We start from the raw sequence: 40,632 nt of genomic DNA on the forward strand, positions 1-40,632 counted from the left end.
CAGGCCGCCTACTGCACGGTGTTCGCCCGCACCGAACCCGACGGCACACCCCGGCATGCCGCGATCAGCGCGATCATCGTCCCCACCGACACCCCCGGTTTCGAGATCGTCCGCGCCATCCCGACCATGGGTCACGATCCCAGCGACCACTACGAGGTCCGTCTCACCGACGTCACCGTCCCGGCGGAGAACCTGCTGGGTGAACGCGGTAAAGGTTTCGCGGTGGCCCAGGACCGCCTCGGCGCCGGACGGATCTTCCACGGTATGCGGTGGCTGGGTCAGGCCCAGCGGGCCTATGAGCTCATGTGCGAACGTGCCAATTCCCGGTACGCGCACGGTTCCCTGCTCGCGGACAAAGGCGAGATCCACCGCTATATCGCCGAATCGGCCGCCGAGATCCACGCGGCCCGGCTGATGACCCTCGACGCCGCCCGCGTGATGGATTCCGGGGCGGACTACCGGGTGCAGGTGGGTCTGGTGAAGTTCTGGGGTGCGCGCATGTTGCACAACGTGATCGACCGCGCCATCCAGGTACACGGCGCGCTCGGCCTCACCGCCGACACCCCGCTGGAACGGATGTACCGGCAGGCCCGCTACGCGCGGATCTACGACGGGCCCGACGAGGTGCACCGGATGTCGACCGCGCGCCGGCTGCTCCGCTCGCCGGAGGCGGCGCCGTGGCGCTGACCCCGGATCCGGCCGCCGGCGTCCGCGCACTGCTGACGGAGGTCACCGGCACGACCTTCGCCGATATCGAGATCGGCAGGTTCACCGGCGGTGCGAGCCGGGAGGTGTACGCGGTCGACGCGTGCGACGAATCGGGTGGGCGGTTGCGCGCGGTACTGCGCCGCGACCCGCCCGGGCACGGCGATCCTGCTCGGATGCGTGCGGAAGCGGCCTGTCTGCGGGCCGCCGCCGACGCGGGTGTCCCGGTGCCGGCGGTGCTGGCCGCCGGTGACTCCGCCCCGGGTATCGACGCGCCCTACCTGCTGATGAGCCGGGTCGGCGGGGAATCCATCCCGCGGAAACTGCACCGGGATCCGGAATTCGAGTCCTTACGCGCCCACGGCGCCGGAGAACTCGGTGCCGTCCTCGGCCGCATCCACGGCACCCCGCTCGACACTCTGGGCATGCTCGGCGACGACGATCCGCTGATGGCGATCGAGCGGATCTACCTGGATCTCGACGACCCGCGTCCGGCGGTCGAAATGGGTCTGCGGTGGCTGCGCGAGAATCCGCCGCGCCCGCGCCCGCGAGCCCTCGTCCACGGGGACTACCGGGTCGGCAATTTTCTGATGGGCCCCCGCGGTGTGCAGGCCGTACTCGATTGGGAACTCGCCCATATCGGCAATCCGATCGAGGATCTGGGCTGGCTGTGTGTCCGGGCCTGGCGGTTCGGCGCGGCGGCGCCCGTCGGTGGGCTCGGCACCCGCGAACAGCTCCTCGACGGCTACGCGCGGGCCACCGGGATCCGGCCCGAACCCGCCGAACTGCACTGGTGGGAAGTGTTCGGCACCCTGAAATGGCTGGTACTGAGCCGGTTCCAGGCGCAACGCCATCTCGGCGGCGCGGAACGGTCGCTGGAACTCGCCGCGATCGGGCGGCGGGTGTGCGAGTCCGAATACGACCTGCTCACTGTGCTGGAACTGCTGGACGACGCGGTTCCGGCCCCGGCGCATCCACCGCGGCACACCACCGTGCACGACCGCCCGCATCTCACCGAGATCCTCGAACTGGTCGCGGAAACGCTGACCGGCGATATCGCGGGCGCACTCACGCCGGAACAGGATCGGCAGCGCTATCTCGCCCGGATCTGCGCCAATCTCCTCGGCACCGCGGCCCGCGAGATCCGCTCGGGTCCCGGTGACACCGATCTGGTGCGGGAGTTGCTCGCGGCCACCGGGTGTGCCGACGAAGCCGGTCTCGCGGCGGCACTGCGCGCCGGTGAGCGGTCCGCGACCGATCCCGCGGTTCGCCGCGCGGTCTCCGCGGCCGTAGTCGCTCGCCTCCGGGTGGCCAACCCCCGTCACCTCTCACAGGAGACTCTCGACGCCGAATTGAGCGGTCGGGAATCCGGATCCGGTAGCGCACCGGTGCGGCCCGCTGCCGGATGAACCAGCTGGGAAGCCCCGGGTGAGGTGCACCGGGGGTTCGCCTTCCAGCACAACCAGGCCCGCTCGAGGAAGTCGAGCGGGCCTGGTGTGTGGTGCCTCAGGCGAAACGATCGCGGAGTTCGCGTTTGAGGATCTTGCCCGTCACGTTCTTCGGTAGCGCGTCGACGAATTCGACGCGCCGGGGCACCTGGAAACCACCGAGATGTTCGCGGCAGGTGGCGACGATGTCGGCGGCGGTGAGCATCGACTCCTCCCGGGGCACCACGACCGCGCACACCACCTCGCCCCAGGTCGGATCGGCGACCCCGATGGCGGCCGCCTCGGCGACACCGGGGTGCCGGTACAGGGCCTGTTCGACGGTGAGGGAGGCGATGTTCTCCCCGCCGCTGATGATGAGATCCTTCTTCCGGTCGACGATGTAGACGAATCCTTCGGCGTCCTGGCGGACCAGATCGCCGGTCCGGAACCAGCCGTTGTGGAACGCGGCGGCGGTCGCCTCCGGATCGTTCCAGTAGCCCACGGTGACCTGATCGCCGCGCACCACCATCTCCCCGATCTCGCCGGCGGCCACATCGGTGAAATCGTCGTCGACCACCCGGATATCGCTGAGCCGCATCGGTTTACCCGCCGAGGCGAGTAGCCCGGCCTCGCCGTCGGCGGCCCGCCGGTGCGCGGCCGAATCCAGATGCAGCACATTGCCGGCGAGTTCGGTCATCCCCATACCCTGGTAGAAATCGCAGCCGAAGCGTTTCAGCCCTTCGCGCAGCACCGCGGCGGGAATCGCCGACGACCCGTAGCCCACCGCCCGCAGGGTGTCGAGCGAATGGCGGTCCAATTCGGGGTCCTGAAGCAGGAAGTTGATCATCGTCGGGGCCAGTCCCGACTGTGTCACCTGCCATTCGTCCACCAGGCGCAGGAAGGTCGCGTTGTCGTAGGCGCGCAGGAAACCGACCGTGGCGCCGACCAGATGGTTGAGCAGGGTGACGTAACCGCCCACATGGCACAGCGGGAAACAGAACAGGAACACAGTGTCCTCGGGCAGCTCCCACTGCAGCGCCGAGGAGGTGATACCGGTGAGCAGGTTGCGGTGCGAGAGCATCACACCCTTCGGTGTTCCGGTGGTGCCGCTGGTGTAGACGAGCCAGGCCATATCGTCGGGCTCCGGGCGCACGGCCGGGACGGTGGCCGGTGCCGCGGCGGTGAATTCGTCCCAGCCGACGGTTCCCGGTGCCGAACCGAGCGTCACCACCGTGGTCACCGTGGGAATCCGGTCGCGGATATCCGCGATCACCGCGGCGTACTCCTGCGCCACGACCAGCACCCGTGCACCGGAGTGTTCGATCAGCGCGACGATCTGTTCCGGGTGCAGCCGGAAGTTCAGGATCGTCAGCGCCATACCGGCCATCGGGACGCCGTAGTAGCAGTCGAAGTACTCGGTGCAGTTCCCGGCCAGAATCGCCACCCGGTCGCCCGGTTCGGCGACCTCCAGCAGCGCGTTGGCCAGGCGGCGGCCGCGGTCGCGCAGTTGCGCGTATCCGATCACCTCGTCCTCGAATCGCAGCGCGATCCGGTCCGGGTGTTTGCGCGCGCCGTATTCGACGATATCCCCGATCAGCATCCGCGAACTCCTGGAACGAACACCGCGACCGTGAACCGGGGGTTCACCGGATCGCCAGCGGATTGATCGGCGAACCCACGCCGCGCGTGAAATGCAGCGGCGGACCGGCATAGAAGAAGTCCCAGCGCCCGTCGGCGGCGCAGGCCTGCGCCAGTTCCTCGAAATCGAGCATTTCCGCGAGCGTCATCCCCATATCGCGGATGAGCACCATATGCAGTTCGAACGCGGTTCCCGGATGTTCCCCGGGCATCACCTCGACACCCCAGTTGTCGGAACCGACGACCGCCACGTCCCGCTCCCGCAACCAGGTCGCGCACGCCAGGCTCAACCCGGGTTCTCCGGCCATGAAACCCGCGGGATCACCCTCGGCGAGGAACTTCTTACGCCATCCGGTGCGGATGAGCAGGATATCGCCCGCGCCGACCGTCACGCCCTGGGCGGCGGCGATCTCGTCGAGTTCGTCCGGCCCGATCGCGGTACCCGCCTCCAGCCAGTCGACCCCGCGCGCTCGCGCCACATCCAGCAGGACTCCGCGCCCGGCGATACCACCGGACTGGGTGTGGATACCGCATTTATCGGCGCCCTTGACCGTCACGCCGGCGCCGGGGTGGCCGTTGTAGAGCTGCTCGTCGTAGTGCACATGCGCCAGTGAGTCGTACTGCGAGCCGGTCTGCAGCGGCATGAAGACGTAGTCGTCGGCCCATTTGAAACCACCGGGCAGCACCTGTTCCTGACCCGTTTCCGACATCAGGCGGATGGGGTTGATCCGGTTGCCTCCGGGCTGCGGGCCGTCACCGTCGAGCGGGATGCCCAATTTGAAGGTCTCACCGGTGCGGATGAGCCCGGCGGCGGCCACCACCCGGTCGGCGGTGATGAGGTTCGTGGTTCCCCGTTCGTCCTCGGTCCCCCACCGGCCCCAGTTGCTGACCTTCTGACCCAGGGTGCGCATATCGGGTAGTTCGGGCACCGTTGCCTCCTCGCGGGCATCTCATGACGTGACAGTCATGTCAACTTTCCTCGCCAGTGTGACCGACCGCACTATGAGGTGTCAATAGCGGGTTTCGCAGGAGGTGAGAGGGGATGCGACGCCCGAACCTCGCCCGATGGAGCCGGGTCGCCCCGGCACGAGAAACGGCCGTCCGCGGTATCGCAGACGGCCGTGACGCGGCGGATCGCCCGCTACCTGAACAGCGGGCGGGGATCGGCCGAGGCCGGGATCACCCGGCGGTAGCGATCGCCAGTTCGAGGACGGCATGCAGGAGGACGTCGATGCCGTCCGCGCAGGCTTCGGGCGTCGAGTACTCCCGCGGATTGTGACTGATGCCGTCGTACAGACCGGGGACGAAGATCATCCCGGCCGGGCACAGCGCGGCGATCTCCCCGGCATCGTGCCCGGCGCCGGAAGTCAGTCGCTCACAACTCATTCCGAGGTTCGAGGCATGCTTCTCGACCAGATCGCGCATGGCACCGGGAAACGCCACCGGAGGAGTCTTGGCGGTGACCCGGGAGGTGATCGTGACCCCGGTGGCCCGTTCCACCTCGGCGAGGCAGGCGGCCAGATCGGCTTCCGCGCGCCGCATGGCGGCGCCGTCGGGATTGCGCAGATCCACGGTGAGCAGCGACTTCTCGGGAACGATATTGATCAGGTTGGGGTAGTTGACCTGCCGCCCGACCGTGGCCAGCAGTTGCCCGTACTCCCCCGACTCCACCATCTCGTCGAGCCGCACGGTGATCAGCGCGGCGGCCAGGCCGGCATTGCGGCGCAGCCGCTGCGGTGTGGCGCCGGCATGCGCGGCGCGGCCGGTGATCTGCAGTTCCAGCCAGGTGATGGCCTGCACCCCCTGGACCACGCCGATGCGGGTGTCACCGGCGGACAGGATCGGCCCCTGCTCGATATGGCATTCGAGATAGGCGTGGGGCGCCCGGATGGGAACAGCGACCGCGCCGGGCAGGCCGTGCCGGTCGAGTTCGGCGCCCACGGTCACACCGTCGGAATCGGTACGGGCTCGCGCGTCGTCCAGGCCGATCCGGCCCGCGGCCACGGCGCTGCCGAGCATATCGGTGCCGAACCGGGCGCCCTCCTCTTCGGTGAAGATCGCGACCTCGACGGGGTGGCTGGTGGTGATGCCGTGATCGTTCAGGGTGCGGACCACCTCGAGCCCGCCCAGCACACCGAGACAACCGTCGAACCGGCCCGCGGTCGCGACGGAATCGATATGCGAGCCGACCATCACGGGCGGGAGGGTGTTGTCCGAACCGTCGCGCCGGGCATAGATATTGCCGATCCGGTCGGTGGTCACGGTGAGGCCGGCCTCGCGCATCCAGCCGGTAACCAGGTCGCGGCCCGCGATATCGGCGTCGGTCAGCGCCAGCCGGCGCACCCCGGCCAGTTCCGCGTCCTCGTCGAAATACGCTCCTACCGAACCCAGATCGTCCAGCGAGCGCCACAGCCGCGCGGAATCGACGCGGAGCGAGGAATCGTGGGTGGTCATTTGGTTTGCCTCCTACTGCGCGGTGAGACCGGCGCCGGTGACCCGGTTGAAGTTCGCGATATCCGTGGCGCCCTCGGTGGAGATCACCAGCAGGTGGTCGTCCGGCCCGAGTTCCAACGCCCCGGCGTGGGTCAGCAGACCGGCCAGCCCGGCCGCGCCGCTCTCCCCGGATACCAGTCCGTCGCCGAACATCAGCCGCATCGCCTCCTCGGCGGCGGAATCGGGGACCGTGACGAAGGCGTCGTAACCCGAGGACACGTCCGGCCAGGCGATCACCGACGGTGTCCCGCAGTTGAGCCCGGCCATATTCGACCGCTGCGGTCCGGGGATGGTGGTGATACCGCCCGCTTCCACACTCGCGGTCATACAGTCGGCGTCGGTCGGCTCGACCCCGATCAGCCGGGTGCCCGAACGCCCGGCGAAACCGCGCGCGACCGCTGCCGCGAAAGCCCCGACACCGATCTGGGCGGCCACGATGGTGGGCCGGGGCAGGTTTCCGGCGTCGATCTCGTCGAGGATTTCGCCGATCATCGTGGAGTATCCGTCGATCACCCAGGACGGCGGTTCGGTATAGCCCTCCCATGAGGTATCGGAGACGACGAGCGAGTGGGTATCGGCGAGTTCGGCGCTGCGGCGAATGGCGTCGTCGTAACCGCCGGGCACGATTTCGACCTCGGCGCCCTCGGCGGCGATGGCATCGATACGCTCGCGCACCATATCTTCGGGCACGAGGATATGGGCGGCGAGACCGAGCAGCGACGCCATCCGGGCCACGGCCCGCCCGTGGTTGCCGTCGGTGGCCGAGACCAGCCGCAGCGCCGGTCCGGCGGCCAGTTCGGCGCGCAGCTCCGCGAGCCCCATGCCGCTGCCGGCCGGAAGGCCGAGGTGGGCGAGCAGGCTCCGGTAGGTGGCCCAGGAGGCGCCGAGGATCTTGAACGACGGCATCCCCATGCGCCGGGATTCATCCTTGGCGTGCACCGATCCCACGCCGAGGCGCGCGGCGGCCGCCGGTAGAGCCGTGATCGGGCTGGGCCGGTAGTCCGGCATGGACCGGTGGAAGCTGCGGCTCTCGTCGACGAGCGAACCCACGGCCGCCTTGGCCACCAACGGATTCCGTACGAGTCGCGGTTCTGACATGGCATTCCTCCCGGGCCTGCGGATAACGGCCTCAGCCTAGAAATTTGTATGACAACTGTCAAGTGACTTAAGTCAAATCGCCCTGATAAGCTGCCGGAGCGTTTCGGCGCGTAATTCCGTCCACCGCTTGCGAAAGGGTTCCGTGATGGTCAGCAGCGCCCCCGGCGATTCCGCGGGTATCGGCGACGACATCTCCCGGATCCGGTCGCGGCGTCAGCTGCACGCGGAGATCCGCGACGCGATCCTCAACGAGTTCATCCTGTCCCGGCGCCTCGGCGCCGGCGAGCGGTTGCCCTCGGAGAGCGAGCTGTCGCGGCTGTTCGGCGCCTCCCGGGTGACTATCCGCGCCGCCCTGCAGAGCCTCAAGGACCAGGGCTACATCCGGATCGTGCGCGGGTCCGGCTCGATCGTGCTGCCGCTGCCCGAATCGATCAGCTCGGGTATCGACCGGCTGTCCTCCTTCGACACCTTCGCCGCGCAGTCGGGCCGGGAGTTCCGCACCGGGGACCTCGAATTCGCCCATATCGACCGCGACGACGACCCGCTCACCGAGGTGTTCGAACCCGGCCCGGTAACGGTGGTGACCCGGACGAAATCGGTCGGGGACCGCAAGGTCGCCCTGATCGTCGACTACGTACCGGAATCGGTGCTGCCGGCCGAGGTGATCCGCCGCCGGTTCGACGGTTCGATCCTGGACCTGCTGCTCGCCGAAGGATTGGCCGAATATTCCGACTGCACCCTGACGCCGGTGGTCGCGACCGGCGAACTCCGCGAGCGGCTCGGCTGCGAGGAGGGCAGTCCGCTGCTGCAGCTCAGTGAGCTCACCCGCGATTCGGTGGGGGGTGTGGTGAATCGCAGCGAGGCGTGGTTGTCGCCGGAGGCCTTCCGGTTCCAGCTGCGCCGCCGCCGCGAGAGCTGAACACGACGTCGTCACCGAAGCCCGGGCCCCGTCACCGAGTGGCGGGGCCCGGGCAGTTTCAGCGTGCCGCGCCGGAACCGGCCGCCGGAACCGGTTGCTCGTCCTCGGTACCGGGACCGTACGCGTCACCGACCAGCCGCCCCCGTTTCGCGTCGACCACGTGGATCAGCAGGAACGCCGCCAGGCCGCAGACACTGCCGAAGATGATGGACGCGATCTGGAACGGTTCGTCCTGCAGTTCCCAAACGAATCCGCATACCGTGCCCACCACGATGGACACCGGACCGGCCAGCCGGCTGGTCTTCTTCAGTACCAGCGCGAAAAGGAACGCCGAGAAGGGTCCGGCCGACCGCATGGTGAAGGCGAACACCAGCAGCGGGATGATCTCCTGGCTCCACAGCGAGATCAGGGTGGCCAGCACCCCGACCACCAGTACGGCGAGGCGGCTGTAGCGGAGTTCGTTGTCCTCGGAGACCTTCCTGCCCAGTTTGGGCAGCAGATCCTTGATGAAGATGGTGGACGAACCGAGCATGTTCCCGCTGGCGCTGGACAGGGTCGCCGAGACCACCGCGCTCAGCAGCAGACCCGCGATCAGCGACGGCAGCAAACCCACCGACACCGTGGCCAGCGCGTTGTTGGGATCGATATCGGGATACACCGCCAGCGCGATCAGGCCGAGCACGGCGGGGATGAAGGCGTAGATCGACATCAGCGAACCGCACAGCAGCGAACCCAGTACCGCGGTGCGCGGGGATTTCGCGGAATAGTAGCGCTGCACGGCCTCCTGTCCGGTGGAGAAGGTCATGAAGTACAGCACCACCAGGCCGATGATGGTCGGCCAGCCGATCTTGGTGAAGCCGAGCTGCCCCTCCGGCAGGTTGTCCACCACCGACTCCCAGCCGCCCGCGTTGTGCAGCGCGAACGGGACCGCGATCGCGAAACCGCCGACGATCAGGAAGAACTGCACGAAATCGGTGAGGGTGACGCTCCACATCCCGCCGATCCAGGTGTAGAAGATGACCGCGATCCCGGTGAACAGGATCGACCAGACCAGACTCACACCTCCCAGGGTGGACACGATGGTGGCGGTGGCGGTGATCTGCACGGCGGTCAGCGCCACCAGCGCGACACTGCCGAGTACCGCCGACATCGTCTGCGCGGCCGGGCCGTAGCGCCGCCCGATGACCTCGGGCACCGTGACGGCCATGGTCCGGCGCATCGCGGGCGCCACGAAGGACACCAGCAGAATGCCGATTCCGGCGGCCACCACGTACCAGCCCGCCGACAGGCCCCACTCGCCGTAGGCCTTACTGGCCACGCCGACCGAACTGCCGCCGCCGATCTCGGTGGCGGCCAGGGTCCCGGCCATCATCATGACGCCCAGCCGGCGACCGGCGAGGTGATAGTCGGTGCTGTCCTTGATGCGGGTCCGAGCGTAGAGCCCGATCCCGATCATGACGGCCAGATAGACCACCATGATGGTGATAACGGTCGCGTTCATTGTCGATCCTTCGATATTTCAGATCTGCTCGGACGCAGACTCTTCAGCGGTGAGCAGTGCCTGTAGCAGGACGGCGAAGCCGTATGCGCCCCGGTACAGGTCGTCGAGTGGCAGGCACTCGTCGGTGGTGTGGGCGCGGCCGGGATCGCCCGGTCCGAACCCGAGGGTGGGTATCCCGTGCCGGCCCGCGGAGGCCGAACCGTTGGTGCAGAACCGGTAGTAGCCCGGATCCGGGTCCAGGCCGGCCGCGGTGAAGGCGCGCAGGGCGTCCGCCGCGGGCCACCGGTCCGCGGGCACGGACCAGGCCGGTGCGAAGGATTCGGTGCGGACGGCGGTACCGGTCCAGGTGGTGAATTCGCTGTGTGCGAGGCCGACGCGAACGCGGGCGCCCGACGCACCGGCCGCGCGCTCGGCGGCCGCGCGCACCGGCGCCAGCACGTCGTGGGCCGTTTCCCCGGTCACCGTGCGGCGGTCGTAGGTCGCGGTGCAGCGGTCCGGCAGCACCGAGACGTTCGGATACGGCTCGGATTTCAGGTTGGTCAGGGCCATCATCGCCGGTCCGAGCTCCGGGTGGGCGGGGAACTCGAGCCCACGCAGCGCGGTCATCACATCGGCCATGGCCTCGGCGGCGTTCACCCCCGCCTCGGGGTAGGCCGAATGACCCGGGCGGCCGAGCACCTCGATCCGGACCTCCGCCCGGCCGCGCTGTCCCAGCATCAGCCGGTTGGCCGACGGTTCGCCGATCACCACGACGTCGGGGCGCACCTGTTCGAGCACCCGGCTCAGCGCCGGGCCTTCGACCAGTTCCTCGCATACGGATCCCGAGATGACCACGGTCCCGCTGCCACCGGTAAGCATCGCCGCGCCGTGGACACAGGCGGCCAGCGCGCCTTTCATATCCACCGCGCCGCGGCCGTAGACCACGCCTCCGGCGACTTCACCCCACGGATCGTGGGACCACGCCCCCGGATCCGTGACCTCCACGGTGTCCAGATGGCAGTCCACCAGTACCGTCGGCCCGTCGCCGAACCGCCGGGTCCCGATCACATTTCCCCAGTCGTCGACGGTGACGGTGAAACCGAGCATGGTCAGTTCCTCGCCCAGCACCGCGACCGCGGGCTGTTCGACCGTGGCCGGACTACGTGCGGCGAGCAGGCGCAACAGGAAATCCCGCACCGCGTCACGGTCGAGGTCCGTGGGTCGCGACGCCGCGTCCGCGGCGGATCGACCGGCCCCGGTCGCAGCCGGCTCGACGGGACTCCCCGGGGCAGGGTGGTGCCCGGCGGCGCCGAGATCGGAATACCTCATCTCAGAACCCACCTCCGGTCACGACACCGGGCCGGGCGCCGGTATGAGCACCCGCCTGCCACACCGGCGTCCCGCCGACCGTCACCAGGTCCACCCCGTCGGGGGTGCGGTGCGGGTCGGCGTAGGTGGCGGTGTCCACATACCGTTCCGGATCGATCAGCACGAGATCCGCGCGCAACCCGTCGGCGACCGCGCCCCGGTCGCCGAGACCGAGCAATCGCGCCGGCCCGGCCGACAGGCGGGCCACCGCGTCCGGCAGCGTGATCAGGTTTTCGCGCAACGCGAACCGGCCGAGCACCTTCGGCGCCGTCCCATACAGCCGCGGATGCGGATGTGGGTTGAACACCCCGTCGGAACCGACCATCGCGCCGGAACGGACGAAGATCTCCTCGACCACCGATTCGGCGGAGTAGTGGTCGATCATGGCGGCGTCGAGTTCGGTATCGGAGAGCAGGTCCAGCACCGCGAACGCCGGATCCGCGCCGGTCTCCCCCGCGATCTGCGCGACGGTTTTGCTCATCTCACCGGCACGCGCGCCGCCGGCCTGGGTGATGACGATATTGTCGGCCCCGCAGGCGCCGAACAGGTTCTCCCAGCCCGGAAGGCCGCGATGCATATCGCGACCCATCCGCTCGCGTTCGGCGGGGTCGCGGAGGCGTTCGAGAGTGGCGGTGGGACCGCCGTCGAAGGCGTACGGGGGCAGCAGAGCGCTGAGCAGGGTGCTGCCGGCACCGTAGGGATACTGGTCGAAGGTGAGCCGGATCCGGTCCTGCGCCGAGGTCAGTAGGTCGATGAGGTCCGCCAGCAACTCTGGGACACCCACCAGCTTCACATGCGAGACGTGCAGCGCCGCTCCGGTGAGTTCGGCGACCCGGACGAATTCCCCGATCGAATCGATGACCCCCGCCGCCTCGTTGCGCACATGCGGCACCAGCGGGACATCGAACTTCGCCGCGCATTCCGCGATACCGATCAACTCCTCGGTATCGGCGTAGAGGCCGGGCGCGTAGATCATGCCGAACGACACCGCCCGGCAGCCCGCGGCCAGCGATTCCTCGATGAGATCGCGCATGGCCGCCATCTCCCGGGCATCGGGCCGGCGGTCGGCGTTGCCCATCACCGCTTCCCGGACCGCGCTGTGCGGAACACAGGCGACCATGTTCGCGGCCGGCCGGGCATCCGCCAGCGCCGCCAGATATTCCCCCATCCCGCGCCAGTTCCAGGGTGCGGCCGCGCTGGGCTCCAGCCCCCGCAGATAGCGCCGCCGGCTCGCCCGGGTCGCGTCGGTGACCGGGGCGGGACCCAGCCCGTCCGGGCAGATCAGTTCGGTGGTGAACCCCTGCGCGACCTTGGCCGTGAGCAGCGGATCGTCGAACGGGCGCAGCGCGGAATGCGCGTGCAGGTCCACGAAGCCCGGGAACAGCAACCGGCCGGTGCCGTCGATTCGCTCGCCGGCCGATTCGATCGGCAGCCGCGGGCCGACCGCGGCGATGCGGCCGCCCTCCACGGCGACGTCAGCGGTCCGGACACCGGTTTCGTCGACCACATCGACACCGGTGATCAGAAGGGCTGCCTCCACAGTTCCTCCAATTTGTATGACAACTGACATGAGTTCTAACACAGGGGACAGAGCTGCGGAAGAGATCGGGAAAAGACGGAAACATGATGGTTACGTCCGGGCAGGCAGGGACACACCCGCGACACGCATCGGGCGCGCCGGGAAAGCCGTTCATCGATCCCACACCGTTCGAGGCCGCGCCCGCCTACCCGATCGTGCTGGTCCCGGGGTGGTGCACCCGGCTCACCACCCGGGCCACCCGCGATCTCCTGCGTGCGCTGCCGGCGCGGAACGCACCGGAGGGCACGGCGCGCCGGCAGACGAGCGGCCTGGCCGGGGCAGCGAACCCGCCGCACCGGGAACCGCGGCGCGGGCGATGGATGCCGCCCGGCTCGACACCGGGGCGTACGGCACCGACTACACGTACCTGGACTCACCCGGCCGGTGGACCAGCGGGGAGATCCAGATCTTCCGGCGGTTCCATCACCTGGTGAGCACCGCCATCCGGGCCCGGGGAGTCGGTGTTACGGCACGCGGACGTACCCACCGACCCCGAAATGCTCAACCCGGCGATCTGGGAACAAGCCGATCTCGTGCGCGGCCGGGCCCATCTGAAAATCCTGGAGTGGCGAAGCTACCGGTGGCAGATCGGCCGGCACGCCGCGGCCTGGCTCACGAAGGCGGAAATCGACGGCCTCGAGGAGTTGCGGCGGGGTCGGCGCGGTGGAGATGTATCGGCGGATGCGCGCGGCCGGCGGCGAACCACTCGATATCCGGATGCTGTGGGCGCTGGCGTGCGCGATTTCCGGCAGTAACTACCGGTATCTCGCCGCCGCGCGGAAGCGGGAACCGGCGGCGGCGCTGCACCGCTCGCCGGAACCCACCCGCGACGTCACTTACTGAGACCCGCGTCTCCCCACATACCGTTTCCGGCCTGGCTGCAACTCTCCAAATTGCCGCCGACGAACAGGAAACTGATGGTGAGATTCTGCACACCCGTCACCGGGATGTCGACCTTCGGCGCTTCACCCGCGCGGACATTTCCGGAGTTATAGATCGATTTGTTGTCGGCGATCACTTCGAACTGGAGGACCGATTGCGAATTGCCGCCGTCGGCGATGCCGACGGTCGACGAGAAACGGGACCACTCACGGTTCAGGTTGTAGGTGTGGGAGACCTCGGTATCGCAGCCGCTGAACTGTTGATAAATCGAATGCGGGTAGGAGACGCCGGCCAGCGGCATCGATCCCATATACGCCGGACCACTGGTGGGCGTCATATCGGCCAGGTACTGCTGCGGTACCGCGGGGACCGGCGGGGCGGGCGGCGGGACCGGTGCCGCACTGGAGGTGGTGGTCGTAATCGCTTGTGCGGTATCGGAATCCGCGTCACCGGTGCCCGTACCGGTGACCAGGGAGACGACGAGTCCGACGATCGCCAACCCGATGCCCACACCCGAGACGATGAGCACTCCGCGCTCGGCTCCACCGCCGGACGGACCGGGCTCGGCGCCCGTCGTCAGCGAATGGGGGCGCGGGATCGGCCCGCGAGTGGGTTCGGTTGGATTGGACACGCGCACACTCTTCTTCGACGGAACTCGACGGAACCCGGTCGGGCGCCGCAGCAGAGATATACCACGCCGGGTAGGGCTATGGAATTGGAGCGCTTCACTCGATTGTTCCGCCGGGGAGCCGATGTTCGCAAGTACACCGGCGGGCAACGCCTCGGCAATGAAATAGACGGCACGTTTTCGGGTTTCATCGGTCCGGACCGGATGGGCCGGCCGGCGAACCGGATTTCGACGCGCTTCCAGGGGCGGACGTCCCGATTGTTGCGACCTCCGGCGGTTATCCACCTGGAGTCCCCGCCGGTATCGGGCCCGAGGTCCGCGGAACCGGGGCCGCACCGGGCGGCCGAGGGGTGACGATCGCCATGATCGGAACGGGCCGATCGGTACGGTAGGGTGTCGGTAGTACCCGCGCCCGATGCGCACCCACGTACTATCCGTCGCGGATTCCAGCCTTTCGCGTCGGGACCCGCGACACCGCCACCTCGTGTAGGCGCGGACGAACGGTCCGAACGGACGTCGCGGTATCACCTCCGATGCCGAAAGGCCCCCATATCTTCATGCCTGCCCATACTGCTGCCGCGCGCTCGTTCCCCGATCTCGGCGTGCCCGCCGATATCGCCGCCGCGCTGGCCTCCGGTGGTATCACCGAACCGTTCCCCATCCAGGCCGCGACCCTGCCCGACTCGCTGACCGGGCGCGATGTCCTGGGTCGCGGGAAGACCGGCAGCGGCAAAACCCTCGCGTTCGGCATTCCGCTCGTGGCACGGGTCGCCGGTAACCGGCGCGCACCGAAGCGGCCCACGGGCCTGATCCTCGCGCCCACCCGGGAACTCGCCACCCAGATCGCGGCCACGGTCACCCCGCTCGCCGAGATCCGCGGACTGCGCGTCACCACCGTATTCGGCGGTGTTCCGGTGAACCGGCAGATCAGGGCGCTGGCGCAGGGTGTGGATATCGTCGTCGCGTGCCCCGGCCGGTTGGAAGACCTGATGAAACAGCAGGCCCTGACGCTGGACTCGGTGCGGGTGACCGTCCTCGACGAGGCCGACCATATGGCCGATCTCGGCTTCCTGCCGGGTGTGACGCGGATTCTCGCGGCCACGCCGTCCGACGGGCAGCGGCTGCTGTTCTCGGCCACCCTGGACAACGGCGTCTCCAAGCTGGTCAACCGGTTCATGCGGGATCCGGTCTCGCATTCGGTCGACGACGAGGCCGCGCCGCCGCCGAAGATGGAACACCATGTCTTCGAGGTCGGCGGGGCCGCCGCGAAGAAAGAACTCGTCCGGGCCCTGGCTGTGGGTGAGGGCCGGCGCATCCTGTTCATGCGCACCAAACACCACGCCCGGCGGCTCGCCGGGGAGCTGACCAAGGCCGGGATCGCCGCCGTCGACCTGCACGGCAATCTGTCCCAGCCCGCCCGCGACCGCAACCTCGCGGCCTTCGCCGCGGGCACCGCGAAGGTGATGGTGGCGACCGATATCGCCGCCCGCGGTATCCACGTCGACGATCTCGAACTGGTCGTGCACGTGGACCCGCCCGCCGAGCACAAGGCCTACCTGCACCGTTCCGGCCGCACCGCCCGCGCCGGCACCGAGGGCACGGTGGTGACCCTGGTGCTCCCGGACCAACGCAAGGATGTGGCCGCGCTGCTGCGCAAGGCCGGGATCACTGTCGCCCCGCAACCGGTGACCGCGACTTCGGCGGCGGTCACCGCACTCACGGGCGGCGCGACGCCACCCCCGGTCACGACCGTTTCCCGGCCCGCCGCCGGGGAACGGGACGGCGCCCGGCCCGCCGGCGGTGGGCAGGGCCGCTCCCGAGGCGGCCGTGGACGCGGTGCCTCGGCGCGCGGACGCGACGGCGGATCCGCCGCCACCACCGAGCACGCGACCCCGCGCGGAGGTCGGCGGGGCGGGAACAAGCCCGCCGAGCGGACCGGTGCGGCGGAGCACGCCGGCGCACGTGCCACCGGCGCCCGCCGTGGCACCGGCGCCGGGAACCGCGTCGGCACGACCGGGCACACCTCCCGGCAGCCCGCGACCGGACGGCAGCAGGGCACCGGCGGTCAGCAGTCGTCGAACGCACGGAACACCACCGGTGGCAGCGCCCACCGCGCGGAATCCCCGCGCGGGTCGCGACGGCCCCGCCGGGCAACGCGGCCCGCGGGCTGAACCAGCGGGGTGCCATCCTCCGCGGGCCCGAGGCCGGCTGATCTCGGCGGCGGTCACCACCGGCCGATCCCAGGGGTCCGAACGACCGCCACGGGCCGCTCGGCCGGTTCCGTGGCGCCGCGGTGGGGCACCCGGACCTATCCGGCGCTATGCCGATAAGCCAGCGGGAACAGGTTCTCCAGTCGCACGATCGGCCGTGACTATCGCCGCCGCGAAGCCGGGCGGTCCACGCACACACTGACCCCATGACCGTTGTGGGGAGTACACCCGGCCGACCGATCGAACCCGATCCCGGCGGCGCTTCGTCGCGCGGATATGTCACCGCGGCCCTTCCGGCCGGCGCCGGACCGGCGGTCTGAGCGCCATGGCGCGACTGCGGATCGACGGCGTATCCAAGCGTTTCGGGCCGGCCGACGCCGTGAGCGAGGTGACGCTCGATATCGCGGACGGCGAGTTCATGGTCCTGCTGGGGCCCAGCGGGTGCGGTAAGTCCACGCTGTTGCGGCTGGTGGCCGGGCTCGAAGAGCCGACCGCGGGCCGGATCCTGCTGGACGATACCGATATCACCGGCACCGCCCCGCAACAGCGCGACCTGGCCATGGTGTTCCAGAGCTACGCCCTGTACCCGCATCTGACGGTGGCCGGCAATATCGGATTCCCGCTGCGATCGCGACGGATGCCCCGGGCGCGGGTCGCCGCGCGGGTCGCCGAGGTGGCGGCGGCGCTGGAGCTTTCGGAGCTGTTGCGCCGCCGGCCCGCGGCACTGTCCGGCGGGCAACGGCAGCGGGTCGCGCTGGCCCGGGCCATGGTCCGCGAACCCGGCGCCTTCCTGATGGACGAACCGCTGTCCAATCTCGACACCAAACTGCGCGGCGCCACCCGCGCCGAACTCGTCGCATTGCACCGCCGGCTGGCCACGACGTTTCTCTACGTCACCCATGACCAGGTCGAGGCGATGACGATGGCGGATCGGATCGCCGTCCTGGACCGGGGCCGGATACAGCAGGTCGGCACACCCGCCGAACTCTACGATAATCCGCGATCGACCTTCGTCGCCGGATTCCTCGGGGCGCCGCCGATGAATCTGCTGCCCGCGACCGTCACTCTCCGTGACGGACTCGTCCGTGCGGTCGGCGAGGGGCTCGATACGGCTCTGCCCTTCCCGGCCGCCGAATTCGACGGCGACACCGAGGTCGTGGTGGGGTTGCGACCCGAACAACTCCGGCTCGACGCGGACCGGCCCGGTTTGCGCGGGGTGGTGACCCGGGTGGAGAACCTGGGCGGTGAGGTGCTGATCCACTGCACCACCGGCACGCACACCCTGTGCGCCCGGGCCCGGCGGCCGGTCGGCGTCGGCGCCGGCGAGGCCGTCGGTCTGAGCATCGCGGCCGCCGATATCCATCTCTTCCATCCCGATTCCGGGCTGCGCCTCGGCCTTCGCCCCAGGGAACACGTATCCGCCGGTCAGAAGGCCGGTATCGCAGGTAGCACCCGATGAGGAGATTCACCGTGAAACGCATCACGGCCGTACTGGGTCCGGTGTTGGCCGCCGTCCTCACACTGAGCGCCTGTGGCGCCCCGGGCAGCGCCCCCGGAACCGGCCCGGGCGCGGCACCGGTTCCGGAACTGGCACCCGGGCAGCAGGTGTCCATCGTTTTCGAGTCCTACAACTACGGGCTCGCCGGCCCCTGGACCGATACGTTCGACTCGCTGATCACCGAATTCCGCCGGAAGTTCCCGAATATCGCGGTGACCGCGCAGAAACCGCAGGGCAACAGCCCGAATCCGGCCGGTGACACCGTGTCCAGCATCCAGAGCCAGATGGTGGCCGGGTCCCCGCCCGATATCGCGCAGCTCGGCTTCAGCGATCTGGACTTCACCGTGAACCGGCTGGGCGCGCGGCCGCTGGATGTGCTGTTCGGCGGCGACGCCGTGCGGGCGAATTTCGACGGCGACCGGCATGCCTACGCGCCCCGGGCCCGGACGCTGGCCGATTGGGACGGACACACCTACGGTGTGCCGTTCGTGTTCTCCACCCCGGTCCTGTACTACAACGCCTCGCTGTTCGCGGCGGCCGGACTGGACCCGGGGCGGCCGCCGGCCACCTGGCAGGAGGTGAGCGACGCCGCGGCCGCGATCGCCGGGCGAACCGGGCGCGGCGGTGTCTACATCGATTGCCTCACCGAGGCCGCCAAGGACTGGTGTTTCCAGTCGCTGGTGCGTTCCAACGGCGGCCGGGTGATCGCCGAGAACCGCGCCCGCCTCACCTTCGCCGACACGCCGGCGGTCGAGGTGGCCGCGATGGGACAGCGTCTGGTCGAGTCCGGGGCGATGCCGCGTTTCAATCAGAAACAGGGCTACGAGGCGTTCGCGCGTGGTGAGATCGGCATGATCCTGGAAACCAGCGCCATCCAGGGCAATTTCGTGAAAGGCGCCGCGAGCGGCTGGGATCTGCGCTCGGCGCCGATGCCCGCTTTCACCGGCCGCCCGACGGTTCCGACGAATTCCGGCGCCTCCCTGTACATCCTGTCCGCCGACCCGGCGAAGCAGCGCGCTTCCTGGGAACTGATCAAATTCCTCACCAGCGAGCACGCCTATACCCGGATCTCGCAGTACATCGGGTATCTGCCGCTGCGCACCGGCTTGATCGACGACCCGGCCGGTCTGCTGGAGTGGTCCCGGCGCAACCCGCTGCTGGCACCGAATATCGCCCAGCTCGCCGCCATGGAGCCCTGGATCTCGATGCCGGGCGACAACTACCTGCAGATCCGGGACGGCATGATGGCGGCGGTCGAAGCGGTGGTGTTCCAGGGCGCACCGCCGCAGGCCACACTCACCGCGGCCCGGGACCGGCTCAGTGATCTGCTGCCCGCGTCATGAGTACGGTCACGATCGTCCAGTTCACCGACACCCATATCCGCCCGGCGGGTGAACTGATGCACGGCACGGTGGACACCCACGCCAACCTGGTCCACGCACTGGACCGGCTACGCGCCTTCGGCGAGCCCATCGATGCGCTGGTGCTCTCCGGGGATCTGACCGATACCGGGTCGCGGGAGGCCTACCGGCGGTTACGCGACACGGTCGAACCGGTGGCCGAGCAATTGCGCGCGAAGACGATCTACGTGATGGGCAACCATGACGAGCGGGGCGCGTTCGCGGCGGAACTCGGCACCGGCACCACCGCGGGATGGCCGGGCAGGGCTACCGGCGAACCGGGCCAACCGGTCGCCGGAGCGGCCGGTCCCGGCCGGCCACTGGACCAGGTGCACGATATCGCCGGGCTCCGGGTGGTCGCTCTGGACAGCACCACACCGCACCGGCACGACGGGCGGCTCGGGAACGGGCAGCTCGAATGGCTCACGGCGGTGCTCCGCGAACCCGCCCGGCACGGCACGCTGCTGGTCCTGCACCATCCGCCGATCCCCTCCCCCGTGGCGACCACTCAGGCCCTGCGCCTGCGAGAACCGGAACGGCTGGCCGAGGTGATCGCCGGGACCGACGTGCGGCTGATCATCTGCGGTCACAACCACTACACGGGCGCGGGCGCGCTCGCGGGGGTACCGGTGTGGGTGGGCCCGGCGCTCTCCTACCGGATGGACCCGTTCGCCCCCGCCGGCCGCCATCGAGGCCGCACCGGATACGGATTCGGCCGCATAGATCTGCTCGGGCCCGATCTGGTGGCCACCGCCGTGGAGACCACCCCCGCCACGACGATCTACGACCGGGCCGAACAGGACGCGCTGGACCAGCTCGCCGCCCTGCATTCCGGGGAGGGCTGACCGATGCTCGTGGTCGAATCGCCCGCAGCGGAGCCCGGCCTCGCCTCACCGGGGGCCGAGCGGAAGTCATCGGTCACCACCCCCGGCGGCCGGGCCCGCCGGTTCGCCCGGTCCACGGTCCCCTACCTGTACCTGGCTCCGGCGCTGGCACTGCTCGTGGTGTGGGTGTACCGGCCGCTGGTGCGAGCGGTCGAACTGTCCACCTACTCCTGGAGTCTGCTCCCGACCGCGCCGGCGCAGGGGGTCGGCGCGGACAACTACCGGCGCCTGCTCGGGCTGGCCGATTTCTGGGACTCGCTCACCCGCACCGGCGTGCTGATCGCCGGGCTGCTGCCGTTCACCCTGCTGCTGCCGGTGCTCATCGCGCTGGCGAGCCGCCGGATCGGGCGCCGGGCGCGCACGGTGTATCACGCGTTCGTCTTCGCGCCGTTCCTGGTCGCGCCGGTCGCGGCGGCGGCGGTCTGGCGCTGGCTGCTGCATCCCGGCAGCGGGTTCGCGGGCCGGATCCTGGGCTCGGACCGCAACTGGGTCTATGACGCGGATACCGCGCACGCGGTGATCATCCTCGTCACCGGCTGGCAGCTCGTGGGATTCGCCGTGGTGGTGGTGTGGGCGGGCCTGGCCGGGATCAACGGCGAGTACGAGGAGGCGGCCCGGGTCGACGGCGCGAGCGCGGGCCGGATCCGGCGCCGGATCACCCTGCCGCTGCTCTCCCCCACCCTGGCCTTCCTGCTGCTGCTCACGGTCCTGCTCGGTCCGGCGCTGACCTTCCCGCTCATCGATTCGATGACCCAGGGCGGGCCGGCGCAGGCCACCACGAATATCTATTACCTGCTGTGGGACTACGCCTTCCACAGTTTCGACGCCGGGCTCGGCGCCGCGGCCGGGGTGCTGCTGTTCGCCGGGTTCTCGGTTGTCGCGGCGATACTGCTGTGGATCTCGGAGAAGGTGAGCTTCCATGACGACTGACCGGCTCCGGGCCGCGGCCGACCACCTGCTGCTCGCCCTCGTCGCGGGCCTGTGCGTATTCCCGATCTACTGGCTGTTCGCGACCTCGCTGCGGCGGCCGCAGGACGTGACCGCCCTGACGCCCGTACCGTGGCCGCTGTCGGTCGCCAACTATCAGGACGCCGCCCGGGAACTCGATATCGCCGCGTTGATCGGCAATACGTTCTTTGTGGCCGCGCTCTCGGCCGCGGGACAGCTGCTCATCGCCCTGTTCGCCGCCTACGCCTTCGCCGTGTACACGTTTCCGTTCCAGCGGACGCTGTATCTGGCCTTCGCGGGCGCCTGGCTGGTGCCCTTCCAGGTGACCATGCTGCCGAACTATGTCCTGCTGGCCCGGCTCGGCCTGGTCGACTCCCTGCTGGGCGTGGTCGTGCCGACACTGTGCTCGGCGCTGGCGGTGCTGCTGCTACGCCAGCATATGGCCGGGTTCCCACGGGAGCTGCTGGCGGCGGCGAAGATCGACGGCCGGTCGTCGTGGTCGATCCTGTGGACGGTGGTGGTGCCGAATCTGCGTCCGGCGCTGGCCGCACTGGGGATCCTGCTGTTCATCAACGCGTGGAACGAATATTTCTGGCCCGCCGTGGTGTTGCGTGGATCCAACAGTGTGCTGCAGTTGGGACTGCGCAGTTTCATGGGCACCGAGGGCGATCAGTGGGGACCGATCATGGCGGTGGCGGGGCTGGCCTGCCTGCCGGTGCTGGTCCTGTATCTGCTGCTACAGCGCCATATCGTGAACGCGTTCGTACGGTCGGGTCTCAAATGACCACGGCCGGGCTCGGATCCGGCGACTCGTCGTGGCGGCGCAGGTCCGGTGCGTCCACGCATTCCAGGAACAGGTCCACGGCCGGATTGGTCTCGCCGGTCCGCCACACCGCGTACAGGTCCAGTGTGGGCACGGGGTCGGCGAGTTTCACCGCGACGGTGCCGGTGCCCTCGGCGCCCATCCCCATGGAAACCGCGCGCGGCAGCGACGCGAACCCCACCAGCGGCCGGACCGACACCATATGCGCGGTGGCGCCCGGGTCATCGGCGGTATGGGCGATCGAGAGCGAGATCTTCGCGGCGGAAGCGGCCCGCAGCAGCGAGTCGTACATCGCCGGGCACTGCTCCCGGGCGAACAGCACACAGTCCTGGTCTGCCAGTTCGGCGAACGAGACCCGGGTCCGGTGTGCCCAGCGATGCCGGCGCCCGACCACCGCGACCATCGGAACCCGGTGCAGTAGCCGCCGGTACCGGAACTCGGCGGTACCGGGATGTCCGTAGACCAGGGCGAGATCCAGCGAGCCGTCGGCCAGGGCGGCCAGTTGCGGACCGGTGCGCTTCTCCCAGAGCGAGACCTCGATGGCGGGATGCCGGTCGGTGAGCCGGGCGAGCGCGTTCGGCAGTACGTGCCGGCTGGCGGGCAGGTTGTAGCCGATGGCCAGGGATCCGGCCCGGCCTTCGGCGGTCGCCTTGGCCGCCCGCGCGGCACGATCCAGCTGAGCGACGACCTGCCTGGCCTGATGCTCGAATTCGCGACCGGCCGGGGTCAGCCTGACCTCGTGCGAGTTCCGCGCCACCAATTGCACGCCCAGCGCTTTCTCCAGTTTCTGCAATTGCGCGCTGAGACTGGGCTGGGTGAGATGCAGGCGATGCGCGGCGCGGCCGAAATGCAGTTCCTCGGCCAGAGCGAGGAACGAGACCAGATGTCGGAACTCCATACCGCCGGCTCCTTCTCCCCCTGCCCGTCACGGTAGCGGGACGGGGTAACCGAGGATGAACCGTGACCGCATACGCGGCACCGGTTTCGTTGCGTACCGGTGAACCCCGTCCGACCAGGTCGTGGCCGGTGGAAACACAGCGCGCGAGCGGGTTCGACTGGTCACCCACGATCGCGATCCGAACCCGGCCAAATGCGTCGATACCGCCCCGGCGTTCCCCGGCGACCCACGCTTCCCCTATGTCCCGGCGCAGACGTTCATCCGCGACCTCACCCTCGCCCAGGTCCGCACCATCGACTGCGGGTCCCGGCAGTTGGCGGGTCAGCCGCGGCAGCGCACCGTGCCCGGAGCGCCGATGCCGCTGCTGTCGGAGGTGTTCGATCTCGTGCGCACCGCCCGCGCCGACACGGTGCGCTTCAATATCGAGACCAAGGTCGAGGCGGCCGCTCCCGAGGAGACCGCCCCGCGCGCGGATTTCGCACGCATCGTCGTCGACGAGATCCGGCGGGCCCGGCTGACCGATCGGGTCACCGTCCAGAGTTTCGACTGGGCGGACTCACCACGGTGCGCACGCTGGCCCCCGAGATCCCGCTGGTCGCCCTCACCAACGGGGCGCAGTTCCTGGAAGCGGACCGGCCCGGCCGTTCACCGTGGCTGGGCGGACTCGATATCGACGATTTCCCGGGCACGCTGCCGGAGAAGTACGTGGCCGCGGCGGCGTCGCTCGGCGTCGCCGCGGTCTCGCCGGTGCACGGCGACCCGCAGGACGGCGGCATCGGCGATCCGGGTTACCGGCCCTTCACCACCCGGGCACTGGTGGCCGCCGCGCACCGGCACGGGCTCCGGGTGGTGCCGTGGACCGTCGACGATCCCGCCACCATGGCCGCCGTGCTCGATCTCGGCGTCGACGGCCTCATCACCAACCGGCCCGATCTGCTACGAGATCTCCTGGCGGTCCGCGGATACGCGCTACCCGAACCGGTTCGCGGCTAACGCCGGCTCACCGCGCGTATTTCCGGATACCCGCGCTGCCGCGGCGACCGGCCCCGCGTGCGGTGCCGGGGTATGCGCTGGATCCCGGACAGATCCCGGCGCACCACGTGGTTGCGGTCGGCGAGCGACCCCAGGCTGTACCGGGACTGCAGCCCGAACAGCTGGGTGCGGGTGCGCGCACTCCAGCGCCGGGCGGCGGCGCTACGGGTGGTATGGAACGTCACCATGTATCCGCCCTCGTAGAGGCGCAGCAGGGCGTAGCCCGCGGGATATTCCTTGATCGAGGAAACCTCCAGGAATTCCACCGCGAGCTCGGTATCGGGCCGGGTGCGCCGGTTGCGGTGGGTGTGGCCGCTGTGCTGCAGGAACACCCCCGGCGCCCGCGGGTAGAGCCGATGCAGGGTAGCGGCGTCGTCGCGGTCGAGGACGAATCCGGGGCCGCCCAAATTGCTGCGACCGGATTCGCGGGTCACGGGGTGGTGACCGAAAACCAGGGTGGGACGGTCGGGGTCGTCGCGCAGCAGACCGCGCAGGCGGGACAGCTGTTCGGCCTCGATATGGCCACCGGCACTGTCGAGATGGGTGGTGTCCAGGCCGATCACCCGCAACCCGCCGAGGTCGTGGTCGACCAGGCGCTGCCGGGGCAGGAACCGAGGTCCCCAGCAGTCGTGGTGCCCGGAACCCGCCAGCGGCGCTCCCGACTCCCAGTCGGCGCCGACCCGCGGCCGGTCGTGGTTTCCCCGGCACACCAGCAGATCCCGGCCGAATTCTCCCCAGCTGTCCAAACGGCGGCGCAGGGCACGGCATTCGGCCGGTGTGCCGTCGTTGGTGAGATCGCCCGCCAGGATCAGATGCTCGACGCCACGATCGGGTTCGCGCACATCTTCCAGCAGTGCGTCCAGCAGCACCGCCGGATACGCGGGCATACCGGGCTCCTGCCGCACCCCGGTCGGCAACCCGGGCACGATCTGCCCGCTCACCTCCTCACCGAAATGCAGGTCGTTGGCCAGCGCGAGGGTGCGCATCAGCCGGCCGGGAGGTGGTACCAGGGTGCGGAACTCCGTCGCGGATTCGTCGTTCCACCAGCTCAGTGGCGACCCGGAGACCGCCCGCACACCGCGCGACCGGGCGTCGAGCCGGTATCGGCGGCCGGGTTCGAGCCCGGTGATCTCCACATAGTGGAACGGGGTGGGCGTGCTGTCGTAGTGCCGCACCGGCAGCGGTTTCGCGGAATCGGCCGGACCGAGCGCGAGTTCGGTATCCGAGGCCACCGGACGCCAGCGCCCGATCGCGTCGGGCGCGGCGGTCGTCCAGGTCACGGCCACCGATTGGTCGCTGACGGTGACGATTTCCAGATCGCGAGCCACCATCGGGAAGGCGGCGGGCGCGAGTAGCGCGAACCCACCCGCGGGTGTGGCGGCGGCTGCCGCGGCGGCGAATGCGGTGAGTACGGTCCTGCGTGAAGCCTGATATCGGCCCATCGCAACCCCTGGGGTTTCGCGGTTGCCTCGACGGATCCGACAGTATCGGCACAATCGTGCCACTCGGTGAACGGCGATCGAGCCGAAAGGGACGGTTCACCGGCGGTTTCCACCGCACCCCACCCGGCGCGTCGCCGGGGGTACACCGGGAATTCGCCGAGGCCGCGCGCGGGCGCGGAATTCCCCTCCGCACAGGCGGACCGCCCGCCGCCGCAGGCGCGGCGACGGGCGGTCCGGAACGGGCTCAGTGCGCGATAACCGGTTCGCCCTCGGCCGGAGCCGGGAGCGTATTCGGCAGCAGGAAGCCGAGAACCACCGCGCCGAAGGCGAAGATGCCGGTGGCCCAGGCGAAGCTGGTGGTGTAGCTCTCGATGGCCGACTGCGCGACGGTGAGCCGGTCCGGTGTCCGGGCGGCGAGATAGTCGCCGGCGGCCGAGGCCGCGATGGTGCTCAGCAGCGCGGTGCCGATCGACCCACCCACCTGCTGGCTGGTGTTGATCATCGCGGACGCGACCCCCGCGTCGTCGTGGCCGACCCCGGCGGTGGCGCTCTGGAAAGCGGTCGACATGGCGCCACCCAGCCCCAGACCCAGCAGGATCAGCCCGGGCAGGATATGCGTGGCGTATCCGGTGTCGAGACCGATCCGGGTGAGCCAGGCCATACCGACGGCGGCGATCACGAACCCGCCGCTCACGACCACCTTGGGACCGAACCTCGGCAGCAGCAGCGAGGGCGTGGTGGTGGAGGAGGCCACCATCGCCGCCACCATCGGCAGGAACGCCACACCGGTCATGATCGGCGAATAGCCCAGCGTCAGCTGCATGTAGTAGGTGAGGAACAGGAATATGGCGAACATGCCGATCCCCATGACGAACACCGCCAGGTAGGCGCCGCCGCGGGTGCGGTCGAGCACGATCCGCAGTGGCAGCAGCGGATGCGCCACCCGGGTCTCGAGCCAGACGAACAGTCCCAGCAGGACCGCGCCGCCGATCAGGAACGCGAGGGTGGCCGAATCGCCCCAGCCCTCGCTCTCGGCGTGGGAGAACCCGTAGACGATGGCGAACAGTGCGGCGGTGACCACGGCCGTACCCGGGATATCGAGTTTCGGCCGGGCGCCGCCGGCATGCCGTGCCAGCAGCAGCACCGCGCCGACCAGCGCGACGGCCGCGAAGACCAGGTTCACGAACATCACCCAGCGCCAGGACGCCCATTCGGTGAGCGCACCGCCGAGCAGCAGGCCGATCGCACCGCCGGTACCGGCGACCGCGCCGAAGATACCGAAGGCCTTGGCCCGTTCCTTGGGTTCGGTGAAGGTCACCGTGAGCAGCGACAGCGCCGCGGGCGCGAGCAGCGCGCCGAAGACTCCCTGGCCGACCCGGGCCCCGACCAGCATCTCGAAATTGGTGGCGGCACCGCCGACGGCGGAGGCGACCGAGAATCCGATCAAGCCGATGATGAAGGTGTTGCGGCGGCCGAACAGGTCGCTGAGCCGGCCGCCGAGCAGTAGCAGACTGCCGAAGGCCAGGGCGTATCCGGTGATCACCCACTGCCGGCTCGCATCGTCGAAACCGAGATCGCGCTGCGCCTGCGGCAGCGCGATGTTCACGACGGTCGCGTCGAGCACGACCATGAGCTGGGCGACGCCGAGGACGGCGAGCACCCACCAGCGCAGCGCGTGGGAACCGCGTCTGCCTGTCGGTGTTTCCTGCGCGGAGGGCCCGCGCTCGATGGTGGTAGTCATCTCGCCCCTTGAAAGAAGGTGGTCAGTGGAGGAAAGATCAGATAACCGGAGGAAGTACCTCCGCTTTGATGAACGCTATCACAATAACGGAGGATGGGCCTCCACATAATCCCGGCGTTGCTAGAATGTGGCTGTGAAACACGCCACGACCCTGCGCGCACCGCGGCGGCTGCGCGCCGACGCCGCACGCAATCAGCAGCGCATCGTCGAGGCCGCCCGGGAACTGTTCGCCGATCGCGGGCTCGAGATCACGCTCGACGATGTCGCCGACCACGCGGGGGTCGGCGTGGGCACGGTCTACCGCCGGTTCGCCAACAAGAACGCGCTCATCACCGAGGTCTTCGAACAGAGCCTCGGCGATTTCGCCGACGCCGCCGAGGCCGCCGCGGCCAATCCCGACCCCTGGCCGGCCCTCGTCGAATTCGTCGAATACGCCTGCCGGCATATGGCGATCAATCGCGGCTTCGGCGAGGTGATCCTCGAACTGGACCTGGACACCGAACGGTTCCACGGCATCCGCGACCGGATCAAACCGGCCATCGCGGCGATTGTCGCCCGGGCCCGGGAGGCGGGCGTCCTGCAACCCGATATCGAGGCCTCGGACCTCTTCGCGTTGATCCATATGGTCGACGGTCTCGCCGAGTTCGCCAAACCGATCAACCCCGATGTCTGGCGCCGCTATATGACGATCACGCTGAACGGTATCCGCGCCGACGGTGTCGCGCGCCGGGACCTGCCGGTTCGCGCCCTCACCGACGACGAAGTCGACCGCGCCAAAACCGCCAAATCGGCCCCCTGCGGCGGAACCCGGCGCCGCTGACGCCGGCCCGGATCGCTAGGTCTGTTCCCGGTTCACGGTGAAGGTGGTGCAGCCGGGGGCGAGTACCGTCCCGCTCATGGTGTGATCGTCGAGTCCTGTCGCGGACAGATCCACCATCGAGTAGCCCTCGGCGGGTTCCAGCCAGGCGACCTGCTCGAACCGGGGCAGACCGGCGTGGAAGGACACCCGCATCTCGAAGGTACCGGTGTCGACGGACATATTCGACCGCACCGGATAGAACCGGAACTGGGCCCGCCCACCGGATTCGATGGTGAGAGTCAGCCCGGTATCACCCTGCACGCACGTATACGTCCCGACCCAGCGACCGGCGATCGCGGCGAGCTCCGGGGATTCCGCGGCGGCGGCGCCCGCATCCTCCGCGGCGATCGCGCTGCCCGATACCGTATTCGCACATCCCGGCAACGTCGCCACCGCGCACAGCGCGGCCAGAACAGTCCACCGGATACGTTTGCTCCCGCCCACGGATCGCAGCGTACTCGGCGCATCCCGTTTCCCGGAACCGGTGGCCGGATCAGGTGACCACGGCGCGGTCGGCACCGATGTGGCCCGGCCGGCGCCGGGGAGCGCGGACGCGGCGCACCGGATCAGCGTCGCGCGGGTACCGGCCCGGCCGAATCGCGCAGGGCCGCTTCCAGCCAATCCTGAACGGCGCCGGTGGTGCACCGGCCGCCGAGAACCTCGGCGGTGAGCGTCCAGTAGCGGACCGTGGCGGGATGCCCGGCGGCCGAACCGGACAGCAGCTTCCGCCTGAACGCCGCGGTGTCACGGCGCCCGCGTGCCCGGGCGTGCGCGGCGACGAACAGGTCGAGTTCCGGGCCGGGCAGCGGTGCGTCACCCGCCACGACCCGATCGGCGGCCGGGAGGTGAGCGAGGGCCAGGTCGGCGAGCAGACCACGCTTGTCCCGGATGGACTCCTCGTCCGGACCCCAGAGCTGCCGGGCCACCACCTGCCGCAGTACCGGGGTCCGGACGAGGCGGACCAGCTCGGCGAACGCGAGCACCTGCCGCGGACGCGGCGCGACCGGAATCGGTGGGATATCCATATCGGCGAACTCGTCGAAGAGCGGGGCGGGCATGACGGACAGCAGGGTCCGCCAGAAATCCACCAGTGCGGTGCGAACCGCGGCCCGGTCGGCCACCGCGGCCAGACTCCGCAGCGCGTCGTCTCCGCCGTCGGCCTGCTCCAGCGCGGACAGCACCGCGTGCCGCCAGGAGAGGTCGCCGAGTTCCGCCGCCACCGCCGCCCGCTGCGCGGCGATCGCGGCACCGGCCGTCCGTTCTCCGGCGAGGACCTCGGCGATCGCGGTCAGCCCCAGGCCGACGGCCCGTAGCCGCCGGATCGAACGCAACCGGTCGAGATCCGGCGGTGCGAACACCCGATGCCCGCCGGACGTCCGGACGGCGGTGAGCAGGCCTTCGTCGCAGTAGAACCGGATGGTGCGCACCGGGACGCCGGTGCGCACCGATGCCTCTCCGATGGTCACCGCGTCCCGCGGATATATGAGGTGAGTCACAGTTGCTGGAACCTCCACCCGGGTGGAGTTCCTACGGTACCGGAGACGATCCGAGCACTGGAGGTACCGAAATGGGCAGCGATCACACCGAAGAACTCGTCTGGGCCGCCGTGGCCGCCGAACGCCGGAGCCTGGCGGATCTGCTGGCCGACCTACCGGAAGCGCAGTGGGACCACCCGACGCTGTGCGCGGGCTGGCGGGTCCGCGATATCGTCGCCCATATCCTGCTGACCTCCCGGGCGCGGCTCGGATGGCTGCTCCTCCAGCTGGTCCGGGCACGCGGCAGCGTCGCGCGGATGAACTTCGAGACCGCCATCCGGTACGCCGGCAACAGCACACCGGAAGCCCTGCTCGACGAACTCCGCGCGCTGGTCCCCACCCGGCACCGGCCCGTCGCGACCACGGCGACCGACCGGCTGATGGATCTGGTGGTCCACGGTCAGGACATCGCGGTCCCCCTCGGCCTGCGCCGGGAGATCCCGGAGCAGGCCGCGGTGTGGTCGGCCGAACGGGTCTGGGAGATGGGGTGGCCGTTCCACGCGCGGCGTGATCTCGCCGGGCACCGGCTGGTCGCGACCGATGCGCGGTGGTCGGCCGGAAGCGGGACGCCGGTGCGGGCACCCATCGCGGAACTGCTGTTGATCATCACCGGCCGCAAACCCGTGCCGGCCACCTCGGACAGCTGACGGGAATTACCCGCACCGCCCGGTGTTGTCGTCGCTATGACCAGCGAGACCGCACCGCGCCGGCGCGAACTGCTCCGTGATTTCCTGCGCACCCGGCGGGCACGGCTACGGCCCGCAGATGTGGGCCTCCCGGCGGCGGGCCGCCGGCGCACACCCGGATTGCGGCGGGAGGAGGTCGCCGTGCTCGCGGGCGTGGGGGTGTCCTGGTACACGTGGCTGGAGCAGGGACGCGATATCACGGTGTCCGATGACGTCCTCGACGCCGTCGCCCGGACGCTGATGCTCAGCGAACCGGAACGGGCCCACCTCTACCTGCTGGCCGGGCTCAATCCGCCCCCGCCGCACTGCGCGCCGCGGGCGGCGGTGCCGCCGGAGATGGGGCGGCTGGTCGACGCCTGGCCGGGCCCCGCCGTCCTCCGCGACCGGTACTGGAATGTGCGGGCGTTCAACGACACCGCGGCGGCGGTATTCGGTTACGACGGCGGGGACGACAACTGCCTGATCACCTATTTCACCAATCCCCGATACCGGGCGATGGACGAGCTGTGGGCGGCGAACGCGCCCGCGGTGGTCGCCGCCTTCCGGGCGAGTGCCGCCCTCTGTCCCGGCGATCCCGAGCTCGCCCGGGTGACCGGCCGCCTCGACGCCGTGAGCCCGGAGTTCGCCGGCCTCTGGGCCCGGCAGGACGCCGGGGTCCCGGTTCAGGCGGTGAACGCGCTGCGCCATCCGCAGGCCGGAGCGTTGTTCTTCGACGTGACGACGCTGACCGTCGCGGACCGCGCCGAATGGCAGCTGGTGCTGTACAACCCCCGGCCCGGCACGCCCACCGCCGAGCGGCTGGACCGGTTGCGGCCCGTGGTTCCCGCCCACCGATCGCATCCTGGTGGTGGCACACCCACGATGAATACGCACTGTTCGCCCACTCCGGCCGCGCGCACGCTGAGTCCATGACATCCAAAGCTTCTCGATACGACGGCCGGATCGCACTCGTCACCGGAGGTTCCAGCGGTATGGGTCTGGCGACCGCGCACCGGCTCCTCGCCGAGGGCGCCGAGGTGATCGTCACGGGACGTGACCGGGCGCGGCTGGACACCGCGGTGGCCGAACTCGGCGGCCGGGCCACCGGAATAGCCGGCGACGCGGGCGATCTCACCGAACTGGACGCGCTGGCCACCACCATCACCGACCGCTTCGGATCGTTGGACCTGGTATTCGCGAACGCCGGTATCGGCGCGTTCGGGCCGGTCGCGGCGGTGACCGAGGCCGAGTTCTACCGCGTGGTCGACAGCAACCTCAAGGCGGTCTTCTTCACCGTCCAGAAGACCTTGCCCCTGCTGCGGCCAGGCGCCACAATCGTGATCAACGCTTCGTTCGCCCCGCACCGCGGCGCACCCGGCGCCGCCCTCTACACCGCCACCAAGGCCGCCGCGCAGAGCCTGGCCCGGACCCTGGCCGCCGATCTCGTCGAGCGGCGGATCCGGGTCAATTCCGTGAGCCCCGGCTATATCGACACTCCGGCCTTCCGGGCCGAGGCGTCCGCCGGGATCACCTCGGCGGTCGCCACCACGGTGGCGGCGGGAAGGGTCGGCCGTCCCGAGGAGGTGGCAGCCGCGGTGGCGTTCCTGGGGTCGGCGGAGGCGTCCTATATCAACGGACAGGATCTGCTGGTCGACGGTGGGCTGATCACCGTCGCACCGGCCGCCATGGTGTAGCCCGGCGCTCAGCCCTGCCCGGTACGGCGCGACCGGTCCGCCACGAAGACTGCGAACCCGTCCAGATGGCGGGCGAGACCGTACTCGAAGAGGGATTCCAGATCCGGCGGCGCGTCGTCGGACAGAGCCGCCAGCAGTGGGAACTCACCGCCGGCGAGCAGATCGCGTGCCCTGCCCCGCTGCGCCGCGTGCCATCCGGCCAGCGGGACCCCGGTGTCCTGCTCGGCCTCGGTTTCCTCGGCGATCGACATGGTCAGCGTGACGACCAGCGCGTGCAGGGTGAGCGCCTCGTGCATCCGTACCGGCAGGGGCAGGCCGAGGCCGTCCAGCGCGGCGAGGACCCATTCGGTCTGGGCCATCATATTGGGCGCGAGCAGGGGCCGGGTGAACGAGATGAGCCGCGGCAGCCACAGATGCCGCCGGCACAGCCGCCACTGCTCGTATGCGGCGAGCTCCAGATCGGCGCGCCATTCCCGCCCACCCGGCGCGGGCAGGTCGAGTTCGGCGAACACCTCGTCGGCCATCTCGGTGAGCAGCTCGTCCTTGTTCGCCACATACCGGTACAGCGACATCGGCCCGGCGCCGAGTTCGGCCGCCAGCCGCCGCATCGATACCGCCTCGAGGCCTTCGGTGTCGGCGATCGCGATAGCGCTGCGCAACAGGCGTTTGCGCTGGGAATCGCGATCGGCGGTCTCGGCTTCGCGTCGCGTGGGCGGCCGATCCCGGCCCGGCCCGGCGGTGCGACGGCGGGCGCCTGACGCGCGCACCACCGTCCCCGCCCCGACGCGCGTCTCCACCAGACCCTCATCCCGCAGGGTCGCCATCACCCGGGTAGCGGTCGCGATCGCGACCTCCCAGCGGCCGGCGATCTGCCGGATGGAGGGCACCCGGTCGCCCGGCTGTAGCCGGCCGTCGCGGATCCGGTCGCGGATCTCCCCGGCGATCACCAGATAGGGCGCTTCCGGACGCGGGGTCCTCGCCATGGTTCCTCCACTTCAGCGCTGGGTTTCCGGGCGAAGTGTACTAGAACACCAGCCCGGTGGACCAGTACACCAATTCGATCTCTACATCGCATATGGCAACGATATTGGGTTACCGTCGAACCGTACCGATACAGCGTACGCATTTCCGCGGCCCGGAGTTCGGCGGATCCGCCGGCCCGACCGTGACCGCGACGCCGCCGATTCGACGACACCCCAGGAGCGCCCTATGAACGGCCGGAACATCCTGATCTCCGGCGCCGGAATCGCCGGACCCACCCTCGCGTACTGGCTACACCGATACGGGTTCCACCCGACCGTGGTGGAACGGGCCCCCGAACCGCGCAGCGGCGGTCACGCCGTCGATATCCGCGGGACCGCCCGCCGGGTCACCGAGCGGATGGGCATCGTCGAGGATGTGCTGCGTGCCCACACCGGCGCCCGCGGAATGGCGTTCGTGGACCGCACCGGTAAGAAGGTCGCGACCATGAGCACCGAGGTCTACGGCGATTCGGGTGGACCCGTCGCGGAAATGGCACTGCTGCGCACCGATCTCGCCTCGATCCTGTACGAGCGCACGCGTGCCGATATCGAATATCTCTTCGGCGATTCGATCACCGCGGTCGACCAGCACGACGCCGGGGTACGAGTGGAATTCGCGCACGCGCCGGCGCGGCAGTTCGATCTGCTGATCGGCGCGGACGGCGTCCGTTCCACCGTACGTCGCCTGATGTTCGGCACCGACGAGCGCTACATCCGCGATCTGGGCTCCTACATCTGCATGTTCACCATTCCGGCGACCGTGGATCTCGACGGCTGGCAGCTGATGTACACCATGCCCGCGGGCGGCGGCCGCCCCGGCCGGACCGCCGCGCTGCGGCCGCACCCCGAACCGGGAACCGCCGCCGCGGGCTTCTTCCTGCGCTCGGCGCCGCGGTCCTTCGACCGCGGTGACCTCGACGCGCAGAAGCGGATCGTGGTGCGGGCCTTCGACGGTGACGGCTGGGAGGTACCCGGCATGCTGCGCGGGATCCGGGACACACCCGACTTCTACTTCGACCGGGTCCATCAGATCGAAATGCCCGCCTGGTCACGTGGCCGGACCGCACTGCTCGGCGATGCCGCCTACTGTGCCTCCCCGATGTCGGGTATAGGCACCAGTCTCGCGCTGGTGGGCGCCTACCTCATGGCCGGCGAACTCGCCGCCGCCGACGGCGATCACCGGATCGCCTACCCGGCCTACGAGCGGACCATGCGCGAATTCGCCGATCGCGCGCAGGAATTCGCGCGCGGAGCCGGTGACGGCGGCCTGATGCCCGCCAACCGGGCCCAGCTCTGGCTGCGCAACGGCTCGGTGCGGCTGCTGCCGTATCTGCCGAAACGCCTCGTCGGCCGCGGTATGGACGAACTGTCCACCACCGTCCGCCTCGGCGACTACCCCGCCCTCACCCACTGACCCGACCGAGGAGTTCCGAAATGCCTGTCAGCACGTTCCTGTGGTTCGACGGCCGCGCCGAGGAGGCCGCCGCCCACTACACGGGGTTGTTCCCCGATTCCGCGATCCATACCGTCGATCACGGTCCGGACGGCGCGGTCACCACTGTCACCTTCGAACTGTCGGGACAGCGTTTCATCGCCTACAACGGCGGACCCCGGTTCGCCTTCACCCCGGCCGTCTCGCTGTATGCCGAATGCGGAACACAGGATGAGGTCGACACGCTCTGGGCCGGGCTGACCGAGGGCGGGCAGGAGGGGCCGGGCGGCTCCCTGACCGACCGTTTCGGTATCACCTGGCAGGTGATACCGAAGGCCATGGGCGAACTGCTGGCGGAGGCGGAACCGGATGCGGCGCAACGAATCCTCACCGCGATACATGCCATGACGAAGATCGAGATCCAGGGCCTTGCCGACGCCCGCGGGCACTGAGCCCGCGATATCCGCGCGGTGTCGTACCGACGACCGGAGGGAGCACCATGACCGACGACAGCATCCCGAATCGCCCGGGCCGGCTCCGGGCCGCGTGGACGCTGGCCCTACTGACCACCCTGTGCGCGGAGCTGACCTTCACGGCGGTCGCGGTCCCGTTCACCTGGCTGCTGCTGCCCCTGCTCATGGTGATGTACGGGGCCGGAGTGCTGCTGGTCCGGGAGGCGGCCGTCCGGGCCGGGGCCGGATGGCCGAGCCTGGTACTGCTGGGCCTGGCCTACCAACTGGCCGAGGACGGCCTCGGCCTCCAGGCCCTGACCAGCCCGGATATGTACGGCGCCGCCGATTGGGGGTGGCGGGCCCTCGGCGTGAACTGGACCTACTGGGTATCCCAGATCGGCGTGCACGTGGTGTTCAGTGTGCTCATCCCGATCGCGCTGGCCGATCTGCTGTTCCCCCGGCAGCGCGGCCGGCCGTATCTGCGGGCACGAGGCCTGGCGGGCACCGGCGCTCTCGCGGTGCTGGGCGTGCTCGGGTTACGGCTCGTCGTGGCCGGCACCGAGGACCCCGGCTACCGCGCCCCGTGGGGATGGACCGTCGCCTTCCTCATCGCCATCGCGGTACTGGCGGTCACGGCGCTGCGCTATCTGCCCGGCCGGCCGTTCCGGATGCCGCACCCCGCGGCAACCGTGCCGCGACCGGCCGCGCTCGGCGCCGCCGCGGCGGTGGTGACCGTGGTCTTCCTGGCACTACTGCTCCCGCCGGGGCTGCGCCCCGACAATCTCTACGGATCCGGTTTCCCGCTGTGGATTCCGCTGCTCGTCGCGCCGGTGGTGGCGATCGCCTTCGCGCGGCGGGTGCTGCGGTGGCGGGCGGCGCCGGAATGGGATGAGCGGCAACAGGTCTGGCTGATCGGCGGAATTCTCACCGGCCATACCGCTTTCATGATGGCGGCCTCCACCACCGCCGTCGTCACCGGCGCGCTGACCGTCGCGGCGGAAATCGCGTTGCTCGTCCTGCTGACCCGGCGTCTCGGTAGCCGGGACGCGCTGCGGGAGTCCGTCTCCGGTCGCGGATGACACCGCCCGCCCGGCCGGCCGGGGCCGACCACCCGCGCCGGTCGAGCGGCGCGCCCGGCTGCTGCCGGGGCGGGCGGGCGGTGCGGTTGCGCTAGATTGGGTCGAGATCAGGACGGCAGCGGCGCTTCGGCCGCCGCACCGTCGATATCCGGCCAGGGAAGGGACATCGGTGACCGCGACCGCGACGCAGCCCGGTCCCGCACCACACCGGTTCCGGTCCGCACCCCGGCTACTCGGAGTCCTGATCGTCCTGCTGACCGCGGTATCGCTACTGCACTGCGATCTGCTCGCCCCGGCCGCGCACGCCCATCCGGAGCACGCGGTGAACGGCGTGACCGCCACCGGGCATACGCACGCTTCGGGCGCCTTCGACTCGCACTGCCCCACCCATACGGTGCACTGTGTCCCGCAGGTGATTCTCCCGCACCGGGTCGGGGATCTTTTCGATTCCCTCGGGCCGGGCGTCCTGGCGGCGACAACCCTCGCCGCGATCTCGGCGACCCTCGTCACGGGCGGCCGCCCCCGCGGACCGCCCACGGCCCGGCCCGCGCTCGGCGGGCAGCGAATCCTCACCCTGTTCTGTATCGCGCGACGCTGATCGGTCAGCGCCAGGCCGCCCCGGCAGCGGGGCGCCGGTGACCGTATCAATCACCGTCGAGGGCACAGCCGTGCCCGATACAAGAAAGCGACCACAGGTCGATGGACAATATCGTGCTGCCCGAATGGGACGAGGCCGGAGCCCGCGCCGTCGCGGCGCCCGGCGCCGCGCTCACCCCGGATTCGCTGGTCGGCAACACACCGGTGCTGTGGGTGTCGGGCCCGCCGGCCACGGCACCGCGGGGCTTCTGGGCGAAACTGGAAGGGTTCAATCCCGGCGGGATGAAGGACCGGCCCGCCCTGCACATGGTCGAATGCGCCCGGCGGCGCGGCGAGCTCACGCCCGGCGCCCGGATCGTGGAGTCCTCCAGCGGAACACTCGGTCTGGGGCTGGCGCTGGCCGGGGTGGCCTACGGGCATCCGGTCACCGTGGTCACCGATCCCGGTCTGGAACCGATCGTGGCCCGGATGCTCGCCGCCTACGGCGCCACCGTGGACACGGTCACCGAACCCCATCGGGCCGGCGGCTGGCAGCAGGCCCGCCGCGACCGGGTGACGGAACTACTCGCCGCCGACCCGGCGGCGTGGTGTCCGGACCAGTACTCCAACCCCGACAACATCGCGGGCTACGAGCCGCTGGCGCTGGAGTTGCTCGAACAGCTCGGCAGGGTCGATGTGCTGGTGTGCGCGGTCGGCACCGGCGGCCATTCCGCCGGGGTCGCCCGGGTACTGCGCCGGTTCCATCCGGGCATGGCGCTGATCGGCGTCGATACCGTGGATTCCACGATCTTCGGATTGCCGGCCGGACCCCGCCTGATGCGCGGACTGGGTTCGAGTATCCATCCCGCCAACGTCGATTACGACGCCTTCGACGAAGTCCACTGGGTGGCCCCCGACGAGGCGGTCTGGTCGGCCCGCGCGCTGGCCAGGACCTATCACGTCAGCGGCGGCTGGAGCGTCGGCGCGGTAGCGCTGGTCGCGGGCTGGGCCGCCCGGACGCACCCGCCGGGTGCCCGCATCGCGGCGGTGTTCCCGGACGGGCCGCAGCGCTATTTCGACACCGTCTACAACGACGACTACTGCCGCGCGCACGATCTGCTGCGTACCGAGGCGCCGCCGGGCCCGGCGACCGTTTCGGCGCCGGCCGAGGGCCCGGTGCGATTCTGGACGCGATGCCGGGACGTACGCGATCCCCGGGCCGCCGGTGCGGCCACGACAGCGGAGGAGCGCTGATGGGAGCCGCGGCCGATTTCCGCAGTTTCGACACTCCGGCCCGCCTGCTGATGATCAATCAGTTCGGTATCAATCTCGGCTTCTACATGCTGATGCCCTATCTGGCCGGCCACCTCGCCGGCCCGCTCGGGCTCGCTGCGTGGGCGGTCGGTCTGGTGCTGGGGGTGCGCAACTTCTCGCAGCAGGGCATGTTCCTGGTGGGTGGGACCCTGGCCGACAGGTTCGGCTACAAACCGCTCATCGTCGCCGGATGTCTCTTCCGGACCGCCGGGTTCGCGCTTCTGGTGTTCGCGACGGACCTGCCCGCCCTGCTGATCGCCTCGGCGGCCACGGGATTCGCGGGGGCGTTGTTCAATCCGGCCGTCCGCGCGTATCTCGCCGCGGCGGCCGGGCCGCGCCGGGTGCAGGCGTTCGCGCTGTTCAATATCTTCTACCAGGCGGGCATTCTGGCCGGCCCGCTCGTGGGTATGGGATTGATGCTGCTGGACTTCCGCACCACCGCGGCGGTCGCCGCGGCGGTCTTCGCGGTACTGACGGTGGCCCAGTTGTTCGCGCTGCCGGCGCGCCGTGAGCACACCGGAGATGAGCGGGGCCCGGTGCTGAAGCAGTGGGGCGCTTTACTCGCCAACCGGCGCTTCGTCGCGTTCGCGGTCGCGATGACCGGGTCGTATGTGCTGTCGTTCCAGGTGTATCTGGCGCTTCCGCTGCAGGCCGGGATCCTCGCGCCGGAGCACGCGCAACTGTTGATATCCGGGATATTCGTGGTCTCCGCGGTGATCGCGATCGCGGGTCAGATGCGGATCACCGCGTGGTTCCGGTCCCGTTTCGGCCGCGGCCGCACCCTGGTGATCGGGATGGCCGTGCTCACCGCGGCGTTCCTGCCGATGGCGCTGATCCCGGGGCCGGAGGTGTTCGGGCCGGTGGCCGCGGTGACCGCGCTACTGCTGTGCGCCGCGATTCTGGCCGTCGGCACCGCCGCCGTGTTCCCGTTCGAGATGGATACGGTGGTCACTCTCGCCGAAGGACGCCTGGTCGCCACGCATTACGGCTTCTACAACACGGTCGTCGGTATCGGAATCCTCGCCGGGAACCTCGCCACCGGGGCGATTTTCGGTGCGGCCCGGGAGGCGGGAGCCGAATGGGCGGTATGGGCGGGGCTGGTCGTAGTCGGCGCCGCCACCACCGCCGCTCTGGCCCGCCTCGACCGCCATCCGGATCCGGCGAGTCCCGGCGCTGTGACGGGTACGGAGGTCACGGGCGAGGTCCGGACCGCGGGCACCTGACTCCCGGCAGCATCGCGCCCGGCCGTCGCAGCAACAGCCGGGCGCGGTGCTCGTCCTTCAGTGCCGCGGCGCCTCGGCCCGCAGGGTGAAGGCTGCGGTCTGCACCACGCCCTCGTGCCGGAAATCGAGGAACAGCCGGTAGATCCCCGGTCCGGGTACCGCGGTGTGGAAGGCGATCTCGGGACCGGGTGCGGTCACGCCGTCTCCGGGCTCCCCGGTGGGGTGGACGTGGATATAGGCCAGATCCCCGGCGCGGATCACCACCAGGTGTCCGTAGGCGGCGAGATAGGGCTCGAGATCGGTGACGGCCGCGCCGTCGCGGCGCACGGTCAGAGTCAGCAGGTCACCGGCTCCCGTGAGCAGGTCACCGCGCAATTCCACTTCGTAGCCGCCGGTCTCGACGGTACGTGCCGGCGTGGGTACCGGCAGCGGGGCGTAGCGGCCGGGGACCGCGAGGTCGGCGCCGAGGGTGAGGGTGCGGCCCAGGGCGCGGGGCGCGATATCGGTGAACACCCGGTAGGCGCCGGCGTCCGGCAGATTCAGCCGCACCGACCAGGTGCCGTCGTCCGCGCGCCGGGGATGGACATGCCAGAAGCCGGTCAGCTCGCGCCGGACGACGATCAGATGGAGTTCGCGGTCGTGGATCGGGGTGTAGTCGGTGACCGGCTCCCCATCCGGACCGAGAATCCGGAACCGGAAGTCGATCTCCCCCGGCTCCACCACGGGGGTCAGCAGATCGAGCGTGTAACCGTCCTGGGTGATCTGCAACCCGCCCGGTAACGACGCACCGTGACCGGCGTGGGCACCCGCATCGTGACCCGGCTGGGCGGCCGTGTCGTGATGGGTGTGCTGCCCGGCGTGGGTGACCGGTGCGACGGCGGGTGCTCCGGCACCGTGACCGCCGTGGCCGTGATGTGCGGTGTGTGTGGCGTGATTCGAGGCGTTCATCATGCTCTCCCTGTTCTCCTGACCGGCGGTTACGCAAATGAACATATACCCCCCATGGGTATATGGCAACACTGGACATTTATACCCCCTAGGGGTATATCTGTCTTCCGCCGGTACTCCGGCCCGGAAGAACGGAAGTCGTCATGAGTACACAGACATCACCCACCACCTCGAGGCGGTGGTGGGCGCTCGCGGTGATCGCCGCCGCACAGTTCATGGTCATCATGGACACCTCGATCATCGGCATCGCCCTCCCCGAGATGCAGGCCGAACTGGGTTTCTCCCAGGAGAACCTGTCCTGGGTCTTCAACGCCTACGTCATCGCCTTCGGCGGTCTGCTCCTGCTGGGCGGGCGACTGTCGGATCTACTCGGCGCGCGCAAGGTGTTCGCGGCGGGCTGGATCGTGCTGCTGGTGGGCTCGGTCGTCGCGGGCGCCGCCGGCGATAACGCGGTCGAACTGGCCGGACGCGCGATCCAGGGTGGCGGCGCGGCACTCATCGCACCGTCGGCGCTCACCCTGCTGATGATGCTGTTCGGCGCATCACCCGCGGAACTGACCAAGGCCCTCGCGGTCTACGGCGCGGCCGCCCCGGCCGGCGGTACCGCCGGGGTGTTCCTCGGCGGCGTCATCACCGAATACATCAGCTGGCCGTGGGTGTTCTACATCAACGTGCCGATCGCCCTGCTGGCCCTGATCGCGGTCCCGGCCCTGATGCCCGCCGCACCCGCCCGCCCTGGT

Annotated in this window: 37 protein-coding genes and 1 pseudogene; 23 read left to right on the plus strand and 15 right to left on the minus strand. The window is 69.9% G+C overall.

Annotated features, from left to right (window positions below; all coding sequences use genetic code 11):
• Nucleotides 1–687: acyl-CoA dehydrogenase family protein (locus ACWDU1_RS03450; protein WP_449995582.1), on the plus strand; the 687-nt coding region annotated here is incomplete at its 5' end.
• Complete coding sequence (locus tag ACWDU1_RS03455) at nucleotides 678–2,114, plus strand: phosphotransferase family protein (RefSeq protein ID WP_449995584.1); 1,437 nt, start codon at nucleotides 678–680, stop codon at nucleotides 2,112–2,114. The genes ACWDU1_RS03450 and ACWDU1_RS03455, both read left to right, overlap by 10 nt.
• Nucleotides 2,115–2,211: 97 nt before the next feature.
• Here ACWDU1_RS03455 and ACWDU1_RS03460 read toward each other — a convergent pair whose 3' ends face one another.
• The 4 genes from ACWDU1_RS03460 to ACWDU1_RS03475 form a co-directional block, all read right to left on the minus strand.
• The gene (locus tag ACWDU1_RS03460; RefSeq protein ID WP_449995586.1) at nucleotides 2,212–3,732 is read right to left on the minus strand and encodes a long-chain-fatty-acid--CoA ligase; all 1,521 of its coding nucleotides are present in this window, start codon (nucleotides 3,730–3,732) and stop codon (nucleotides 2,212–2,214) included.
• Nucleotides 3,733–3,775: 43 nt separating this feature from the next.
• Nucleotides 3,776–4,681 carry a cyclase family protein gene (locus ACWDU1_RS03465; protein WP_449995645.1) on the minus strand — a complete coding sequence of 302 codons (906 nt, stop codon included), beginning with the start codon at nucleotides 4,679–4,681 and terminating at the stop codon, nucleotides 3,776–3,778.
• Nucleotides 4,682–4,949: 268 nt separating this feature from the next.
• Nucleotides 4,950–6,224: a Zn-dependent hydrolase gene (locus ACWDU1_RS03470; RefSeq protein ID WP_449995587.1), complete on the minus strand. Its 1,275-nt coding sequence runs from the start codon at nucleotides 6,222–6,224 to the stop codon at nucleotides 4,950–4,952.
• 12 nt (nucleotides 6,225–6,236) lie between these two features.
• Complete coding sequence (locus ACWDU1_RS03475; RefSeq protein WP_449995589.1) at nucleotides 6,237–7,361, minus strand: diaminopropionate ammonia-lyase; 1,125 nt, start codon at nucleotides 7,359–7,361, stop codon at nucleotides 6,237–6,239.
• 145 nt (nucleotides 7,362–7,506) lie between these two features.
• Here ACWDU1_RS03475 and ACWDU1_RS03480 point away from each other — a divergent pair, with 145 nt between their 5' ends.
• Nucleotides 7,507–8,280, plus strand: coding sequence for a GntR family transcriptional regulator (locus tag ACWDU1_RS03480; RefSeq protein ID WP_449995590.1), 774 nt, complete (start codon nucleotides 7,507–7,509; stop codon nucleotides 8,278–8,280).
• Between the two features lie 58 nt (nucleotides 8,281–8,338).
• Here ACWDU1_RS03480 and ACWDU1_RS03485 read toward each other — a convergent pair whose 3' ends face one another.
• The 3 genes from ACWDU1_RS03485 to ACWDU1_RS03495 all read right to left on the minus strand — a co-directional run bounded on the left by ACWDU1_RS03485 (nucleotide 8,339) and on the right by ACWDU1_RS03495 (nucleotide 12,668).
• Entirely contained in the window at nucleotides 8,339–9,781 is a 1,443-nt protein-coding gene (locus ACWDU1_RS03485) for a sodium:solute symporter family protein (RefSeq protein ID WP_449995592.1), read from the minus strand.
• Nucleotides 9,782–9,799: 18 nt separating this feature from the next.
• Entirely contained in the window at nucleotides 9,800–10,957 is a 1,158-nt protein-coding gene (locus tag ACWDU1_RS03490) for a YgeY family selenium metabolism-linked hydrolase (protein WP_449995593.1), read from the minus strand.
• A 133-nt stretch (nucleotides 10,958–11,090) separates the two neighbouring features.
• A complete protein-coding gene (locus tag ACWDU1_RS03495) occupies nucleotides 11,091–12,668 on the minus strand; it encodes an N-acyl-D-amino-acid deacylase family protein (protein ID WP_449995595.1) in 1,578 nt (525 codons plus the stop codon).
• Between the two features lie 702 nt (nucleotides 12,669–13,370).
• Between ACWDU1_RS03495 and ACWDU1_RS03500 the strand changes: the two genes are divergently transcribed.
• Nucleotides 13,371–13,550 (plus strand): TfoX/Sxy family DNA transformation protein, encoded by a 180-nt coding sequence (locus ACWDU1_RS03500; RefSeq protein WP_449995597.1) that lies wholly within the window; start codon nucleotides 13,371–13,373, stop codon nucleotides 13,548–13,550.
• Here the strand turns inward: ACWDU1_RS03500 and ACWDU1_RS03505 are convergent.
• The gene (locus ACWDU1_RS03505) at nucleotides 13,540–14,220 is read right to left on the minus strand and encodes an NPCBM/NEW2 domain-containing protein (protein ID WP_449995599.1); all 681 of its coding nucleotides are present in this window, start codon (nucleotides 14,218–14,220) and stop codon (nucleotides 13,540–13,542) included. The genes ACWDU1_RS03500 and ACWDU1_RS03505 overlap by 11 nt on opposite strands.
• A 554-nt stretch (nucleotides 14,221–14,774) precedes the next feature.
• On the opposite strand from ACWDU1_RS03505, the gene ACWDU1_RS03510 reads away from it, so the two are divergent.
• The 6 genes from ACWDU1_RS03510 (at nucleotide 14,775) to ACWDU1_RS03535 (ending at nucleotide 21,941) form a co-directional block, all read left to right on the plus strand.
• Nucleotides 14,775–16,388, plus strand: a complete 1,614-nt coding sequence (locus tag ACWDU1_RS03510) for a DEAD/DEAH box helicase (RefSeq protein WP_449995601.1) — start codon at nucleotides 14,775–14,777, stop codon at nucleotides 16,386–16,388.
• Between the two features lie 364 nt (nucleotides 16,389–16,752).
• Entirely contained in the window at nucleotides 16,753–17,886 is a 1,134-nt protein-coding gene (locus tag ACWDU1_RS03515; protein WP_449995603.1) for an ABC transporter ATP-binding protein, read from the plus strand.
• A gap of 11 nt (nucleotides 17,887–17,897) precedes the next feature.
• Nucleotides 17,898–19,268, plus strand: coding sequence for an ABC transporter substrate-binding protein (locus tag ACWDU1_RS03520; protein ID WP_449995605.1), 1,371 nt, complete (start codon nucleotides 17,898–17,900; stop codon nucleotides 19,266–19,268).
• Entirely contained in the window at nucleotides 19,265–20,170 is a 906-nt protein-coding gene (locus ACWDU1_RS03525; RefSeq protein ID WP_449995607.1) for a metallophosphoesterase, read from the plus strand. Before ACWDU1_RS03520 ends, ACWDU1_RS03525 begins: the two co-directional genes overlap by 4 nt.
• Before the next feature lie 3 nt (nucleotides 20,171–20,173).
• Entirely contained in the window at nucleotides 20,174–21,139 is a 966-nt protein-coding gene (locus ACWDU1_RS03530; protein WP_449995609.1) for a carbohydrate ABC transporter permease, read from the plus strand.
• The gene (locus ACWDU1_RS03535) at nucleotides 21,129–21,941 is read left to right on the plus strand and encodes a carbohydrate ABC transporter permease (RefSeq protein WP_449995611.1); all 813 of its coding nucleotides are present in this window, start codon (nucleotides 21,129–21,131) and stop codon (nucleotides 21,939–21,941) included. Before ACWDU1_RS03530 ends, ACWDU1_RS03535 begins: the two co-directional genes overlap by 11 nt.
• Here the strand turns inward: ACWDU1_RS03535 and ACWDU1_RS03540 are convergent.
• Nucleotides 21,934–22,878, minus strand: a complete 945-nt coding sequence (locus ACWDU1_RS03540) for a LysR family transcriptional regulator (RefSeq protein WP_449995613.1) — start codon at nucleotides 22,876–22,878, stop codon at nucleotides 21,934–21,936. The genes ACWDU1_RS03535 and ACWDU1_RS03540 overlap by 8 nt on opposite strands.
• Nucleotides 22,879–22,999: 121 nt before the next feature.
• Here ACWDU1_RS03540 and ACWDU1_RS03545 point away from each other — a divergent pair.
• A pseudogene (locus tag ACWDU1_RS03545) lies at nucleotides 23,000–23,754 on the plus strand (glycerophosphodiester phosphodiesterase family protein); the annotation flags it as partial.
• A gap of 3 nt (nucleotides 23,755–23,757) precedes the next feature.
• Complete coding sequence (locus tag ACWDU1_RS03550) at nucleotides 23,758–23,871, plus strand: hypothetical protein (RefSeq protein WP_449995647.1); 114 nt, start codon at nucleotides 23,758–23,760, stop codon at nucleotides 23,869–23,871.
• Here the strand turns inward: ACWDU1_RS03550 and ACWDU1_RS03555 are convergent.
• Together ACWDU1_RS03555 and ACWDU1_RS03560 are read right to left on the minus strand one after the other, a co-directional pair.
• A complete protein-coding gene (locus tag ACWDU1_RS03555) occupies nucleotides 23,868–25,352 on the minus strand; it encodes a metallophosphoesterase (protein WP_449995614.1) in 1,485 nt (494 codons plus the stop codon). The two genes, ACWDU1_RS03550 and ACWDU1_RS03555, sit on opposite strands and share 4 nt — an antisense overlap.
• Before the next feature lie 244 nt (nucleotides 25,353–25,596).
• A complete protein-coding gene (locus ACWDU1_RS03560) occupies nucleotides 25,597–27,093 on the minus strand; it encodes an MFS transporter (protein WP_449995616.1) in 1,497 nt (498 codons plus the stop codon).
• 133 nt (nucleotides 27,094–27,226) lie between these two features.
• Between ACWDU1_RS03560 and ACWDU1_RS03565 the strand changes: the two genes are divergently transcribed.
• A complete protein-coding gene (locus ACWDU1_RS03565; protein ID WP_449995618.1) occupies nucleotides 27,227–27,913 on the plus strand; it encodes a TetR/AcrR family transcriptional regulator in 687 nt (228 codons plus the stop codon).
• 15 nt (nucleotides 27,914–27,928) lie between these two features.
• Here the strand turns inward: ACWDU1_RS03565 and ACWDU1_RS03570 are convergent, their stop codons facing one another.
• Complete coding sequence (locus tag ACWDU1_RS03570) at nucleotides 27,929–28,396, minus strand: hypothetical protein (protein ID WP_449995620.1); 468 nt, start codon at nucleotides 28,394–28,396, stop codon at nucleotides 27,929–27,931.
• A gap of 122 nt (nucleotides 28,397–28,518) precedes the next feature.
• Nucleotides 28,519–29,448 carry a MerR family transcriptional regulator gene (locus ACWDU1_RS03575; RefSeq protein ID WP_449995622.1) on the minus strand — a complete coding sequence of 310 codons (930 nt, stop codon included), beginning with the start codon at nucleotides 29,446–29,448 and terminating at the stop codon, nucleotides 28,519–28,521.
• A 71-nt stretch (nucleotides 29,449–29,519) separates the two neighbouring features.
• On the opposite strand from ACWDU1_RS03575, the gene ACWDU1_RS03580 reads away from it, so the two are divergent.
• The 3 genes from ACWDU1_RS03580 to ACWDU1_RS03590 are packed head-to-tail and all read left to right on the plus strand — an operon-like array spanning nucleotide 29,520 to nucleotide 31,846.
• Nucleotides 29,520–30,134 carry a maleylpyruvate isomerase family mycothiol-dependent enzyme gene (locus ACWDU1_RS03580; protein ID WP_449995624.1) on the plus strand — a complete coding sequence of 205 codons (615 nt, stop codon included), beginning with the start codon at nucleotides 29,520–29,522 and terminating at the stop codon, nucleotides 30,132–30,134.
• Nucleotides 30,135–30,170: 36 nt separating this feature from the next.
• The gene (locus ACWDU1_RS03585; RefSeq protein ID WP_449995626.1) at nucleotides 30,171–31,085 is read left to right on the plus strand and encodes a helix-turn-helix transcriptional regulator; all 915 of its coding nucleotides are present in this window, start codon (nucleotides 30,171–30,173) and stop codon (nucleotides 31,083–31,085) included.
• On the plus strand, nucleotides 31,082–31,846 hold the full coding sequence (locus ACWDU1_RS03590; RefSeq protein WP_449995628.1) for an SDR family oxidoreductase: 765 nt from the start codon (nucleotides 31,082–31,084) through the stop codon (nucleotides 31,844–31,846). The genes ACWDU1_RS03585 and ACWDU1_RS03590 overlap by 4 nt, the downstream gene beginning before the upstream one ends.
• A gap of 8 nt (nucleotides 31,847–31,854) precedes the next feature.
• Here the strand turns inward: ACWDU1_RS03590 and ACWDU1_RS03595 are convergent, their stop codons facing one another.
• Complete coding sequence (locus tag ACWDU1_RS03595; protein WP_449995629.1) at nucleotides 31,855–32,829, minus strand: TetR/AcrR family transcriptional regulator C-terminal domain-containing protein; 975 nt, start codon at nucleotides 32,827–32,829, stop codon at nucleotides 31,855–31,857.
• A 226-nt stretch (nucleotides 32,830–33,055) separates the two neighbouring features.
• Between ACWDU1_RS03595 and ACWDU1_RS03600 the strand changes: the two genes are divergently transcribed.
• From ACWDU1_RS03600 to ACWDU1_RS03625, 6 genes are all read left to right on the plus strand, one after another.
• On the plus strand, nucleotides 33,056–34,282 hold the full coding sequence (locus ACWDU1_RS03600; RefSeq protein WP_449995631.1) for an FAD-dependent monooxygenase: 1,227 nt from the start codon (nucleotides 33,056–33,058) through the stop codon (nucleotides 34,280–34,282).
• 20 nt (nucleotides 34,283–34,302) lie between these two features.
• Nucleotides 34,303–34,752 carry a VOC family protein gene (locus ACWDU1_RS03605; protein WP_449995633.1) on the plus strand — a complete coding sequence of 150 codons (450 nt, stop codon included), beginning with the start codon at nucleotides 34,303–34,305 and terminating at the stop codon, nucleotides 34,750–34,752.
• 47 nt (nucleotides 34,753–34,799) lie between these two features.
• Nucleotides 34,800–35,831, plus strand: coding sequence for a hypothetical protein (locus ACWDU1_RS03610; protein ID WP_449995635.1), 1,032 nt, complete (start codon nucleotides 34,800–34,802; stop codon nucleotides 35,829–35,831).
• A gap of 169 nt (nucleotides 35,832–36,000) precedes the next feature.
• The gene (gene lpqS, locus ACWDU1_RS03615) at nucleotides 36,001–36,429 is read left to right on the plus strand and encodes a putative copper homeostasis (lipo)protein LpqS (protein WP_449995636.1); all 429 of its coding nucleotides are present in this window, start codon (nucleotides 36,001–36,003) and stop codon (nucleotides 36,427–36,429) included.
• Nucleotides 36,430–36,530: 101 nt separating this feature from the next.
• Nucleotides 36,531–37,661 carry a PLP-dependent cysteine synthase family protein gene (locus ACWDU1_RS03620; protein ID WP_449995637.1) on the plus strand — a complete coding sequence of 377 codons (1,131 nt, stop codon included), beginning with the start codon at nucleotides 36,531–36,533 and terminating at the stop codon, nucleotides 37,659–37,661.
• Nucleotides 37,661–38,944: an MFS transporter gene (locus tag ACWDU1_RS03625; protein WP_449995639.1), complete on the plus strand. Its 1,284-nt coding sequence runs from the start codon at nucleotides 37,661–37,663 to the stop codon at nucleotides 38,942–38,944. The genes ACWDU1_RS03620 and ACWDU1_RS03625 overlap by 1 nt, the downstream gene beginning before the upstream one ends.
• 57 nt (nucleotides 38,945–39,001) lie before the next feature.
• Here the strand turns inward: ACWDU1_RS03625 and ACWDU1_RS03630 are convergent, their stop codons facing one another.
• The gene (locus tag ACWDU1_RS03630; protein WP_449995641.1) at nucleotides 39,002–39,892 is read right to left on the minus strand and encodes a hypothetical protein; all 891 of its coding nucleotides are present in this window, start codon (nucleotides 39,890–39,892) and stop codon (nucleotides 39,002–39,004) included.
• Nucleotides 39,893–40,035: 143 nt separating this feature from the next.
• On the opposite strand from ACWDU1_RS03630, the gene ACWDU1_RS03635 reads away from it, so the two are divergent.
• Nucleotides 40,036–40,632 (plus strand): MFS transporter (locus ACWDU1_RS03635; RefSeq protein WP_449995643.1); only part of this gene is annotated, 597 nt, incomplete at its 3' end.

This window comes from Nocardia sp. NPDC003345 (assembly GCF_053589395.1).

Coding starts and splice junctions, on each gene's coding strand:
- ACWDU1_RS03525 (WP_449995607.1), top strand. CDS start 19,265: ATGAGTACGGTCACGATCGTCCAGTTCACCGACACCCATATCCGCCCG.
- ACWDU1_RS03535 (WP_449995611.1), top strand. CDS start 21,129: ATGACGACTGACCGGCTCCGGGCCGCGGCCGACCACCTGCTGCTCGCC.
- ACWDU1_RS03590 (WP_449995628.1), top strand. CDS start 31,082: ATGACATCCAAAGCTTCTCGATACGACGGCCGGATCGCACTCGTCACC.
- ACWDU1_RS03460 (WP_449995586.1), bottom strand. CDS start 3,732: ATGCTGATCGGGGATATCGTCGAATACGGCGCGCGCAAACACCCGGAC.
- ACWDU1_RS03595 (WP_449995629.1), bottom strand. CDS start 32,829: ATGGCGAGGACCCCGCGTCCGGAAGCGCCCTATCTGGTGATCGCCGGG.
- ACWDU1_RS03530 (WP_449995609.1), top strand. CDS start 20,174: ATGCTCGTGGTCGAATCGCCCGCAGCGGAGCCCGGCCTCGCCTCACCG.
- ACWDU1_RS03480 (WP_449995590.1), top strand. CDS start 7,507: ATGGTCAGCAGCGCCCCCGGCGATTCCGCGGGTATCGGCGACGACATC.
- ACWDU1_RS03510 (WP_449995601.1), top strand. CDS start 14,775: ATGCCTGCCCATACTGCTGCCGCGCGCTCGTTCCCCGATCTCGGCGTG.
- ACWDU1_RS03610 (WP_449995635.1), top strand. CDS start 34,800: ATGACCGACGACAGCATCCCGAATCGCCCGGGCCGGCTCCGGGCCGCG.
- ACWDU1_RS03625 (WP_449995639.1), top strand. CDS start 37,661: ATGGGAGCCGCGGCCGATTTCCGCAGTTTCGACACTCCGGCCCGCCTG.
- ACWDU1_RS03620 (WP_449995637.1), top strand. CDS start 36,531: ATGGACAATATCGTGCTGCCCGAATGGGACGAGGCCGGAGCCCGCGCC.
- ACWDU1_RS03465 (WP_449995645.1), bottom strand. CDS start 4,681: ATGCGCACCCTGGGTCAGAAGGTCAGCAACTGGGGCCGGTGGGGGACC.
- ACWDU1_RS03605 (WP_449995633.1), top strand. CDS start 34,303: ATGCCTGTCAGCACGTTCCTGTGGTTCGACGGCCGCGCCGAGGAGGCC.
- ACWDU1_RS03555 (WP_449995614.1), bottom strand. CDS start 25,352: ATGGGCCGATATCAGGCTTCACGCAGGACCGTACTCACCGCATTCGCC.
- ACWDU1_RS03475 (WP_449995589.1), bottom strand. CDS start 7,361: ATGTCAGAACCGCGACTCGTACGGAATCCGTTGGTGGCCAAGGCGGCC.
- ACWDU1_RS03470 (WP_449995587.1), bottom strand. CDS start 6,224: ATGACCACCCACGATTCCTCGCTCCGCGTCGATTCCGCGCGGCTGTGG.
- ACWDU1_RS03485 (WP_449995592.1), bottom strand. CDS start 9,781: ATGAACGCGACCGTTATCACCATCATGGTGGTCTATCTGGCCGTCATG.
- ACWDU1_RS03560 (WP_449995616.1), bottom strand. CDS start 27,093: ATGACTACCACCATCGAGCGCGGGCCCTCCGCGCAGGAAACACCGACA.
- ACWDU1_RS03630 (WP_449995641.1), bottom strand. CDS start 39,892: ATGAACGCCTCGAATCACGCCACACACACCGCACATCACGGCCACGGC.
- ACWDU1_RS03550 (WP_449995647.1), top strand. CDS start 23,758: ATGGCCGCCGTGCTCGATCTCGGCGTCGACGGCCTCATCACCAACCGG.
- ACWDU1_RS03600 (WP_449995631.1), top strand. CDS start 33,056: ATGAACGGCCGGAACATCCTGATCTCCGGCGCCGGAATCGCCGGACCC.
- ACWDU1_RS03585 (WP_449995626.1), top strand. CDS start 30,171: ATGACCAGCGAGACCGCACCGCGCCGGCGCGAACTGCTCCGTGATTTC.
- ACWDU1_RS03580 (WP_449995624.1), top strand. CDS start 29,520: ATGGGCAGCGATCACACCGAAGAACTCGTCTGGGCCGCCGTGGCCGCC.
- ACWDU1_RS03540 (WP_449995613.1), bottom strand. CDS start 22,878: ATGGAGTTCCGACATCTGGTCTCGTTCCTCGCTCTGGCCGAGGAACTG.
- ACWDU1_RS03515 (WP_449995603.1), top strand. CDS start 16,753: ATGGCGCGACTGCGGATCGACGGCGTATCCAAGCGTTTCGGGCCGGCC.